This window comes from Citrobacter sp. RHBSTW-00986 (genome assembly GCF_013783065.1).
Taxonomy (GTDB): Bacteria; Pseudomonadota; Gammaproteobacteria; order Enterobacterales; family Enterobacteriaceae; genus Citrobacter; species Citrobacter braakii.
The window spans coordinates 2,992,040-3,048,979 of the sequence record NZ_CP056200.1 but is presented as its reverse complement, the minus strand read 5'-3'; the positions used below and the strand labels follow the sequence as shown (position 1 = coordinate 3,048,979).

Here is a 56,940-nt window from a genome sequence, read left to right as displayed (position 1 = left end):
CTCTAATCAGAATGATTGAAAACGCAGGAGCGCCGACCAGAGCCGTGATCACGCCTATTGGGAGTACCTGACCGGGTAGTAACGTGCGGGAAATAACATCAGCGATAATGAGGAAAATAGCTCCGGTAAGCGCACTAACCGGCAGCAGTCGATGATGCTGGTTGCCGACCAGCAGACGAGCAGCATGAGGGATCACCAGACCGACAAAGCCGATCGCACCCACAATGGAGACCATAATCGCCGTCATGCCGGTGACGGCGGCAATCAGTACTGCACGGGTACGTTTTACCGGAATGCCCAGCGATGCCGCAGACTCCGCACCAAAGGAGAAAGCATCAAGATGGCGGGCATAACAGAAGCACAGCGCGATACCGACCAGAGCGGTAGGAATGGCTAAGACTACATCGGGCCAGCGTACACCGCTCAAATTGCCCAACAGCCAGAACATAATACCGCGTGCTTGCTCGGCGTTTGCTGAGCGGGTGATGATAAGCGATGTAATCGCATTGAAAAGCTGGGAGCTGGCGATCCCGGCAAGGATGATTTGGGTTGTTACACCCCCACCTTGTCTACCGCCAGCGGCCATCGCCAATAGCGCAACGAACAGAAATGCCGTCAGCGCACCAATGAAAGCGCCCAATGACATACTGATGATGCCAGCCCCAAGTCCAGTGAGAGCAATCAGCACCGCTCCGGTGGACGCTCCGGCAGAAATCCCCAGTAGATAGGGTTCGGCGAGCGCATTGCGTAGCAGCGACTGTAACACTACGCCGGAAACAGCCAGGCACGCGCCGCAACTGGCCGAGACCAGCGCTCGGGTCAGGCGGTAGTTCCAGATGATCCCTGCATCCAGCGCATCGACAGGATAGTGTGTATCAAAAAGATGATTTGCCAGCGTGCTGAGAACATGCTGCCAGGGGATAAGCGTTTCGCCGATGGAAATCCCCGCCAGCAGTACGCCACACATTAGCGCACTGACCCAAACGGCATGCCCACTGACTCTCACCGCAAGCTGACCAACAGCGCGACGCATCCTGCGTGAATCACTCATGATTATCTGCGTTCCTGAGTAACGGAGATGCGCTACACCGTGCGAGGATATAGCGCAAAACGTAGATTAATGAGCAGCCTGCGGATGTGCTAAGCCATATTCAACAAGGGCATCAGCCAGTTTTTCCACACCATCAATAGTTCTGATCCCGGCATTCATGGTCTGTACGTCAATGACCGGTAGATGGTTTTCCTTGACGGCAGGAACCAGTTTGGCGACAGGATCGGACTTGAGGTATTCCATCTTGACCTTCCAGTCATCCGCCGGGAAGCGGCGACGGCTCATCTCACCGAGCACAATGAGTGAAGGATTCGCTTTTGCGATGGTTTCCCAACCCACCGTTGGCCACTCTTCAGCAGAATCAATCACATTCTTCACTCCCAGCGTTTGGGCGATCCATGCCGCCGGACCAAACTTCCCGGCAACGTAAGGGTCAAGCTGGAGATCGGCGCTTGAGAACCAGAACACGGCGGAAACATTCTCATCCATTCCGGTAATTTTGTTTTTCGCTGCGGCTTCACGTGCTTTAAGGCTGGCAATCAGCGCCTCGCCTTTATCCTGAACATCGAAGATTTTCGCCAGATCGGCGACTTCCTGATACACCATGGCAATATCAAACATGCCCTTACGGACACCATCACCACCATCTTCGTTATCTTTCGCACAGTCAGCTGGCGCGGTGTAAACGGGAATTTTCAGTTCACTAAACTGTTCGTAAGAGGCAACCGTGCCAGCAGGGCCGATTTGCCACTCAAACTGACTGGCGATCAGATCCGGTTTTTTCGCCACGATCCCTTCAAAGCTTGGAATATTTTGCGCGATAACGGCGACTTTTTCGTTTGCTGTTTTATAAGCCTCCAGTACCGGGCCAAACCACAGCGAAGTACCCACGACGCGATCGGCCAGCCCCAGTGAATAGAGAATCTCGGTACTGTTCTGACCCACCGTCGCCACGCGCGTTGGTGCCTGATTGAAGGTAATATCGCGGCCACAGTTTTTAATCGTCAGAGGATATTCGGTTTTTGCTGCCTCGGAAAAACCGGAAGTAAGCAGGAGAGCAGTCGTGCCAAAAATAGCCAGAAGCGTTTTTTTAGAGAAGTAAAAGGTAGAATTAGCGTGCATTATCATCGTCCCGTTGATGCCAGAATCTAAAGGTCTGGTCATGGCTTATTTCATTCCATATATCGGGAGGAGACATGAAGATAGATGACATTGAATCGTGAAATTTAAGAATGAAGATATGCAAAAAATGCAAATAAGCTTTACTCAGCCAAAATCTTATTCATAAATACACTACTGCTTGCGTCAAATAATTCATCCCATGGACCATCCCGTCCACTCAATGGCATACACCTTTGACAGCAGGTCTCCTGACTCACGGTAATCAGAATATCGGCCTTCCCATAAAGATGAACTTTACAGTGACCTGTGGTTTATGAGCCACACAGGGATATTCTGCATCCGCCTACAGTTGCGGGGGCAGTTATGGAATTGAATTGAATAATTCTCACCATATTCCTATTCATATACAAAAATGTAATGAAATGCTGTCGAAAGCGACTCTAGCGGCAATTGTTAACAAGGTCAACCATAGAGGGTAAGAGATAAAAGGTAGTGGTGTAGAAAAAATACCCATTTAATACAGTGAGTTATGATTTTGTTGGTTACTGCGATGTTGTAAATGAAAATAGCAACAGGAAGCTAAATGAGAATTGGTTGATATTGATCAAATTACACGCATGCTGAAACTTCTGTGTATGAAACATATTGATCACCATCAAAAGTTCCGCATATCAGCGCTTGACTCTTTTTTTTGTGTACTCTCCATATGTACCAATTGCCATTCATCCTGCATATCCATAATCACGTTAAAATTGTTACGCAACCAGAAATAATACCCTCCGGGTAAAAAATGATGTGTGTGGAGATACAAAGTCTTATATTGATGTTGCTGACAGAATACCTCAGCTAAAGCAAACAACTGACTTCCGATCCCCTGTCTGCGGTAGCGCTCATCCACGTAACAACGACAAATTTCCGCCGTTTCAGACAAGTTATAGCGACCACGTAGTTCAGTAATACGATCATCATATTGACATACCGCCAGTGTAGCGATTAATTCCTGGTTTTCACTCCACGCGCAAAGTAATAAATTCCTTTCCTGCAAGATATACTGTTGTGCGAGATCAAAGAGATCTTCTTCGGCAGAAGGCATGGCTCTACCGGCATTGAAGAATAAATTAAGATGCTCAACAAGAAACGACTGAACAGCAGGAATATCGGCGGGAGTCATCTCACTAAACCTAAATGGGATCATGGCAGCATAACTCAAATTTAGAACGGAAAATGATAATAACAATAAGACCACTTTAAAAACAATATTGAGCAGTAAGAGACAGATTCGCAATTGCATACGGAGCTATTCTCATTACGGGTTATAAGTGGTTGTTTGGGCGGTCTCCATAGAGTGCAATCAGGCAGAAACACTTAACAAAACTCTTCGCGCAGAAGGTCAGGCTGTCGCGAGAACTAAGGTTTTCAGCGTCCTCTTGGGATAGAAAAAAGAATTGCATCTTATTGGGCTGCCAGGCATATGCAACTGGGGCTGCATTTTTTTTTCTTCATTACCTGAAGTGCCCTTATAGAAAAGCATCTGACATTTTGTTTTTGAAAACGACGTCTCAAAACATATCTGTATTCATTCTCTAAGCAGAATATTATAGAAACTAAATTATGAGTGGTAAGAGTAAATGTCACAACAAGGTAATTTACAATATGTATTATTTCATACTGTAATAGTTGATTAAGGTTAGGGTTTAGAGTATCTTTAATCTACTCGTAGATTTTCAAATAAAAGCAGACAATAACAGTATGAAAACCAGACTCTATAATTTTTCAGAAGACACAAATGAAATTTTTGTTTTTAGATGGACTCGGAAGCACTATGAATTTTGCATGGATAACGATATCTTTTTGAATCATAGAGGTAAGAAAGTTTATAAAGAAAGAAATTTGTTACTGTTCTCGAAAGGTGACAAAATTAGAATTGAAGCTGATGTTATTGCTGAACAATATTCCACAATGCCAGTAAAGAGTTTTTCTAGCGTTGGTGCGTTTTCATTTCCAACCTGTTATTTTCCGGGTAATGTAAATATCGGAAGATTTTGTAGTATTGCATCAAACGTAAAAATCATGGGAGGAAACCATCCTATGAATCGTTTTACAACTCATATGCTTACTTATAATGGCGAGTTTGATAAATATGCTGCCAACGAGTTCGGACAAAACTGGGTATTGAAACCATTTATTACAAAGCCTAAAAATACAACGATTGGCAATGATGTCTGGATTGGCAATGATGTCGTTTTAAAAGGTGGTATTTCAATTGGTGATGGTGCTGTTGTTGCAGCAAATTCCGTTGTTACTAAAGATGTGCCTCCATATGCTATTGTTGCAGGGGTTCCTGCGAAAATTATCAAATACAGATTTGAGTCAGATATTATTGAACAGTTGTTAAAAATAAAATGGTGGAACTATAATTACACCGATTTACCTGATAACAGCAAGTGTGATGATATTATAAATTTTGTCACTGAAATGAGCACGTTGATATCGAATGGCACTATAAAAGAAAAAGCATATAAAAAATTTAATCTTACCGAAATATTTACAACTCTTTAGTTTAATATGTCATTGTTGGGACTGTTATCCGGCGAAAGCAAAATGAGATAAGGACAACACGATGACAAAAGTTAGCATCTTGCTAGCGATGAGCGTTTTGCCATTGTCAGCATACGCAGCAACGACCGGACTAACCAGACTGGCACCGAGCGTCTGTGTAGAAACGATCGCTATTTCGGGCCAGATGGTAAGCGTAGCGGGAAAGTGAATACTCGTTACACCGCTCTATTGTTCAGACAGAACGATAAATCCTGATAGTCCTGCGCGTTTTCCCTGCCTGCGCGGCGGGGACGCCGTTTTCTGCTTTTCCATCTGCCCGCAACACTAACTCTCAGAAATGAGAGGCCGATCCTCTGAGCAGGACTTTTGTCCTCAATCCTCTGCAATCCGCTGGTTACAATCCCTGCATATCTTCAATACCCATAATTCAGGAATTGTTATGACTGCACATATTAATGCCAAAGCGGGTGATTTTGCGCCAACCGTTATTATGCCGGGCGATCCGCTTCGCGCTAAGTTTATTGCCGAAAATTATCTAATGGATTACCGCGAAGTCACCAATGTACGCAATATGCTGGGCTATACCGGTCTTTATTTTGGGCAACCTGTTTCGGTGATGGGACATGGCATGGGTATTCCGTCAATGACGCTTTATGCTCATGAACTGGTACATGACTTCGGTGTACAGAGAATTATTCGTGTTGGCAGTCTTGGGGCAACACAACATCATGTCAAAATGCGAGATATTATTCTTGCCGTCGCCGCCGGAACGGATTCCGTCACAAATTTAAAACGTAGCGCGGGCTACACGATGGCGACATCTGCCCATTTCCCATTATTGCAGCAGGCGTGGGCATTGGCGCAGAAGGCCGGTATTGACGTTAAAGTCGGCAATGTCTTCAGTGGCGATCTTTATTACGATCCTGACGAAAATTTAATACCTGCACTGGAAAAGTTTGGTGTGCTGGGTGTGGATATGGAAGTGGCAGGGTTATACGCTTTAGCGCATCAGTTTAATATTGAAGCGTTGGCTATATTAACCGTATCCGATCATTGCCTGACAGGAGAAGAAACAACGGCGGAAGAACGGCAGTTAACCTTTAAAAATATGATAGAGCTGGCGCTAAATACAGCTGTTACGGCTTAGCATCAGCATTTAAATGAACCAATCAGAGATGGCATTATATGAAGAATAAAATAGCACTTACGCTGATTAGTTTTCTGGCAAATTTTATTATGGCAGGATTTGCCAGTCAGTTTGGCATGCTGATTGAACCGATTGCAGTACGCTACAGTGCCGATGTGAATACCGTCGCCTCGATATTTTCGTTGCTTAACGGTGGGGCGTTAGCCGGGACCATCGCCGCCTTTTTCCTGATTGAGAAAATCGGCGTTAAGCGTATGACGCTCATTATCTATTCGATAGTGTTCCTCTGCGCTCTCGCAATGCACTTAAGCTCTGGCTTATGGCCGGTGATGGTCGCCATGACCCTGGTGGGTTTCTGCGGCGGGATTGGTCTGTGCGTGGCGGGAACGATCGTGGTTTCGGTTTGGCAGGATCGCATTCAAAGTACGATGCTGGTGGTGCAGGACGCCACCTTTAACGTCGCGGGCGTAGTTTTCCCGCTGATTACCACCTTCGCCCTGACGCACAATATGTCGTGGAGTTACAGCTATCTGAGCGTAGGCATAGTGGCCTTACTCACGCTGGGCGTTGTGGCTCTCACCCGCTTTACCGCCTGTGAAACGGCTCCTGCAGCGGATAGCGCAGACCCGGTGAAATCCGAGTGGAATCCAGGGATTATCAGCGGAGGCATTGGCCTGTTCTTAGGTATGTTGGCGCTGTATACCTTCCTGACCTGGGCACCATTATTTGTGAAGAACAAATTTGGTATTCCCTTCGAAGAAGCAGGTAATATTATTACGCAATACTGGGGGGCTGCGCTGGTCGGCGCGTTAGTCTCAACCGTTATTGTTTCCCGCGTAAAGATACATTATTTCTTGCTTAGCATTATTTTGTTAGCTTGCGTTATTACCACCATCATTGTCACGAAGGAAAATATCTCCGGGCTTGATTATCTGGCCTATAGTTACGGGTTTGTCTGCGCAGCGCTGTATAACTCCTTTATTGCCTACGGGGTTTCTTTCGTGAAGCGCGCGAGTAGCCAGAACGTTTCTTATATTTTAATTAGCGGTAGTGCTGGCGCCATGTTTAGTCCGGCGATCAGTGCGCTAATGGAAAAAACTATGGGGTTGCAGAAAATCATGTACGCAATACCGGTGTTGTATTTAATTATCTTTATTATGTTGATGGGTACATTAAAACTCAAACGTAATTAAACACAGTAATAACGCTTACCTCTTTAATTAGATAGCCCGCCGTCACGCCATTTATCTGGTGGGGCGACACTCAACCTTGCTCAAAGGAATTGAAAATGCTGAAGAAAAATAAATCAATGATGAAAAAAACAGTTCTGGGTGCGGTAATTGCGATGTGCTGTACGCAAGCGCTTGCGGCTGATTATGCCGATGGCAACATCCGCAAAAATGATTTTAACTGGATGCAAATGAACTTAATGCAAAGTGTGGACGCGAAAGTGCCTTATGGTATTCGTAATGACACCTATCTTGAGCTGGAGTTTGGCGCACGATCCGGGATTATCGATCTGTATGGTTATGTGGATTTTTTTGATATTTTGGATCGCGAGCAGGACGATCGTCACGGGGGTGATAACTTCTTTGCCAAGATATCTCCACGTTTTTCCCTCGACGCCATTTTTAATAAAGATTTATCCGTTGGGCCATTTAACGAATTCTATATCGCAACGGTAAATAACATTGGTGACCGGGAATTATTTGAGCATTACGTTGGTCTTGGCACGGATGTTAAAGTGCCGTGGTTTGGTCTGGTGGGAATGAACATTTATGCGCACTATGTACGTGAAAATTACGGTGCGGATAACGAAGGCAAGTGGGATGGTTACATGTTCTCGACCAACTGGTCGACGCCGTTCTACACGTTCGCCAACGGCAGTTATTTGAACTATCAGGGTTACTTTGACTACCAGTTCGCCGCGAACAAGATTGCTAACCAGCCGTTATATAGCAATAACGCGATTGAATGGTATAACGGCATCTACTGGCATTCAGAGCATTATGCGGTAGGTTATGGCTTAAAATATTTCCGCAACATGGCATTGATGGAAAACCACGGTGGAGCAGGGCGTACCACCGGGCTGGGTCACTATTTCAACCTCACCTATAAGTTCTGATTGCGCTGAAATGACACACCAATGCTCCGTTTGCCAGGGTTGGTGTGTCAGTCAATGATGTCATTGCCGAGAAATTTACGCAGCCCATCCAGATCCTTAATCTCCAGTCCTTGCTTCGTGCGCGTTACCAGCCCGGCATCCGTCAGCGCTTTCACCGCCCGTCGATAGACCCGGTCGGTGGTGCCGAATCGCTCAGCTTCCTGGTATTTTTTATGAAAACCATCCATTGGCTGCTTGTCCTGATGCTGGCGATACAGGTCATACGCTACGTTATGTACGATAGGGTAGAGCATCCGGTGCAGGAAGATTTCCAGCATATCCTGATAATCAACGGCCATTGCGCTGGCGAAAAATATCGCCAGTCTGGGGTGCTGGTTCAGCGCTTCCTCCAGACGCTCACAGTTGCATACCGCCACGGTCAGCGGTTCTTCGGCTACGATATCAAGCTGGCAACGATACCCGGTAAAAAACTCCATTTCGCCAAACAGTTGCTCATCACATTCCATTGCACCCAGTTGGAAACGGCGACCATTCTCCGCGCTATAACGCAGAGAAATTCTCCCTGACTGCACCATGATTAGTCGATCGACTACCTGTCCCTGGCGGTAAAGATAGTCATCTTCCTGGATAATCTGTGTTTCAGAGAGCAACTCCTGGAATATCTTCTCAATTAAGGCATCATCTTGCTGCCAGATATTGTGAAAACGACCTTTTGTGAGGGGCTTAAGCTGCATGGCTCAACGTCTTATTGTTTGAGATAATTCTTATCGCTGACTGTATGCCATCTGCTGCGCAATGTCATTAAGAGCGGGTTGCGGATAATAAAAGGGCCAGCATCATGCTGGCCTTGACACATTAAGGATGGCTGATAAAACGAGACAATCGCTGGCGCAGCAGGCGGTTTTCCTGCCGCAGTTGAGCGTTCTCTTCCAGCAATGTCAGCGCAACGGCAATTCCCGGCCAGTCAAGTTCCAGCTCCTGACGCAGGCGTATCGCGCGACGCATGACGGTCAGCGCATGATCGTCAAAAGTCTCGTCTTCATGAGGTTCTATCACCCCTAAGCCGACAATCTCATGTAGCTCTTCTTCTGACACACCGGTGTACAGACAAAACTCGGTAATGGTAAAGGTGACGGTGACGTTAGCCATTATGCTTTCCCCCACTCTTTGCGCGGATCAAAGGTCTTTTGTGCATCCGCCAACTGCTGCCACAGGGCGGCGCTGGCGTCGTCAGGTTTCGGCGGCATGACGATTTTGATCACCGCATACAAATCGCCGGTATGTTTTTTACTTACCAGACCTTTGCCCTTAATGCGTAACCGCTGCCCGGCCTGGCTGCCTGCAGGAATGGTCAGCAGGATGCTCTCTTTTAACGTCGGAACGGTTACTTTCGCGCCCAGCGCGGCTTCCCACGGCGCCAGGGGAACGACCACTTCCAGATCCTGGTTAACAATATCGAACAGCGGATGTGGCGCGATATGAATCACCAGCCACAAATCACCGTTTGGCCCGCCGTTTTCACCGGGGGTGCCCTGGCCTTTCAGACGAATACGCTGACCGTTACCGACGCCAGCCGGAATTTTCACATTCAACGTTTTAGGAATTTCACGTTCGACCATGCCGAACGCATTGTAAACCGGCAGGGTGTAACTGATCGTGCGGCTATGCTCAGTAAGCGTTTCTTCGAGGAATACGGCGACTTCAATTTCAATATCGTGCCCGCGGCTGGCATGACGTTGGCGAGACTGTTGCGCATGCTGACCAAAGATGGAGGAGAAGATATCGTCGAAATCTTCGGCGTTATAGCGTTGATTCTCTCCTTGTTGGAATTGACGGTTGAACTGTGGGTCGTTGCGGTGCTGCCACAACTGGTCGTACTCGGCGCGTCGCTGTTCATCACTCAGGACTTCCCAGGCTTCAGCAACCTCTTTAAACCGGGCCTCCGCGTCAGTCTCTTTGCTGACATCAGGATGATATTTACGGGCGAGTCGACGATAGGCGGTCTTGATTGTCTTGAGATCATCTGTCGGTTTCACGCCCATAATGGCGTAATAATCCTTTAATTCCATAGCGTTCTCTCGTGTAAATCAACACTTGCAGAAGGTGAACCCTGACAACAGGTATCACCGCTAAGTTTAGGGTAATCCTGATAACGGAGAATGCCAACCGGGAAGGGAGGATATTGCTATAAACGATGCGGGCGTTGCACCACCAACAGCGCTTTTTAACGTTATGGCGTCTGTTGTGTGGTGCGAATAGTGAGATTAGCTAAACATCAGGATTTAGTGATCAGGAAGCGGACCGTATCAGCATAGTTTTGTACGAACGCGTTAAGGTCATCAGATTTCAGTCCTTTCGGATTGATCATATATTTACCGTTGATAAAAAAGGCGGGTACACCGGTTAAATCTACAGCTTTAGCCATTTCTTGCTGTTTGGCGGTTAGTGATTTCACGGCAAAACTATTCCATGCAGCATCATAATCACTGGCACTGACGCCCGCGCTGATAAATACGTTACGTATATCGTCAGCCGATTTAATGGTTTGTTTTTTCTGCACGGCATCAAAAAGCAACGGTTTAACTTTATCTTGCACGTTCAACAGCATGGCGACGGACCAGGCGTGCGTCATGTCCTGCCCCAGAGGGCCTAAAAAGTCGACGTGGTATTCGGTGAGTTTGACGTCAGCAGGCAAAACTTTTTTCACGTTATCAGTGATTTCAAAAACTTCATCGTACTGATAGCAGGAAGGACAATAGAATGAGAAAAACTTCAGCGCTGCCGGGGCTGAAGCGACGGGTTTTTCCAGTGAGATAAACTCTTTGCCGTCGGTAAATGCTGCTGCCTGAGCGCTAACGGTAAAAAGTAACCCAATCAGGGGTAATAAATATTTTTTCATTTCCATATACTCTAAATAACATTCAATAAACAAATTTTCTGCGAATGAATACGCTCTTCATTGCGTCGGGCTATAATACGATAATCACCTAAAAATGCGCTGACCCTTACTTTCATTTACGCATCAATACGTAGCGGGACAGTATTTATGTACTGTTCTGCGAATATCCTTTGGTACTCTTCGTAAATAGTGAATGATCACTTCCGTGATATTTTCGTAATTATTTTGGCAATGTTATATTGTAATAAATAAAAACGAAAATATGATTAATTATCATTTAATTTATAAAACGTGAGCAGCAACGCGTTGCGCTATGTTCTGTCAACGCAGCCGTAAGATTTTCTTTTTCTTGTAGCGTTTGAATGAATAGGGTAAGTGTCAGTGATGAGCAACCAAAATGGATATCGCTATGATTGACCACCTGGATCATCTGGTATTGACCTCCAATAATGAAGAGGCATGCGTTCGTTTTTATGTCGAACTTTTAGGGATGAGGCTGGAAACCTTCGCGCAAGGGCGGAAAGCCTTCGTCTTTGGCAATCAGAAAATTAACCTCCACATTCGGGGAAAAGAGTTTGAACCCAAAGCTTACGCGCCAACGCCGGGGGCGCTGGATTTGTGTTTTATCACCACGCGTGTGCTGGAAGAGGTGATTGCTACGTTTCAAACGCACGGGGTCGATATTGTTGAGGGACCGGTTGCACGAACCGGTGCGATGGGACCGATTCGCTCGGTTTATGTCAGAGATCCCGATCTCAATCTGATTGAAATCGCGGTATATCCTGCCGATGACAGGACATAACTTTACAGCGCAAAGGTTGCCAAAACCTGGTGAGTGGTTAAGATAACTCGCATCAATCAGTGAGGGTATAATGGCGAAACGTCAACGGATGGGATGGTGGTTCCTCTGTCTGGCATGTGTTGTGGTGATGGTTTGCACCGCACAACGCATGGCGGGCCTGCACGCGTTGCAGATGGACACCGTTGCCACAAGCGTGGTCGTAAGCGCACAAGCGCAGACCGATGAGGCCTCGTCCGTTACCCCTTGTGAACTGAGTGCGAAGTCATTACTGGCGGCGCCCCCGGTACTGTTCGAAGGCGCTATTCTGGTGCTGTGTCTGCTACTGTCGCTGCTGGCGCCAGTGCGGGCGTTTCGTCTGCCTTTTTTCCCACCGCGAGCCATCTCGCCGCCCACGCTAAGGGTACATCTGCGATTTTGCGTCTTCCGTGAATGACAGAACAGCCGTTGCTGACTGTTAGATAATTATTCACGGAGAAAATATATGATGACTGTTTTCAGGCAGGCGCTGCTCTGTCTGTTATTGCTATGGCTGCCCGTATCCTGGGCGGCTGAACCCGGCTGGCTGCGTTCACCCGATAACGATCACGCCAGCGTGCGGTTACGCGCTGATACGTCCTCAGGCGGCGAAACTCGTCTGTTGCTGGATGTTAAACTGGAGGACGGCTGGAAAACCTACTGGCGTTCGCCGGGCGAGGGAGGCGTCGCGCCATCTATCGCCTGGCAAGGGGAAATGCCTGCGGTCGACTGGTTCTGGCCAACCCCTGCACGCTTTGAGGTCGCTAATATCACGACCCAGGGCTATCACGATAATGTGACGTTCCCGATGGTTGTGCGCGGCAGATCGCCTGCCACGCTTAGCGGTGTTTTGACGCTATCCACCTGTAGCAACGTTTGCCTGTTGACGGATTTTCCTTTTTCCGTGACCTCCACGACCCAGGACCCGACTTTTGCGCATGACTATGCGCAGGCAATGGGGCAGATCCCGCTTGCCAGCGGCCTGACCGATACTTTGCGCGCTGGCGCACGGGCCGGCGAGCTGGTCGTCGAGGCTCACCGCGCGGGAGGATGGACTGCGCCTGGGCTGTATCTTGACGCCGTTGATGATGCTGATTTTGGCATGCCGCAAATTCACGTCGCAGGTGAGACGTTACGCGCCACGGTACCCGTTCATGACGGTTGGGGGGAGGGCGCGCCGGATTTACGCGGTAAGTCGGTCACGCTGGTGCTGGCAGATAACGGTGTTGCCCAGGAAAGTCGTCTTGCGATTGGCGAAGCCCCGGTTATTGAGAACGCCTCACTCCCATTGTGGCAGGTGGTGCTAATGGCGCTGCTGGGCGGTTTGATCCTCAACCTGATGCCCTGTGTGTTACCGGTTCTCGGCATGAAACTGGGCTCTATTTTGCTGGTTGAGGAAAAAAGCCGTCACCAGATCCGCCGTCAGTTCCTAGCATCGGTAGCCGGGATCCTGGTCTCCTTTATGGCCCTGGCGCTACTGATGACAGTGCTACGTTTAACCAATCAGGCGCTGGGCTGGGGGATCCAGTTTCAGAACCCGTGGTTCATTAGCGTCATGGTCGTGGTGATGCTGACGTTCAGCGCCAGCCTGTTCGGGTGGTTTGAATTCCGCCTGCCTTCGGCGATGACCACCACGCTGGCGACTCACGGTGGCAACGGCTTGTCGGGACATTTCTGGCAAGGCGCATTTGCGACCCTGCTCGCCACGCCGTGCAGCGCCCCGTTTCTCGGAACGGCGGTAGCGGTGGCATTGACCGCTTCGCTGCCAACGTTGTGGGGACTGTTTATCGCACTCGGCCTGGGGATGAGCTTGCCGTGGCTGCTGGTGGCTCTGCGTCCCGGTCTGGCGCTGCGTTTGCCGCGTCCGGGACGCTGGATGAATATTTTGCGGCGTCTTCTCGGTGTCATGATGCTGGGTTCGGCTATCTGGCTTGCGACGTTGCTGCTCCCACATTTAGGGCTGGCCGGACACGCTAGCGCTAAAGAAAGCGTGAACTGGCAACCGCTTAGCGAGCAGGCGATTGAGGATGCGCTGGCGCAACATAAGCGTGTGTTCATTGACGTCACTGCCGACTGGTGCATTACTTGTAAGGTCAACAAATACAACGTGTTGCATAAAGATGACGTACAGGCCGCGTTGCAACAGCCGGATGTAGTGGCGCTGCGCGGCGACTGGACGCTCCCTTCTGAAGCCATCACCGAATTTCTGAAAAAACGCGGCCAGGTTGCTGTGCCGTATAACCAAATTTATGGCCCCGGTCTGCCGGAAGGCCAGGCGTTACCAACGTTGTTAACCCGCGATGCGGTATTGCAAACGTTGACCGACGCCAAAGGAGTAACCCCATGAAAATAATGATTGTTCTGCTGTTAACCCTGTTTTCTGCCGTCAGCGTAGCTAAAGAACCTGCACCGTTTACACCGGAACAGGAAAAGCAAATTGAAGCGTTAATCAAGGAGGCCCTGTTTAACGATCCCAACAGCCCGCGGATTGGCGCTAAGCAGGCGAAACTGACCCTGATAAACTTCACCGATTACAACTGCCCGTACTGCAAGCAACTGGATCCCATGCTGGAAAAAATTGTGCAGAAATATCCTGACGTGGCGGTAGTGATTAAACCGCTGCCGTTTAAAGGGGAAAGTTCGGAACTGGCGGCGCGGACCGTGCTGACTACCTGGCTTGAGCATCCGCAGCAGTTTCTGGCGCTACATGAAAAACTGATGCAGAAAAAGGGTTACCATACCGATGTCAGTATCAAACAGGCACAGGAAAAATCGGGAGCCAGTCCGGTGACGTTGGGTGCCCAAAGTGCTGAAACGCTAAGCACTAACCTGCAACTGGCGCGACTGGTGGGCGTGCAGGGCACCCCCGCAACGATTATTGGTGATGAGCTTATTCCCGGTGCGGTGCCGTGGGAAACCCTTGAGGAAGTGGTCAAAGAAAAGCTGGCGGCTGCCAATGCTCAGTAAACTGCGCCGCTGGCTGCGCGAAGGGCTAATCTTACTTGCGCTGTTGGCAGGGGCGATGCTGCTGATGGATGTCTGGCGCGCGCCGCAGCTCCCTGGCTCTTTTGACAGCACGCCTTTGCAAACGCTGGATGGTGAAACCGTCACGCTGGCGGCGCTCAGCAAAGACGAGCCGGTGCTGCTTTATTTCTGGGCGAGCTGGTGCGGCGTTTGCCGCTTCACGACGCCGGAAGTCGCCAGGCTGCGTTCGGAAGGGGAAAACGTGATGACCATTGCGTTACGCTCCGGCAGTGAAGCTGAGGTGTCTCGTTGGCTGTCGCGTAAAGGCGTGGACTTTCCGGTCATCAATGATGCGAACGGGGCAATTTCCCGCAGTTGGGCGATTAGCGTCACGCCCACGCTGGTGGTAGTGTCACAAGGTCGGGTGGTGTCAACAACCAGCGGCTGGACCAGCTACTGGGGCATGAAGCTTCGGCTGTGGTGGGCCAAAACGTTCTGATAATGTGCCGGGGAAACCCGGCATTTTTTATATTATTACCCGTAAGCGGGAAGACATATTTCGTTGCCTGGCGAAGCGAGCACCGCGATTAACGTCCAGAATGGGTCATCTTCTCTTTTTCAGGAAAGTGCAACATGACGAGTTCGTTAGCGTTTGGGCCCGCTCTGGTGATGATGATTGCCGCCACGTTTGTCCTCGCCGGGATGGTAAAAGGCGTCACTGGTATGGGATTGCCCACCGTGGCTATGGGGATCCTCGGATCGCTTATTTCGCCGGTTGCGGCGGCGGCCATGCTGCTGTTGCCTTCGCTGATTAGCAATCTGTTTCAGTTTGGCGGTGGCGGAAATACGCGTCAATTAGTCAAACGACTGTGGCCAATGTTATTGACGGTGGTGGTGGCGACACTGCTTGCCAGCGCCTGGATTACCGGCGGCGATACCACCCGTACCCAGTTTGCGCTCGGCGTGGCGTTGGTGGCTTACGCTATCTGGACGCTGGCCGGAAAGAAAATCGCAGTGGCTCCGCAGCATGAAAAACCGTACTCCCTCGTCATAGGATTTGTTACTGGCTTATTGACTGGCGGAACCGGTGTATTTGTGATGCCCGCCGTGCCCTGGATCCAGTCATTGGGTTTTGAGAAAGATGAGCTGGTTCAGGCGCTCGGGATCTCTTTTACGTTTTCGACATTGGCTTTGGCGCTTGGTCTGTGGTGGCACAACGCGCTGCCCGTACAGTCGTTGAGCTTATCGGCTTTGGCCATTGTTCCTGCGCTGATTGGTCAGTGGTTAGGAACCCGTGTACGACGGGTTATTTCTCCGCTCGTGTTTAAACGCTGTTTTCTGTTTTGTTTGGTCGGGTTGGGTATCGAGATGATGCTGCGTGCGGCGTGACCTGTGCGGTGACTTTAGAACGCATTCATGGCATCGTTAATTCAGACATTCAGGGTCAAAGAGGTCGCTATGGCATCAGTGATGTTAAGTGAGGAAGAGGGCGCTCTGGAGTCGCGAATGGCGCTCACCGCGGCGGCGATGGCCGATAAATCGCGCTCGCGAATGTTGTGCGCCCTGATGGATGGCCGCGCCTGGACCGCGACCGAGCTCAGCGCAGTGGCGGATGTGTCAGCGTCAACCGCCAGTGCGCATCTGGCGCGTCTGTGCGAACAACGTTTTGTTGTGGCGCTCGCGCAGGGCAGGCATCGTTATTTTCGCCTTGCAGGCTCTGATATCGCTGAACTGCTGGAGCGCCTGATGGGCGTGGCGTGGGCTACATCTACGCCACGAAAAATCACGACGCCGCCAGGCTTACGACATGCCCGAACCTGCTACGATCATCTCGCTGGCGAGGTGGCGGTGAGGCTGTTCGATACGCTGGTTTCCCGTCAGTGGTTAACGCCGGATGGTGAAACGCTGACGTCTCTTGGGCAGGAAAAACTGGCACAAATGGGGATTGTCCTGGCTGCGAGCGCATCGCGGCGGAAATTAACCTGCGGTTGTCTGGACTGGAGTGAACGACGTTACCATCCCGGCGGCGTGCTTGGCGCATCGCTGCTACGCTGGCTGATTGAAAAACGATGGATAAAAACGGAGCTGAGTGGTCGCCGCGTCACCTTCACCCCGCATGGCATTCGCAAATTAGAAACCGAGTTCGGTATTAAAACGACACCATAGATGGTGCGTTTTGCGAAAGCGTTCCGGGAAATATGTCATATTTCTGTCACACTCTGTTGTGATTGATAACAACAAGAGGTCGTAGGGATGAATAAATCGTTAATCGCCGCAGCCGTGGCAGGGGCTGTATTAATGTCAACCGCCGCGCAGGCGCAGACCGCGCCGGAAGGCTATCAGCTTCAGCAAGTATTGATGATGAGTCGGCATAACTTACGCGCACCTTTAGCCAACAATGGCAGTGTTCTTGAGCAGTCCACCCCCAAACAATGGCCAGAATGGGATGTCCCCGGCGGACAACTCACCACCAAAGGCGGCGTGCTGGAAATCTATATGGGCCACTATATGCGAGAGTGGCTGGCAGAGCAGGGGATGGTGAAATCGGGCGAATGTCCGGCGCCGGGTACGGTCTATACCTATGCTAACAGCCTGCAGCGTACGGTCGCGACGGCGCAGTTCTTTGTCACCGGTGCTTTCCCGGGTTGCGACGTCCCGGTCCATCATCAGGAAAAAATGGGCACCATGGATCCCACCTTTAACCCGGTGATCACCGATGATTCCGCCGCCTTCAGCCAGCAGGCGGTTCAGGCAATGGAGAAAGAGCGTAGCCAAATGCAGCTCAACGACAGCTATCAGTTGCTTGAGCAAATGACCGACTACAAAGACTCTCCGTCCTGCAAAGAAAAACAGCAGTGTTCCCTGACCGATGCCAAAGATACGTTTAGCGCGAAATACCAGCAGGAGCCTGGGGTTTCGGGGCCGCTGAAGGTCGGGAATTCGCTGGTTGATGCCTTCACGCTGCAATATTACGAAGGCTTCCCGATGGACAAGGTCGCCTGGGGCGAGATTAAATCCGATCAACAGTGGAAGGTTCTGTCGAAGCTGAAAAATGGCTATCAGGACAGCCTGTTCACCTCCCCGGAAGTGGCGCAGAATGTCGCCAAACCGCTGGTGAAGTATATTGATAATGCGCTGGTTACTGAACGCGTAAAAGCGCCAAAAATAACCGTGCTGGTGGGGCATGACTCAAACATCGCATCGCTGCTCACCGCGCTGGATTTCAAACCGTACCAGCTTCACGATCAGAACGAGCGTACGCCGATTGGCGGGAAGATTGTCTTCCAGCGCTGGCATGACAGCAACGCGAATCGTGATCTGATGAAAATCGAGTACTTGTATCAGAGCTCACAGCAGTTGCGTAATGCAGACGTTCTGACTCTGAAATCCCCGGCGCAACGCGTAACGCTGGAGCTGAAAGGGTGTCCGATAGATGCGGATGGCTTTTGCCCGATAGATAAGTTCGACAGCGTGTTGAATGAGGCGGCTAAGTAAAAGAAAAACTCCCCCGTGTTCGCGGGGGAGTCTGAGCGCTAGACGTTTTTGCGTTCGATAGTCTGTTCACCCCAAAAGAGCGAATCTTTGTCTGTTTTCTTAAAGGCTTTGATGAGCACCTCGTCGCTACCTTCTTCCCAAATTTTTTCCGCCAGTTTCTCGTCATAATGCGCGACTTCAAAAATGGCTTCGGCTATTTCCGGCGATGTATTGCGCAGACTTGCCCATTCGCCGACGCGATGGGCTTTCGCTTCTTGAGTTGGCATTCGAATCCTCCTGTTGAAGATTAGCCGTTGAGTTTTACTGCCAGACCTGCGACATATTCACCCTGATAGCGGGCGATAGATAATTCTTCCTGACTTGGCTGGCGAGAGCCGTCGCCTCCGGCGATGGTGGTTGCGCCGTAAGGGGTACCGCCGCGAACTTGAGAAACATCAAACAGCTCTTGCGCCGCGTAACCGATAGGCACGATCACCATCCCATGGTGAGCAAGCGTAGTCCAGGTTGATGTAATGGTTTGTTCCTGACCGCCGCCGGTTCCTGTCGAGCTGAATACGCTGGCGAGTTTGCCGTACAGGCCGCCTGAAGCCCACAGCCCGCCAGTCTGATCGAGGAAGGTGCGCATCTGACCGGACATATTGCCAAAGCGTGTGGGGGTACCAAAAATAATGGCATCGTAATCTGCCAGTTCTTGCGGGGTTGCGACTGGTGCGTTTTGTGTTTTGCCGCCAGCTTTGAGGAAAATCTCCGGCTGCATGGTCTCTGGTACGCGCTTAATAATCACTTCCGCGCCATCAACCTTATTTGCGCCTTCTGCGACTGCATGGGCCATAGTTTCAATGTGTCCGTACATGGAATAATAAAGCACCAGAACTTTTGCCATTTTACACTACTCCTCGAGTTAACCGTGTCCGTAGCGACTCGCTACCTACCTTTAAAGATATGACGTACTGTCAGGAGTGCAAATTTCACAATCACTTCTTTGATTTATAACAATTTTTATAACAACTTCTCTTGTTGCAAAATGATACATATTTAACCGGGTGGAATTTGGTAGTCATAAGAAAGACTTATTGATTTCTCGCTGTGATTATTTCTCTATCACCGCCAATCCTGTTGCAGGATATTACAGTTAGCGGCTGCTCAGGCCACGCTTCACTATGCTTAATCCCACGCAGTTATTTTCAGGGTATCGCCCGTAACGCTGCGTGAGGTATCACTCCTCAGTACCTATGCAATATGATGTCTAATCAATGACGGAGGTCAGTAATGGCAAACCATCGAGGCGGTTCCGGCAACTTTGCGGAAGATCGCGAAAGAGCATCAGAAGCAGGTCGAAAAGGTGGCCAGCACAGCGGGGGCAATTTTAAGAATGACCCGCAACGCGCTTCAGAGGCAGGCAAAAAAGGGGGCAAAAATAGCCACGGCAACAACAAATCGTAATTGCCGGGCTAGCTGTCAGATATGCCGTGACGGCTGAGGATCAGAGTCAGACGTTACGTAGCCACCCACCGCCGCCGGTTTCTTCCGGCGGTTTTTTTGTCTGCAAGGTTGAACTGTAACAAAACGCAACGCAGACTAACGACATTCAGTTAATCGGGTGTCTCATGTCATTACTTTCTCGTTATTCCTTCTCTGTTAAACCTCAGGAAGCGATCCTCATTGTGATCACTATGTTCTGGGGTGGCACGTTTTTGGCAGTGCAATATGCCGTTACCCTGAGCGGACCTTTTTTCTTTGTCGGCGTGCGTTTTGCCACCGCTGCGCTGGCGGTCGCGCTTTTGTCACTACGCACATTGCATAAACTGACGTGGCTGGAAGTCAAAGCAGGCGTTGCGATCGGTATCGCAATTGCGTTGGGCTATAGTCTGCAAACCTGGGGGCTACAGTTTATTCCCAGCAGTAAATCGGCGTTTATTACCGCGATGTATGTGCCGTTGGTACCGCTTTTACAATGGCTGTGTCTGGGGCGTATGCCCGGCCTGATGCCGTGTGTTGGCATTGTTCTGGCCTTTATCGGGTTGGTTTTTCTCGCCGGACCAGGAGGCAATTTGCTGGCTTTAGGCGAAGGAGAGTGGATCACCCTCGCCGGCGCGGTGGCGATTGCGGCAGAAATTATCCTGATTAGCGCGTGGGCGGGAAAAGTGGATGTGCGGCGGGTAACGGTGGTACAACTGGCAACCGCTTCGATAGTGGCGTTTATTGCGATGGGACCGGCCGGAGAGACCGTACCACCGATGTCTACGGGATTGCTGGTGGTGGCGCTGGGGTTGGGGATTTTCAGTGCGATTATTCAGGTCACCATGAACTGGGCACAGCGCAGCGTTTCGCCGACGCGCGCGACGGTCATTTATACCGGTGAGCCGGTGTGGGCGGGGATCTTTGGTCGCCTGGCGGGGGAACGCTTACCGCTACTGGCTTTGCTCGGCGCAGCATTCATTATTGTTGGCGTGCTGGTCAGCGAACTGAAGTTCAAAAAGAAAAAAGGGGTAGTGCAAGAGGCACCGCCGGAGTCGCTTTAATTTAACCATTCACCGCGTGATTTGGTATGCTGACGCCCTCACAAGAAGGAGAGGGCGCATGGTCCAACGCGCAGAGAAAAAAACAGGTAAGCGCTCGCAGGCCGTCAGTGCAAAACGCCAGGCCATATTAACCGCGGCATTAAATATCTTCTCCCAATATGGGATCCACGGCACGCGTCTCGAACAGGTCGCTGAGCAGGCGGGTGTGTCAAAAACGAATCTGCTTTATTACTACCCGTCAAAAGAGGTGCTCTATATTGCCGTTTTGCGGCAAATCCTCGACGTCTGGCTGGCTCCGTTGAAGGCTTTTCGTGAAGACTTTGCGCCGCTGGTGGCCATTAAAGAATACATTCGCCTTAAGCTGGAAGTGTCGCGCGATTACCCTCAGGCTTCACGGCTATTTTGTATGGAGATGCTGGCAGGTGCGCCTTTATTGATGGCTGAATTAACGGGCGATCTCAAAACGCTAATTGATGAGAAATCGGCGCTGATTGCCGGTTGGATCAAAAGTGGGAAACTGGCTCCGGTCGATCCGCATCATCTGATTTTTATGATTTGGGCTTCAACCCAGCACTACGCCGACTTTGCCCCACAGGTAGAGGCGGTAACGGGCGCAACGCTGCGTGATGAAGCCTTTTTTAACCAAACGGTGGAGAGCGTGCAGCGGATGATTATTGAAGGGATCCGCGTGCGTTAACTGGCAGGCGGTAACGGACAGCTTAAATCGCCCTCTTCGCACTGTAAGAGCGAGGCGAGAAACGCTTCACGCTCGTTGGTTTTATCCGTCAGGCACTGGCTGGAAATCATCGCCTGGGCACTACCGCCTTCGGTGCCGGAACTGATTAACGCGCAGTCCGCATCGCGCAGGGTTATCCATGAGATTTGCGCTTTTTTCAGTAAATCGCGCTGGGTCGGGGCGGCGCGCTTAAGCGCATTCTGATAAGTGTCATTAAGTTTGGTGTCGGCCGCCTTAAACTGCTCTGCCGCACAGGTGTTCATCTCAATCTGAGTGTTCGCGTTGGCGCAGTCATCCGCCAGCGCCTGGCCGCTCAACAGCAGCGCTGCACATGTCAGTACGATTCGTTTCATGCTTCCCTCTGGATCCATAAAAAAAGGCCCCGTTACCGGAGTCATGCTTGTCAGTTAACGAGGATGAGTGGCACATACGGAGGTAATGAATCTGTTGCCTCCGGTATATTGCTACGTTCACCTTATGTTTGTCACTTCTCTGAAACGATCCTCCCTGTGAACGTGTTAAGGGTACTATCGCCGTACCCTTAACAATCCCGGCTCCCGGCGGGAAAATTGTCACTTCGTGGTCCCCTCCGTTTATTCCTCCAGGCTACCGGGCCGGGCGCGAGGAAACTTCCCTGTAAAACGCGCCCTGAACCCGCATCCCTGCGGGTTCTCCCGGCCTTACGGAAACACGTCGGCAATTTTCAGCCGGACCAGCCCACACCTGACCACCTGCGTTTTTTATCTGAACAGCAAAACAGAGTTAACTGGAAGTCAGTGCGTTGCAGCGATGACCCCGGTCCGGCTGAAAATCGATGAGGCGTTGACGGCTGACCGGGTCTGCCCGCAGGGATGCGGGCAGAGGGGGCGGCCTGCAGGGACGCAGGCCCGGCCCCGACCCGACAGGCAGACGGCATAAGACGAATGAATCGCGCAGCGACGATTTTCCCGCCGGGAGCCAGGGATGCAAGGGAGGCGGCGGTGAGCCTCTCTTGCACGTTCACGGGTGTCTGAGCCTCAGAAAAGTGATACCACTGAGGTGAACGGAACCCTGAGCCGAAATCACATGTTCGCCGTAATGCTTAATTGACAGGCATTACCCCCTAACCGGAGCCTTAATTAACCACAACCTTAGCCGATTGTCATCAGGCTGGCGTTCCCCCCGGCAGCGGCGGTATTGACGCTCAAGGAGCGTTCAATGTACAGCCTCTCCAGCAGAATATTGCTTTCGCCACGGGCAAAGCCCTGGACTGATACAATCGCCCCTTCGCGGGCAGCTACCGCTTCGCACAGGGAACGCAGTTGGTCAGAATCGCCGTGGAAAATAACGGCATCAAACGGCTGCGTAGTGATGTTGTCCGCTTTGGCAAACTGAATGCGCCCGGAGACGGCGGCTGGCAGACGTTTTGCCAGTTCACGATGGAACGCATCATCTGGCCACAGGATTAAGCTACCAACGGAAGCCACGGCGGCAACCTGTACCAGCGCGTCCTGTTCATCATCGGCGATACACAGTACGCGTTCACGCGGCAACAGCGTCCAGGTATTGCGCTCGCCAGTGGGTCCTGGCAGCAGACGCTGAGTACCGGCCTGCGCCAGTTCGCCAAACTGCTGGCAGAGCGCCTGCAGTGAGGGCCGATCGGTTGCCCATTCGCTGAGCGCTTCCAGCGGCTGAACGAGTGCAGCTTTAAGCTGCGCATCGACCGGGTAGTCGGCATCCTGTCGGGCAAGCGTAATGCCTAACGCATTTTCCGGGCGGTTAGCCAGCAGGCGATACAGATACAGCGGTCCACCTGCTTTTGGCCCGGTACCAGACAAGCCTTCGCCACCGAATGGCTGCACGCCGACAACGGCACCGACCATATTGCGGTTAACGTACAGGTTCCCCACGTGTGCCGATCCTGTGACCTGGGCGATGGTTTCATCGATACGGGTGTGTACGCCCAGCGTCAGGCCGTAGCCGGAAGCATTAATTTGCTCAATCAGGTTGCCCAGATTGTTACGGGTGTAGCGCACGACGTGCAGTACCGGACCAAACACCTCTTTTTGTAATTCGTCGAAGCTTTCCAGCTCGATCAGCGTCGGAGCAATAAATGTACCGGTTTGCCATTCACGCGCATCGTCACTGTTTTCGCGCACGGCCTGAAACACCGGGCGTCCTTTGGCGCGCATGGCCTGAATATGGCGCTCAATATTGGTTTTGGCTTCTTCATCAATTACCGGCCCAATATCCGTGGTCAGGCGACCAGGATTACCCATGCGACATTCAGCCATCGCGCCGCGCAGCATTTTCAGCGTATGGTCGGCTACATCGTCCTGCAGACACAGGACGCGCAGCGCGGAGCAGCGCTGTCCGGCGCTGTCAAACGCTGAAGCCAGAACGTCGACCACGACCTGTTCCGTCAACGCGGAGGAGTCGACAATCATTGCGTTCATCCCACCGGTTTCGGCGATAAGCGGGATTGGACGCCCCTGAGCATCAAGGCGGGTGGCAATATTGCGTTGCAACAGCGTGGCGACTTCCGTTGAGCCGGTAAACATGACGCCGCGTACGCGCTCATCGGAAGTGAGCTGCGCCCCGACGGTTTCACCCTGACCAGGCAACAGTTGCACCACGCCCGGCGGTACACCCGCTTCGAGCAAAATAGCGATGCCCTGGGCGGCAATTAACGGGGTTTGTTCCGCCGGTTTCGCCAGCACGCTGTTACCCGCCGCCAGCGCGGCGGCAATCTGCCCGGTGAAAATGGCCAGCGGGAAGTTCCATGGGCTGATACAAACCACGGGTCCTAACGGTCGATGGGTTTCATTATCGAAATCATCGCGAACCTGACCGGCATAATAATGCAGGAAGTCTACCGCTTCGCGCACTTCCGCAATGGCGTTGCTGAAGGTTTTACCCGCTTCGCGTACCAGGATGCCAATCAACTGCTGCATCTGACCTTCCATCAGAACGGCGGCACGATGCAAAATGGCGGCGCGCTCTTGTGGCGGTGTGGCGAACCAGATCGGTGCGTTATTCGCTGCGTTCTGTAACGCCTGTTCCACTTCAGCGTGAGTCGCCTCACGCACGTAACCGACAATGTCTTTCGGCTCGGCCGGGTTAACGACTGGCGTCATTTCGCCGTCAGCAACCGGGTGCTCCAGAATGGGTTTAGCGTGCCATTTTTGTAGCGCGCTGTTGAGCAGGGCAGAGGACAGCGAGGCCAGACGATGTTCGTTAGCTAAATCCAGCCCGCCTGAGTTTTCGCGGCCTTTACCGTACAGGTCACGCGGCAGGGCAATCTTCGGATGCGGCAGACCGGCCTGACCTTCTTGCTGCGCCAGTTTTTCAACAGCCTCGACCGGATCGGCAACCAGTTCATCCAGCGGCAGTGTCGTGTCGGCAATGCGGTTGACGAACGAGGTGTTGGCGCCGTTTTCCAGCAGACGACGCACCAGGTACGCCAGCAGCGTTTCGTGCGTGCCGACCGGTGCATAAATGCGGCATGGACGGTTCAGTTTGCCATCCGCAACTTTGCCGGTGACCTGCTCATACAGCGGTTCGCCCATGCCGTGCAGGCACTGGAACTCGTACTGGCCTGGATAGTAGTTTTGACCGGCTAACTGATAAATCGCCGCCAGCGTATGGGCGTTGTGGGTGGCGAACTGCGGGTAGATCAGATTCGGTACGGCAAGCAGTTTTTTCGCACAGGCCAGGTAAGAAACGTCGGTGTACACCTTACGGGTGTAGACCGGATAACCTTCCAGACCGTCCATCTGGGCACGTTTAATTTCGCTATCCCAGTAGGCGCCCTTAACCAGACGGATCATCAGGCGGCGGCGGCTGCGCGTGGCGAGGTCAATCAGATAGTCGATAACATACGGGCAGCGCTTCTGGTAGGCCTGGATAACAAAACCGATCCCGTTCCAGCCTGCCAGTTCGGGTTCAAAGCACAGTTTTTCCAGCAGATCGAGGGAGATCTCCAGTCGGTCAGCCTCTTCGGCGTCGATATTAATGCCGATGTCGTACTGACGTGCCAGCAGAGTAAGCGATTTCAGACGAGGATAGAGTTCATCCATCACGCGATCGTACTGCGCACGGCTGTAACGCGGATGCAGTGCCGACAGCTTGATAGAAATACCTGGCCCTTCGTAGATACCGCGCCCGTTAGAGGCTTTACCAATGGCGTGGATCGCCTGCTGGTATGAAACCATATAAGCCTGTGCATCGGCGGCGGTCAGGGCCGCTTCGCCCAGCATGTCATAGGAGTAACGGAAGCCTTTTTCTTCCAGTTTACGCGCGTTAGCCAGCGCTTCAGCGATGGTCTCCCCGGTGACAAACTGCTCGCCCATCAAGCGCATGGCCATGTCGACGCCTTTACGCACCAGCGGCTCACCGCTCTTGCCGATAATACGGTTGAGTGAGCGTGAGAGGCTGGCTTCGTTATGCGTTGAAACCAGACGACCGGTAAACAACAGCCCCCAGGTCGCCGCGTTGACGAACAGAGACGGGCTGCGGCCAATGTGCGACTGCCAGTTACCGTTGCTGATCTTGTCGCGGATTAACGCATCGCGGGTCGCTTTATCTGGAATACGCAGCAAGGCTTCGGCCAGACACATCAGCGCGACGCCTTCCTGTGAAGAAAGGGAGAATTCCTGCAATAAACCTTGTACCATCCCGGCGCGGCCGCTGGCGGTCTTCTGGTTACGCAGTTTGTCTGCCAGATCGTATGCCAGCTTATGCGCCTGCTCGGCGATAGGCTGCGGCAGACGAGCCTGCTCCATCAGCATAGGTACGGCGTCAGTTTCGGCGCGGCGGTAAGCAGCGGTGATTGCCGCGCGGGAAACTGACTGCGGCAGGATCTGTTCAGCAAATTCCAGGAAAGGCTGATGCGCTTCATTTTGCAGCGTGGTCGACTCATCGCCCTCATTCGCAGCACCCGCCAGCAGGGCTGGTAGTTCAGGAAGCGCGTCGTCATTTTCCAGTCTTTCGAGATAATTAAAAATGGCTTGTTTGATCAGCCAATGTGGCGTGCGATCGATTCGTGATGCTGCTGTTTTAATACGCTCGCGAGTGGCGTCATCCAGCTTAACCCCCATCGTGGTGGTTCCCATGCCGTTTACTCCTGTTGTACTGAAATACGGGTCTGATAGTTACCGAGAAATATCCACTATGTTGCAACTTTGTGCAACCGTGTTAAATGTGACTTGGTTTGCAAGCTTGGAAATGAATGAAATGTTAATAAACGTGAGTGTTTTGACGGGGGATATAAAAGTTGCCGAATCTTTTTCTCTGCGGTAGTTAACACTTTTAAAAGGTGCAACCGAAAAAAGTGTGAGAGAGTGCAACCTACAGAAAAATGCTATCTACTCTGGATCAAATTTGATGTAAATGGTGTGTTAAATCGATTGTGAATGACCATCGCTTCCGGCAGGATACGGTCGCCCTGGTAAACATAGATATCTTTGCCACGTTCCGGCAGGGTAATAAAACGGCAAGCCACGGCATTGCTGATACATAATTTTGGAGAGTTTTGATGGCTATTAGCACACCGATGTTAGTGACATTCTGTGTCTATATTTTCGGCATGATATTGATAGGGTTTATTGCATGGCGTTCAACCAAAAACTTTGACGATTACATTCTGGGTGGACGCAGTCTGGGTCCATTCGTGACCGCGTTATCCGCCGGGGCATCTGACATGAGCGGCTGGTTGCTGATGGGGCTGCCTGGCGCGATTTTCCTGTCGGGGATTTCAGAAAGTTGGATTGCTATTGGCCTTATTTTGGGCGCGTGGATCAACTGGAAACTGGTGGCCGGACGTTTACGCGTGCATACCGAATACAATAACAATGCGCTGACGTTACCGGATTACTTTACCGGTCGCTTTGAAGATAAAAGCCGAATTCTGCGTATTATCTCCGCGCTGGTTATTCTGCTGTTTTTCACCATCTATTGTGCTTCCGGTATTGTGGCAGGGGCGCGTCTGTTTGAAAGCACCTTTGGCATGAGTTACGAAACAGCGCTGTGGGCGGGGGCGGCCGCGACGATTATTTATACCTTTATCGGTGGTTTCCTGGCGGTAAGCTGGACCGATACCGTCCAGGCCAGCCTGATGATCTTCGCCCTGATCCTGACGCCGGTGATGGTAGTCATTGGCGTGGGTGGGTTTGACGATTCGCTGGAAGTGATTAAACAAAAGAGCATTGAGAACGTGGACATGTTCAAAGGGCTGAATTTTGTTGCCATTATTTCCCTGATGGGCTGGGGTCTGGGCTATTTCGGTCAGCCGCATATTCTGGCGCGCTTTATGGCGGCTGATTCTCACCATAGCATTGTTCATGCTCGCCGCATCAGTATGACCTGGATGATCCTGTGTCTGGCAGGTGCAGTTGCCGTTGGCTTCTTTGGTATCGCTTACTTTAACAACAACCCACAGCTTGCCGGTGCCGTTAACCAGAACGCCGAACGCGTGTTTATTGAACTGGCGCAAATCCTGTTCAACCCGTGGATTGCCGGTATTCTGCTGTCTGCTATCCTCGCAGCGGTGATGTCGACCCTGAGCTGCCAGCTGCTGGTGTGCTCCAGTGCAATCACCGAAGACTTGTATAAAGCGTTCCTGCGTAAAAATGCCAGCCAGAAAGAACTGGTATGGATTGGTCGCATCATGGTGCTGGTTGTGGCGCTGGTGTCTATCGCGCTGGCGGCGAACCCGGAGAACCGTGTGCTTGGTCTGGTAAGCTACGCCTGGGCCGGCTTTGGCGCGGCGTTTGGTCCGGTGGTTCTGTTCTCCGTAATGTGGTCGCGTATGACGCGTAACGGCGCGCTGGCCGGGATGCTCATCGGTGCGGTGACGGTAATCGTCTGGAAGCAGTTTGCCTGGTTGGGTCTGTATGAAATCATCCCAGGCTTTATTTTCGGCAGCATCGGTATTGTGGTCTTCAGCCTGTTGGGTAAAGCGCCTTCAGCCGCTATGCAGCAACGTTTTGCCGAGGCTGATGCGCATTATCACACAGCTCCGCCATCACGTTTACAGGCAGAGTAATCCGCCTCGATCTTTAAGCCCGCCGCGTGCGGGCTTTTTTATTTGTCCCCGCTGCAAAACCGCCCTAATCGTTACCCGCCTAACTGTTTACATTAAGTCATCATTCTCAAAACATTCTGCTTGAGTTTTTCTTTACTGTAATGATAATCACTATCACTGTAATTTACTTTTCTTTTCATCAATTGACTGAGAATAACGTTTAAGGGTTCTTCGCATGTTTGTTCCATTTCTTATTATGTTGCGCGAAGGGTTAGAGGCCGCGCTGATAGTCAGCCTGATTGCCAGCTACCTGAAACGGACTCAGCGTGGTCGATGGATTGGTGTGATGTGGATTGGTGTTCTGCTGGCGGCGGCGTTATGTCTGGCGTTAGGCGTTTTCATCAATGAAACCACCGGTGAATTTCCGCAAAAGGAACAGGAGCTGTTTGAAGGCATCGTGGCGGTCATTGCCGTGGTGATCCTCACCTGGATGGTGTTCTGGATGCGTAAAGTTTCGCGCAACGTCAAAGTCCAGCTTGAACAGGCTGTCGATAACGCGTTGCAACGCGGCAATCATCACGGCTGGGCGCTGGTGATGATGGTCTTTTTTGCCGTTGCCCGTGAAGGCCTGGAATCGGTGTTCTTTCTGCTGGCGGCATTCCAGCAGGATGTAGGCATTTGGCCACCGTTAGGTGCGATGCTGGGGCTGGCCACCGCGGTGGTACTGGGTTACTTGATTTACCTCGGCGGCATTCGCCTCAACCTCGGGGCATTCTTCAAATGGACCAGCCTGTTCATTTTGCTGGTGGCCGCGGGTCTTGCCGCTGGGGCCATCCGCGCGTTCCACGAAGCCGGGTTATGGAATCATTTTCAGGATGTGGCGTTTGACATGAGCAGTGTGCTTTCGACGCATTCGCTGTTTGGCACATTGATGGAAGGTATTTTCGGCTATCAGGAAGCGCCGAGCGTCAGTGAAGTCGCCGTTTGGTTTATCTACCTGATTCCGGCATTGATTTTGTTTGCACTGCCGCCGCGTTCAGGCACTACGGCATCGCGTACCGCACCCTGATAAAAACGCGATGCAGAATACTCATTAGTTACAACATACTTATTTATAGGGATAGGTTATGACGTTTAATTTTCGCCGTAGTGCGCTGCAGTTGGGTATTGCCGCGCTGTTTGCCTCCGCTTTTTCTGCACAAGCCGCCGATATTCCGCAGGTGAAAGTCACGGTTAACGACAAACAGTGTGAGCCGATGACGATCACGGTTAACGCTGGGAAAACGCAGTTCATCATCCAGAACCACAGCCAGAAAGCGCTGGAGTGGGAGATCCTTAAAGGGGTTATGGTGGTTGAAGAACGTGAAAACATTGCGCCGGGCTTTAGCCAGAAAATGACAGCTAACCTGCAGCCTGGTGAATATGATATGACCTGCGGTCTGTTGACCAACCCGAAAGGCAAACTCATTGTAAAAGGTAGCGCAACGTCGGATGCCGCGCAGGGCGATGCTCTGCTGAGCCTAAGTGGCGCAATTACTGAATACAAAGCCTATGTGACAGCCGAAACTGCACAACTGGTTGCGGGCACCAAAGCATTCACCGATGCGATTAAAGCTGGCGATCTGGAAAAAGCGAAATCGCTGTATGCGCCAACTCGTCAGCATTATGAGCGTATTGAACCGATTGCTGAACTGTTCTCCGATCTCGACGGCAGCATCGATGCACGTGAAGATGATTATGAGCAAAAAGCCGCCGATCCTAAATTCACCGGCTTCCACCGTCTGGAGAAAGCGTTGTTCGGCGACAACACCACCAAAGGTATGGACAAGTATGCCGACCAATTAAACCGCGATGTTCTTGACCTGCAAACGCGTATTAGCGAACTGGCCTTCCCACCGTCAAAAGTGGTTGGCGGGGCAGCAGGACTGATTGAAGAAGTCGCTGCCAGCAAAATTAGCGGAGAAGAGGATCGCTACAGCCATACCGATCTGTGGGATTTCCAGGCCAATATCGATGGCGCGCAGAAAATCGTCGATCTCCTGCGCCCTCAGTTACAAAAATCCAATGCTGAGCTGTTGGCGAAGGTGGATGCGAACTTCAAAAAAGTCGATACCATTCTGAGCAAGTACCGTACCAAAGACGGTTTTGAAACCTATGACAAACTGACCGACGCCGATCGCAATGCGCTGAAAGGGCCAATCACGACGCTGGCGGAAGACTTGTCGCAATTACGCGGTGTTCTGGGTCTGGATTAAGCAAAATGCAGCAAGATAATGAAAACGGCGTGAGCGAACCTTCACGCCGACGTTTACTGAAAGGGATGGGCGCCCTGGGTGGGGCGCTGGCGCTGGCGGGTGGATGTCCGGTTGCCCACGCGCAAAAACCACAAAGTGCGCCGGGAACGCTGTCCCCCGATGCGCGTAGTGAAGCGCAGCCGTTTTATGGTCAGCATCAGGCAGGGATCCTGACGCCGCAGCAGGCATCGATGATGCTGGTGGCGTTCGATGTTCTCGCCAGCGATAAGGCTGATCTGGAACGCTTGTTCCGCTTGCTGACCGCCCGATTTGTGTTTCTGACCACGGGCGGGCCGGCGCCGGATACGCCGAACCCGCGTTTACCCCCTATGGATTCCGGTATCCTCGGCGCATACATTGCGCCAGACAACCTGACGATGACGTTGTCAGTCGGCGCCTCGCTATTTGATGAACGTTATGGCCTGAAATCGCAGATGCCGAAAAAGCTGCAAAAAATGACCCGCTTCCCGAATGATTCGCTGGATGCGGCGCTGTGCCATGGTGATTTGCTGCTGCAGATTTGTGCCAACACGCAGGACACCGTTATCCATGCGCTGCGCGATATCATTAAACATACGCCCGATCTCCTTAGCGTGCGCTGGAAACGTGAAGGGTTTATTTCCGACCATGCCGCGCGCAGCAAAGGCAAAGAGACCCCGGTCAACTTGCTTGGCTTTAAGGATGGCACCGCGAATCCGGACGCGACGGATGCGAAGTTGATGCAAGATGTGGTGTGGGTTACGGACGGGCAGGGCGAACCTGTCTGGGCGCAAGGTGGTAGTTATCAGGCCGTCAGGCTCATTCAGTTTCGCGTCGAGTTCTGGGATCGTACGCCGCTGAAAGAGCAGCAAACGATATTTGGTCGAGATAAACACACCGGCGCGCCGCTGGGTATGCAGCACGAGCACGATGTGCCTGACTATGCCAGCGATCCCGAAGGTGAGGTGATTGCGCTCGACAGTCATATCCGCCTGGCGAATCCGCGCACGAAAGAGACCGACTCCAGCCTGATGATGCGCCGTGGCTACAGCTATTCGCTCGGTGTGACCCCATCCGGTCAACTGGATATGGGACTGTTGTTTGTCTGCTATCAACACGATCTGGAAAAAGGCTTTTTGACTGTGCAGAAACGCCTCAACGGTGAAGCGCTGGAAGAGTACGTCAAACCAATTGGTGGGGGCTACTTCTTTGCTTTGCCGGGTGTCAAAACCGCAGATAAATATCTGGGACAGTCTCTCCTCGAAGCCTGATGATTACGCCCCGTTGTACAGCGGGGCTTTTCCTGACATCTGTATGAATGAACAAATTATTTTTTATGATCGGTACGAGACTGAAATAATTCTGTCATCTCTCTGCAAGAGACTGTCTCTGGTGATTAGATAGAATTTAAGTTAACGGCAAGTAAAAATATTGTTGCATTAACGAAAGATTATGATGTAATTATAAGAAACAGCGGTAGTTCCCGGCGGTGATAGTCGTTCACTATGGAGATCGCGATGGAAAAGTCCTGTATTGGACACATTTTTCACAGTAGCAGCAGTACGTTACGCGGACGTTTCTCTTCCGGTAGCCACCTCGTCACCGCTAAATCTCTCTCCCTTTCACTTCTTATCTTCGTAACTGACACCTTGTACGGTGCGCGTAGCCGTGTGTGGCGTCTTATCCGAAAGCAAGCAATGGCTTACAAGGAAGCCAACCCTCAGATGTTCGTGCGCATAATCGTGCCGCCAACGGCGCGTGTGATGTATACCTACAACTCAAGGTGCTATCCATGGGAAGACAAAAAGCAGTGATCAAAGCTCGTCGTGAAGCAAAACGTGTGCTGAGGCGGGATTCGCGTAGTCATAAACAACGTGAAGATGAATCGGTCACCTCGCTTGTGCAGATGGGCGGCGTAGAAGCGATTGGTATGGCGCGTGATAGTCGCGACGCCACGCCAATCACGGCGCGGAATGAAGCTCAGGCCCAGTACCTGAATGCTATCGAGAGTAAACAGCTGATCTTCGCTACCGGTGAAGCCGGGTGTGGTAAAACCTGGATCAGCGCGGCAAAAGCAGCAGAGGCCCTGATCCACAAAGACGTGGACAGGATCATTGTAACCCGTCCAGTTCTGCAAGCTGATGAAGACCTCGGCTTCTTACCTGGAGATGTTTCCGAGAAGTTTGCGCCTTATTTTCGTCCAGTGTATGACGTGCTGGTGAAACGTCTGGGGGCCTCCTTCATGCAATATTGCCTGCGGCCTGAGATTGGTAAGGTGGAAATCGCGCCATTCGCCTATATGCGTGGACGCACATTTGAAAATGCAGTGGTCATTCTTGACGAGGCTCAGAATGTTACTGCAGCACAGATGAAGATGTTTTTGACTCGCCTCGGGGAGAATGTGACGGTGATTGTGAATGGGGATGTGACCCAGTGCGATCTACCCGCCCACGTTCGCTCAGGGCTAAGCGATGCGCTGGCCCGTTTCGAAGAAGATGATATGGTTGGGATTGTTCGTTTCAATAAAGACGATTGCGTCCGTTCGGCGCTCTGTCAGCGGACGCTCAATGCTTACAACTGATAAGTACTCCGTCTTCAAGGCCCGGGAAACCGGGCTTTGTTATTTGACGTCAGCAGATTACTTTCTTTTGCTGCTCCAGTAGTTGGCGCAGGCCTGGTCAAACAGCTGGTTATTTTCGTCTATTTTCTTTAGCGCTTGTGCCAGAAAGGTCAGCAGGTCATCCTTATAAATCCCACCTACCGTAGTCTCTTTTCGTAAGATCCCATTGCTGGTGTAGGTTTTTTTAATGGTGACGTTATGCCTGACGTTGCAAATAACCGTTCGCTGATACTCTTCGTAGAATCGGCTGTCAGGATCGAAAAACGTATTTATTTCATTCGGTGTACGTTTGAGGATTTTTCGCGAGAAAACCTTCAACGGAATAAATCCTGCTTCGTCTGCCTGCGACATGAGCTCATCCAGCAAAGTTCCTTCTATGTTTAACATGCCGTTATTTTCCTGATTGCTTGAGAAAGCGGTTGTTACAGCATAAGAGTGGATTGGATAATGTGCAACGGGGCGGGGGATGATGCTTGATAGCGCGATGCTTATCAGACCTACAGGTTAACGCTATTCAGGACGGGTCACATGCGAAAAAAAAGCCCGTACTTGCGTATGAGCTCTTTCTCGAATATGGCAGTGAGGGGGGCTGCCATGTTTACTTTCATTATCATTCGCGTTAATTATTATTTATATACAATGTGTTGTCATTATTGTTTGTTCGTTGGCGTATTGCTATCTTTTCGTAAATCCGTCATTTTATGCAGTACAGGATGCATTACAGAATAGTGGGGATTATGCCAAAGAAAGCCAGAGAACTGTCCGCCTTATAATGGAAAACATAAAAATAATAAGTATCTTTAAAATAAACGAAAAAGTACCTTTTATGACATGTATTGCAACCGATATGGAAGAAAGTGAAGGCGGAATAAAGCTTATGCTGGAAAGTGGTGAAAGCATCTGCATTAAAGATTACAGTTATTACCTCCTTTCATTAATGCCCTGATCTGAATTCCTGTTTTGTTGTTTCGTCTTTAATTTTCTTACCTCATGACAAACATCACTTTTATGTCAAATCATAGTTCGGTTAGTATTGCATCAACTAAACCATAGGAATGACAAGGAAAAGGGAATGGATCGTCAATACAACAATGAACTGACCCCCGGATATTTCGTCAGGTAACGTCTTTAAGGACAGGAGAACAGACTAATGGGATCTATGGGGTTTTACCTGCGGGTAGGTGATCTGACTACCTGCGGGGGGAAGATACTGACCGGGGATGAAACGCTAAGCTGGTATGGTGTGGCGGGTGCGCGGGAAGGTGACGTCGTGTCGTGCGGTCAGCATCCGGGAACGTATAGAATTCTGGGTGGAACATCTGATACATGGGACGTAGGCAGAAGGCTGGCAGGAACGCTGGACAGTGTCAGTTCCTGTCCGTGCCGGGCAAGGTTCATCCAGTCAATCCCGGATTGCTATATCAAGGATGATACGCCCGAAGAGCAGGCAGAAAAGGCGCGATTGCTCGCCCTTGTCACTCTGCGGGAAGAGCAGGAGCAGCAGAAAGCAGAGGAAAAACGACTGGCGGAAGAACGTGATCGTAATCGTGTCTTTGCTAAATCCTGCCTTCGTGGTGAGGGCTGTAATGATGCCGGGGAAGAGCAGGAACCTCATACTAATTTTGCTTCATTGGCATTTTATCAGTCTGTTCCTCCTGCCGATCCAGCATCCGATACTGATGTTCCCCAACATGCTCAGACCGCCAAGAAAAAGAAACCTGTAGATGATATACCGAAACCGAAAAAGCGAAGTGCCCTGTATAAATGGCTGAACGGTGATCACGAAGAAATCGAATATCAGCGGGCAACGGCTGCAGCGACAAGTGCTGCTAATGCTCAAATGGCTGTTGAAGGTGCCAGTATCCTTGGTCTGGTAGGTGGAAGTGCCATTACGTCAGGAACGTGGGCTGTTCGGGGGGCAACCCTTGGAGAAATAGCCGCTGCAGGTCCCGGTGCTTTCATCGCAGCTATTGTAGTGGGAATGATGCCCGGCAGGCTCAATGAGGGTGAACAGGACTTTATTGACCGTATGCGTCTGGAACAGATGCGTGAAGCGCCAAGCCGTGTGCGTTATACATGGGAGCAGGACGATAAAGGTAATCTGATTCCTCATGGCTGGCATACACCACCCGGTAAAGATATGGTGCGTGTGCGCAAAATGGAGTGGGACAGCAGCCGAAAAGCGTATACGTTCACCACAGAGGAAGATCCGCGTATAACAATCATTTGGACGCCAGACAGTTCAGGTGTCAGTGCCCCTTCAAATACAGGCAACCAGAACCCGGTAAGGATACCAAATCCGGTTGTTGTTGATCCGCTGCCGGAAGATACCCGTATTGAGGCTACAACCAGCCCTGCACCGGAAGAAAAGAATTTTGCAGATTATATTCTAATCCTGCCAATATCGGATATTCCACCGATTTATATTTATTTAAGTAAAAGACCTGAAGATCCTATTTGGACTCAAAGAAGGAAAATCACACAGGTTGAAAATGCATACAATCACTGGAAGAAGCATGGTTCTGATTTTCCTGATTTAACTAACTCTAAAGAATATGTTGATGCCACTCATGACTTTGTTAATAATCCCCCAAAAGGAACTATGACAAAAACAAGAGATAACGGTGATATTTTGTTATATCATCCCGAAAGTAATACGTTGGGTATCAAATCTAAAGATGGTGCTCCAAGAACGATGTTTAAACCAACTGACAAGATGGACTATTGGAATGATCAATAATTACTATGCATGCCCGTGCTGCGGGGAAATGGTATTTGAATCTGTAGGTGAACATGATATTTGTCCTAATTGTAATTGGGAAGATGATCCTTTTCAGTCTAGAAATCCAGACAGAAAAGGTGGGGCAAATAAGATGAGTCTCAATGAAGCTAAAGATGCCTATCGGAAAGGTAAAGCAGTTATATAAAAGTAAAGGGGTCTTACTGAAGATCCCTCATATTCCTATGAAGATGGCATTTCTTATCTTTCATTTAACTAATATTAATATAATAAATACTTTCAAATGAAAAAACATATGTGATTTTAGGACCCGATTTTGAGCTTGTAAGTATATTTGACGAGTTATCGACTATTGATTTTTCGCAAGATATAGAATCACAAATAATGGTCTTAGATGAGGATTTATTGCAATTATCATTTGAGTTTGGGGCTATTGTTGATGTTGGTTGGTATCCAGCGTTTGAAACAAATGGTAAATTTGTTATTAATCGAATCGCTAATGCTTGTTGGGATTCACCAGAGTCTAAATATAGTGTGGGATGGGATTGTAAGTATCCCGCATAATCGTGCCATTCACATTTAGAGATCATCCGGCATAATCAATCTGCCAACGAAGGAGATCGCTATGCGTAAAGCCCGTTTTACTGAGCATCAGATCATCGCTGTGATTAAGTCGGTTGAAGCCGGACGAACTGTTAAAGATGTCTGCCGGGAGACCGGTATCTCTGAAGCCACCTACTACAACTGGAAGTCCAGATACGGCGGCATGGAGGCTTCTGATATTAAAAAGATCAAGGATCTTGAGGACGAGAACCGACGTCTCAAACAGATGTTTGCCGACCTGAGCCTTGAGAACCGGGCGCTGAAAGACGTTATCGAAAAAAAGCTTTAAAACCAGCCTTTAAGCGTGAGCAGGTCTCTCATCTGATAACGACATTTGGACTCAGTATCCGTCAGGCCTGCCGGAGTCTTAACCTGAGCAGAACGGTTTACCATTACCGTCCGGACACCACGCGTGACGAACCCGTTATTGTCGCGTTGCAGGCAGTGGCCGAGCGATACCCACGATACGGTTTTCCGAAACTTTTTCAGGTTCTGAGGCGGCAGGGACACCCGTGGAATCACAAAAGGATCCACCGTATTTACTGTCTGCTAAAGCTGAACTTTCGTCGTACGGGCAAACAGCGGTTGCCGGTGCGTAATCCCTCGCCACTGGCCACACCGGAAGCGCTGAATCAGAGCTGGTCTGTTGATTTTATGCATGATGCCCTGGTCTGTGGCCGTTGTTTTCGCACGTTCAATGTCGTTGATGACTTTAACCGTGAGGCGTTGTCGATTGAAATCGATCTGAATCTGCCAGCTCAGCGAGTGGTCCGTGTACTCGACAGGATCGCGGCAAATCGCCGGTATCCGGTCATGCTGCGCATGGATAATGGTCCAGAATTTATCTCTCTGGCACTGGCCGAATGGGCAGAGAAACATACAGTAAAACTGGAGCTTATCCAGCCAGGTAAGCCGACGCAGAACGCTTTCATTGAGCGCTTTAACCGGACATACCGTACAGAAATACTCGATTTTTATCTGTTCAGAACGCTGAATGAAGTGCGGGAAATCACGGAAAAATGGTTGTCAGAATATAACTGTGAACGCCCGCATGAATCACTGGACAATATGACGCCGAAGGAATACCGACAGCACTATTATTTGGCCGGGAACTCAAAAAATGCATGGAACTAAAACGGGTCTATTTACAGAAGCTTCTCATCCCCCCGCAGGCGTGCAACATGCGAAAAAAAAGCCCGTACTTGCGTACGAGCTCTTTCTCGAATATGGCGGTGAGGGGGGGATTGACTCGCTTCGCTCGCCCTTCGGGCAGCCTGTTCGCTGCGCTCTCAGTCTGTCCAACTGGCTGCGCCAGTTGTCGACCCCCGGTCGGGGCTTCTCATCCCCCCGCAGGCGTGCAACATGCGAAAAAAAAGCCCGTACTTGCGTACGAGCTCTTTCTCGAATATGGCGGTGAGGGGGGGATTGACTCGCTTCGCTCGCCCTTCGGGCAGCCTGTTCGCTGCGCTCTCAGTCTGTCCAACTGGCTGCGCCAGTTGTCGACCCCCGGTCGGGGCTTCTCATCCCCCCGCAGGCGTGCAACATGCGAAAAAAAAGCCCGTACTTGCGTACGAGCTCTTTCTCGAATATGGCGGTGAGGGGGGGATTGACTCGCTTCGCTCGCCCTTCGGGCAGCCTGTTCGCTGCGCTCTCAGTCTGTCCAACTGGCTGCGCCAGTTGTCGACCCCCGGTCGGGGCTTCTCATCCCCCCGCAGGCGTGCAACATGCGAAAAAAAAGCCCGTACTTGCGTACGAGCTCTTTCTCGAATATGGCGGTGAGGGGGGGATTCGAACCCCCGATACGTTGCCGTATACACACTTTCCAGGCGTGCTCCTTCAGCCACTCGGACACCTCACCATATTGTTGTTCCTGTGCTACCGGAACGGGCGCTAATTTAGGGAAATACCGCTCCGGCGTCAATCAACTTTTTGAAAAAAACGTGCATTTACACAAACTTCAATCAATATGCAGCTTAAATAAGCGGGAATTGTTTTTTTTGCCAGCACCCTAAAATTTGCTACTCTGATGTTCCCTCGAAAAATGATGATTATAAGTGCGAGTACGTTCCGCATAACAATGTTCAGGAGACGCTATGGATATAATTTTCTATCACCCAACATTCGATACAACCTGGTGGCTTAATGCGCTGACAAAGGCCATACCTGGCGCGCGGGTCCGTGAGTGGAAGGCAGGTGATAATGCGCATGCTGACTACGCGCTGGTCTGGCATCCTCCGGTTGAAATGCTCGCCGGACGAAAATTAAAAGCCGTATTTGCGCTGGGTGCGGGCGTCGATTCTATTCTCAGTAAACTAAACGCTCATCCGGAAATGTTGGATGCGTCGATCCCGCTTTTCCGTCTGGAAGATACGGGGATGGGCCTGCAAATGCAGGAATATGCGGTTAGTCAGGTATTGCACTGGTTCCGTCGCTTTGATGACTACCAGGCATTAAAAAACCAGGCGAAATGGCAACCGTTGCCAGAATATACCCGCGATGAGTTTAGCGTCGGGATCATGGGCGCTGGTGTTTTAGGTGCAAAAGTTGCAGAAAGTCTGCAAGCATGGGGGTTCCCGCTACGCTGCTGGAGTCGTACGCGTAAATCCTGGTCTGGTGTGGAAAGCTTCGCCGGTACCGAGGAACTGAGCGCGTTTTTGAGTCAAACTCGCGTGCTGATCAACCTCCTGCCTAATACGGCAGAAACCGTAGGCATTATTAACGCTGATTTACTCAGCCAATTGCAGGATGGCGCTTACGTGCTCAACCTGGCGCGCGGCGTTCATCTCAATGAAGACGATCTTCTGGCATCGCTGGACAGCGGCAAAGTGAAAGGTGCCATGCTGGATGTCTATAGCCGTGAACCGCTGCCGGAAACCAGCCCGCTATGGAAACATCCGCGTGTGGCAATGACGCCGCATATCGCCGCGGTAACACGCCCGGCAGAGGCGGTGGACTACATCTCCCGTACGATTTTGGACCTGGAAAGTGGGAAATCCGTAACGGGTCAGGTCGATCGCGTTCGGGGATATTGATGGTAACCCGGCAAGTGCCGGGTTTCAGCTAATAAATGGCGACGATACCTGCTATCCTTGCCGGAAAATGACTACAGGAGAGAGTTATGTATCCCGTTGACCTGCATATGCATACCGTCGCCAGTACCCACGCCTATAGCACCTTAAGTGATTACATCGCTGAAGCCCATCGCAAAGGCATCAAGCTGTTTGCCATAACCGATCATGGACCGGACATGGCGGATGCGCCTCATCACTGGCACTTTATTAATATGCGCATTTGGCCTCGTATCGTCGATGGCGTAGGGATCCTGCGCGGTATCGAGGCGAATATTAAGAATATTGAAGGCGAAATCGACTGTTCAGGTCCGATGTTTACTTCCCTGGATCTCATCATTGCGGGCTTCCATGAGCCGGTTTTTGCACCTCACGATAAAGACACCAATACCCAGGCAATGATAGCCACGATGGCCAGTGGTCACGTGCATATCATCAGCCATCCGGGGAATCCTAAATATCCCGTGGATATCACAGCGATTGCGCAGGCGGCGGCAAAATACCAGGTCGCGCTGGAAATCAATAACTCCTCGTTTTTGCATTCGCGTAAGGGGAGTGAGGACAATTGTCGCGCGGTCGCTGCGGCAGTGCGTGATGCCGGAGGCTGGGTGGCGTTAGGGTCGGATTCACATACCGCTTTCACACTGGGTGAATTTGGTGAATGCCGTAAAATTCTGGATGATGTAAATTTCCCGGAAGACAGAATTTTAAACGTCACCCCTAAACGCCTGCTGGCGTTTCTGGAATCGCGAGGCATGGAGCCGATCGCGGAATTTGCTGAACTGTAATTGTTACTAACTGGAATATATCAATGAACGAGTTTTCTATCCTGTGTCGTGTACTGGGCTCGCTGTTTTACCGCCAACCGCAGGACCCTTTACTGGTTCCTCTGTTTACCCTGATTAGTGAAGGTAAACTGTCCGCCAACTGGCCGCTGGAACAGGACGAACTGCTCACTCGTCTGCAGAAAAGCTGCGATATGCCTCAGCTGGCTGCGGATTACAACGCGCTGTTTGTCGGCGACGAGTGTGCGGTGCCGCCTTATCGTAGCGCCTGGGTAGAAGGGGCGAAAGAATCCGATGTTCGTGCTTTTCTTTCTGCCCGCGGAATGCCGCTGGCAGATACGCCTGCAGATCATATTGGCACGCTGTTGCTGGCGGCTTCATGGCTTGAAGACCAGTCTGCGGAAGATGAAAGTGAAGCACTCGAAACCTTGTTTGTGGAATACCTGTTGCCCTGGTGCGGCACGTTCCTTGGCAAAGTTGAAGCGCATGCAAACACACAGTTCTGGCGTACCATGGCACCGTTAACGCGTGATGCCATTGGCGCGATGTGGGACGAATTGCAGGAAGATACTGAAGAGTAAATGTGATTTAGATCTCATTAAACTGCAACTCAATTTACATCATTGCATGAATTGTGTGCACGATCTCATTCCCATGCCGTTTTTCTGCTAAGATACGCGGCATGAACATACTTCTCTCAATTGCAATCACAACGGGCATTCTCTCTGGGATTTGGGGATGGGTGGCCGTATCTCTTGGTTTACTCAGTTGGGCTGGCTTTCTGGGCTGCACGGCCTATTTTGCCTGTCCGCAGGGTGGGCTGAAAGGGCTGTGGATCTCGGCGTGTACGCTGCTAAGCGGTGTGGTGTGGGCGTTGGTGATTATTAACGGTAGCGCGCTTGCCCCGCATATGGACATTATTGGTTATGTCATGACGGGAATTGTCGCGTTTCTAATGTGTATTCAGGCAAAGCAATGGTTGCTTTCATTTGTGCCGGGTACCTTTATTGGCGCATGCGCAACGTTTGCAGGGCAGGGTGACTGGCAGTTGGTCGTGCCTTCTCTGGCGCTGGGGCTGGTATTCGGCTATGCGATGAAAAACAGCGGATTGTGGCTGGCATCTCGTCGTGAGAATCGGCTATCGTCGACGCTGACCAGTAAATAAAAAAAGCGTGAGGGTTTTCCTCACGCTTTTTATGCTGTATCGACCACTCAGGATTCCGGAGGTACCGACAAATGGCGGTATTTAACCAGGATGTCATTATCAACTTGTTTCTTATCCTGCAAATCCCACAATCCGCGATCAATCCCGTCATTAATCAGGAAGATAACGCCGGTTTCAATTGCTGACATCAGACAAAGCATAACCGGTTCGTTAGAGGTGTAGCCAATTTCACCTTCCAACAGTCGCTGGTAGTCAATGAAGCGGAATACCCCAGCCTGCACTTCATAAGACAAGATAGTTTTGCTGGTATTCACCGATGAGAGGATTTCACCGGTACTGACGTTAACTACGCGCAGGTTGACCGCTATCTGGTCGAGCTGGTACTGCGTATCGGCGCCAATACCGAAATAGCGCGCACCAACGCCACCCGATTTAACGTTGCTTTCATAACCAATAATTGACCCTTCTACCATGATGTTTGCCGCGGTCAGAGACTGCAGAGGGATCCGGTTATTAATGGCAACTGTGCCGTTTTCCTGAGCTGCACGAATGATTTTTCGTTCGTTAAGCAAGTTCTGCAATCCCTGACGTTCCAGCGGAACGAACCAACGAGAATCCTTCAATGCGGTGACAAGCATCGCCGTGGCGCTTTGCGGGACGGCGGTTGAGAAGTTACTTGCCGGATAAGGTTTAAACTGGCCAGTCTCATCCTGAATATTGTATACCGAGACAAAAATCTTACCTGTAGGCATGGGCAGGTGCGTCAAGTCTTTATAGCTTTGGGCTCGGGGCATTAATGTCGGCTTAGCGGCTTCTTGCGGCGGGGCTGTTAAACATCCGCTGAGTAAAATTACTGCCACCATGATAAGTAAGCGCTGCATGATTTTTTCCTTTCGTGGCTATAATTTAGAAATCGGTCGACTGATTTTGTAAACCCGACACTTCAATAGTCGACGTTCTCCCCGTTTTCCTGTCCGTGACATTCAGTTGCAGTTGTCCATCCCGGTTGGCGATATCAACGATAAAATCGCTGGTTACCATCCTTCCCGGCTTACCGGTATTGATATTGGTAAGTAAGCCACCGAGTATTTGTGACTGGATCGCCTGGGTAAAGTTATCCAGCGCTGTTGGGGTTTCAATGCCGTAGTCGCCGGCACTCGGATCTTTATACGAGTTTTGCGCCTGGGCGCTGTTCAGTAAAAAAGAGCCGTTATTTGGGTTACCACCAAAGTTAGGGTTGCGGAACTGGAACGTCATATTTCCGGCCCAACTTAATGGTGAAATCAGCATGAGCAAAACCACTGCATGTTTGACACGCATGAAAGCCTCCGGACAAAATCATGTTTTAGAATTCATCGCGCGCTAAATCGCTCGTGCTTAATAGTGTTTGATCTATTTGCCGACGATTTAATGCTTCCTCTGTTTCTGCCAATGCAAAGACCACAATTTTGTCGAAGTCTCTTTTCGTCGGGAATAAAAAAGTCTGGAAGATAACGTCCTGATTGACCGTTATGGTGATCCAACTTCCCCAACGTGCACTGGGTCTTTCATTAATGGTTAAGTTTCCTGTGTACTTACTTTCCCACTTGTCACTAAAGGCCCGGTAAAAATCATGGCCAATGGAAGAGACAGTGTGGTCAGTTAACAGTCCGGGAACCTCCACCTCTACAGCCGCGTGTAGATTCCCGGCAGCAAGGAACAAATTTGCTGCCACAATCCAGGTCAAATAGCGTTTCATGGCTTTATCGCCTGAGGTTATCATTGGCCCACGAGACCGCCTGCGTACGATTTTTGACAGCTATCTTTTTGAAAAGATTATAAAGATGTGTTTTCACCGTATTTTCACTAATAAATAGTGAACGCGCGATTTCAATATTTGAGGCGCCGATACGCAGTTTATTAAGGATCTCTTTTTCACGGTGCGTAAGTAATGCCGACTCCGTGCTGTTATAGCGGTAGTTCCCGGAATGCGTGATCAGGTAGCTGGCAAGCTTTTGCGAAAAGTAGCATTCGCCCCGCAACACACCCTGCAAACCGCTGACTACACGCTGCTCATCTTCAGTTGCGTAAAATACGCCATTGATATGCGGCCAGTTTTCAATATCCCGGTAAGGATAATCATCTGGGGTATTCAACAATAAAGTTTTTATATTGTTGTTTTTTCTGCTCAAATTATCTTGCCAGTAATGGATCAGTTTTTTATCTGCCTCCATCATATCCAGTAAAACAATGCAGCTGGAGGATATATCATCCAGAGAACGTTGAATATTATGTAGTTTTCCGGTTAACGCCAGCGATTGCTTTAAATGCTGTAATAACGCAGTTGCCTGCAGGGATGGTTTAGTGATCAACAATAATGTATGACCATGAATACTATGGACTTCATTAAACATGATGAAACTCCACTTTTTTAGTCGCACACCTGACAGTTGCCTCTACTAAAATAGAGGCACCAGAAGTACTGACAGATGTTGCACTGCTGTGTAGAAATAAAACTTCGACCCAACGGGGTGAAAATATTAAAACAAATGGACTTCAACTGATTTCAATCTAGCTATTACAAATCTTAAAGCAAGTGTTAAACATGTTACATAATGTAAATTTATATATTAAAATGTGATTTTTGCGTTTTTGTGGAGTTTAGATTTGATAGTAAAGTTGTACATTTTATCGTTATTGCATAGATTTAAAAAATCATACAAATTATAATATCTTATTGAATTTTAAGAAATAAAATTATAATTAGATGGTTTTAGATTTCTAATGAATTTTGATTTTTTTGTCTCACTTTAAGTTGAACAATTTTAGATAGAAAAAAATGACACTTGTCACGACTTGTACCGAGGACAATCCCACTACCGTCTGCAAGGCCCAGAAAACGCGGGAAACGCGTTTTTTTGTTACTGCATAGAAATTCACTCATCGGGATACAAAATAAATAAAATACAGAGCTATAACGGTGTTAATTGCGGTTAATTAGTACTTTGGGGTGAATCTGGATATAAAAATACAACTGGTGGGTGAGTTATTTAAAATGTTTCAACGGACATACTCTTCATCGTAACGTGGCGTTAACAAATGTAAGTCACGTTAACAATAATTTGAGTGGTAAATAATTTAACCTTATGTACGACCAGGTCCAGGGTGACAACATGAAAAACAAGTTGTTATTTATGATGTTTACAATGCTGGGTGTGCCTGGGATTGCATCCGCTACAAGTTATGATTTAGCTAACTCAGAATATAACTTTGCGGTAAATGAATTAAGTAAGTCTTCATTTAATCAGGCAGCCATTATTGGTCAGGTTGGCACTGCGAACAGTGCAAATACTCGACAGGGGGGCTCGAAGTTATTGTCGGTTATTTCGCAAGAAGGTTCTGGTAACCGAGCGAAAACAGACCAGACGGGGTCATATAACTTTGCATATATTGATCAAACGGGTAGTTCCAATGACGCGAGTATTAAACAAGGTTCATACGGTAATACGGCGGTAATTATCCAGAAAGGTTCTGGTAATAAAGCCAATATTACTCAGTACGGTACACAAAAAACAGCAGTTGTGGTGCAGAGACAGTCGCAAATGGCAATTCGCGTTACTCAACGCTAATCCATTAACGACGATTAAATCAATCCGATGGGGGTTTACCATGAAACTTTTAAAAGTGGCAGCATTCGCAGCAATCGTAGTTTCTGGCAGTGCTCTGGCTGGTGTTGTTCCGCAATGGGGCGGCAATCATCATGGTGGCGGTAGTAATTATGGCCCAGACTCTTCACTGAGTATCTACCAATATGGGTCAAACAACGCTGCGAATGCTCTGCAAAGTGATGCGCGTAAATCAGATGTCACTATCACACAACATGGGCGTGGTAACGGGGCTGTAGTTGGTCAAGGCGCTGATGACAGTACCATTAGCCTGAAACAGACTGGCTTCCAGAACAATGCCACTATCGATCAGTGGAATGCTAAAAATGCTGATATTAGTGTAACCCAGTTCGGTGGCCGTAACGGTGCGTTGGTTAATCAGACCGCGTCTGACTCCAATGTGCTGATTCAGCAAGTTGGCTTTGGCAACAACGCTACAGCTAACCAACACTAATTCAGTTTTCTGACTGATAATAAACAGGGCGTGAGCCCTGTTTTTTTTTCGGGAGAATATGATGCATACGCTATTACTCATTGCCGCGCTGGCAAATCAAATAACATTCAATACTACTCAGCAAGGTGATATGTACACCATTATTCCTCAGGTGACGTTAACCCAACCGTGCGTATGTGAGGTACAAGTCCTTGCCATACGTCAAGGGCAGGGGGGACAAAGCCAGTCGCAGCAGAAAATAAGCCTTTCGGTCCCTGCTAATCGACCGATTGAATTAACCAAACTGAGCTTTAATATTTCATCTGAGGATTCGGTCAAAATTATCGTTACCGTTTCAGATGGGCAGTCTCTGCATCTGTCGCAACAATGGCCTGACTCAAACAGTCACCCATAATTTTTTGCTGTATTTGCATTAAGGGTGTGGCTGGGAATGCGCTGCTGTTCTATGAATATAGAAGCGTGTGAGCGTTTGTATTTGATCGTTAATCGTAGCGGTGAAGGATCATTTCGATCCCTCAAAGATGGCTAATCATTGAGGAACCCTTATGTGTACATTATTAAAGCGTATTTTAAGTACCAGTTTATGTGCTTTTTCTCTTTTAACCCTCCCTGCAATTGCGCAGCAAATCACAACCGGCGGGGTTATTCATTTTCGCGGAGCGATAGTTGAATCACCTTGCGACGTTAACAGACAGCAGCAGCAAATGTGAATTGTCATGTATCCGCAACGGCACCAACCAGAATAGTCTTTACAACCCGCAACAGCTCGCGACAACCCCTCAGAATGTGCAGGAAATTGCCACAGTCAAAATGCACTACCTCAATGAACAGAAAAACATGGCGATTCTTAATATTGAATATAAATGACTCGCTGTGGCGTAGATATGCACACTTACGGTTAAAAAGAGAGATTTAAGGGAAAACCCTGCTGTACACTTAACGAATGGTGTTTTGTCAGGGGGAACTTATGCAATCACGTGTTCATGTGTTACATGGCGATATTACGACTGTCGCTGTTGATGTGATTGTCAATGCGGCGAATTCATCGCTACTGGGAGGCGGTGGCGTCGATGGCGCAATCCATCGCGCTGCCGGACCAGCATTGCTGGAGGCCTGCAAACAGGTTATCCAGCAACAAGGAGAATGCCCGACAGGGCATGCGGTGATCACTCTGGCGGGGGCGCTTGCGGCAAAAGCGGTCATTCATACCGTAGGACCCGTCTGGCAAGGGGGAGGTCATCATGAGGCCGAACGCCTCGAAGAAGCTTACTTAAACACCCTGCAACTGGCCCTGGCCAATGGTTATCACTCCATTGCTTTTCCGGCGATTAGCACCGGGGCTTATGGCTATCCACGCGCCGCAGCGGCAGAAATAGCGGTGAAAACGGTGCTGAAATTTATTACCCGCCGCGCACTTCCTGATCAGATATACTTCGTGTGCTTTGATGACGAAAACGCTCAACTTTATAAGAGATTGCTAACACAACAAGGCGATGATCACACGGACTGATATGACGCGACTTGAGCGTGCCATCACGCCCCTTTGCGAAGACCACCCGGGAGAATGCGGCATTCTTGCGTTGGATGACAGCCTGGATGCGTTTGCTGCTCGCTATCGGTTAACGGAAATGGCGGAACGTACCCTGGATGTGCAGTATTACATCTGGGAAAACGACATGTCCGGGCTATTGTTATTTTCCGTTCTGCTGGCCGCAGCGAAGCGAGGCGTACGGGTGCGTTTGCTGCTGGATGATAACAACACGCCGGGTTTGGACGACACGCTGCGTCTGCTGGATAAGCACCCCAACATAGAAGTTCGCCTCTTCAATCCGTTTTCCTTTCGCATCCTGCGCGCGCTGGGCTATTTAACCGATTTTGCCCGGCTTAATCGGCGCATGCACAATAAAAGTTATACCGCTGACGGCGTGGTGACCCTCGTTGGTGGGCGTAATATTGGCGATGCCTATTTTGGCGCGGGTGAGCAACCGCTATTTTCCGACCTGGACGTCATGGCTATCGGGCCGGTTGTCAAAGATGTGGCAGATGATTTTGAGCGTTACTGGCACTGCCGCTCGGTTTCAACGTTACAAAATGTGCTTGAAATGTCCGAGCCAGATTCTGTGCAGCGTATTGAGCTACCCGAATCCTGGTATAACGATGATATTACCCGCCGCTATCTGCATAAACTGGAAACCAGCCAGTTTATGTCCAGTCTCGATCAAAGATCGCTGCCGCTGATTTGGGCCAAAACGCGTTTGCTGAGCGATGATCCTGCAAAAGGAGAAGGGAAAGCGCCGCGCCACTCGCTATTACCGCAGCGTTTGTTTGACGTAATGGGCTCGCCGACCGAACGTATTGATATTATTTCTGCCTACTTTGTGCCGACGCGTGCCGGTGTGGCGCAGCTCCTGAGACTGGTAAGAAAAGGCGTCAAGATTGCCATTTTAACCAATTCACTGGCGGCGAATGATGTGGCGATCGTCCATGCGGGCTATGCGCGCTGGCGAAAAAAACTGCTGCGCTACGGTGTAGAATTATACGAACTTAAACCGACCCGCGATCGCGTCTCGGTCGTTCACGATCGTGGATTAACAGGTAATTCAGGGTCCAGCCTGCATGCGAAAACGTTCAGTATTGATGATCGCAAAGTGTTTATCGGCTCGCTTAATTTTGATCCTCGTTCGACGCTGCTCAATACGGAAATGGGATTTGTGATTGAGAGTGAAGTGCTGGCCGAATTGATTCATAAACGGTTTATGCAAAGCCAGCGTGATATGGCCTGGCAGCTACGCCTTGACCGTTGGGGGAGAATTAATTGGGTCGACCGACTTTCTGGCAGTGAACAGGTCCTGAAAAAAGAACCCGCCACAGGATTCTGGAAGCGGGTTCTGGTAAAGCTGGCGTCCGTGTTACCCATTGAATGGCTGCTTTGAACCACACAATGATTGAGGGAAAAACTAGCCGGCTACGGCCTTGTTTTTATCCTGCTTAACGGGCGGTTTACCCGAAAAGAGAAACTTCAGCACCGGAATGCGTAAATGGATTTCGTACAGTATTACCGCAATCCCAACCACAAACAGCAGACCGCAGAGAAAACCCAGTAGATTCGACGTGATATGCGGTGTGATGTAAGCGCCAAAAAACAGCGTTAACGGGTGGTGCACCAGATAGATAAACAGCGACGCGTTGACAAAATAGGTCACGCGGGCAGACTGGAAATTAAGCAAACGGTGACCCAACGAAAAGACGACGTTCACCATCCACAGTCCCATGACCATGGTAATGACATATTCGGTTTCATACATCCAGGCATCGCCGTTGCCATAACGCTGATTGAGCAGGTATGCCACAAATGCGAATGCAGCACCGAGCGTGCAACCGCGTGACGGTGTGGTAAACAGCGCTTTCAGATTCGGGTTGATAAACGCCAGTGCGCCGAGGATAAAGAACGGCGCATAGAACAGCGTTTGCATAACGATAAAATTGAACATGCCATCGCTGAGAATCGAAGGGTAGAGGATGAAAATTGTCCTTCTGACGGCAGCGTAACCGACACCTAACAAGATGAAAATCAGCGATAATTTAGTCATCGACACCGCCGGGGCGCTGGCGGCGTCGCTACGCGTCAGTCTGTTTTTCATCTGGGTGAACACCCACATGCTGATGGTCGTTAATACGACCAGAACCAGTAAAAACCACAGATGGGAAATCAGCTCCCAGGCCAGCGCATTGTATTTATCGTAGCCGCTGAGAGTATGCCAACTGTCTGCTTTTCCCTTTACGTATTGCAGCATGATAAATTGCGGCAGCGTAAGTAATGGAATCGCGGTCAGCATCGGGATCCCCACGCGTTCTACACGCACCTTCCACCAGCGCTTTAGTGGATAGCGCAAAAATAGCATGTAGGAAAAATAACCTGAAATGACAAAGAAGACTTGCATGCGAAAAGCATGGATAAAGTCGTTAAACAGGGTCAACCACCACGACGGTTCCGCGCTGTTCACGTGCCAGGTGTGGGTCGAGTAAATCAATGAAATATGGAATGGGATCCCTAACAACATTAGCCAGGCACGGATGGAGTCAAGAAAATATTCGCGTGGTGGTGATACAGAGCTCATAGACAGTTATGTATTCTCAGACTTTTCGTCTTATCCCTAAGACGAATAATGGTTACATTCGAGGGCAACCCTACACGAAGTCCAACAACCTGTCTCCAGGATAAGCACGCAAAGTGAAAACAGGTAGTTGAACCTGATTAAACCATGAGCCAGCGCGCGAACAATACAGGGATTCAGTTGTCGGAATACCCGATTATCCATTAAAATGGATCGGATCAATATAAGCACACAAAGGGGGAAGTGCTTACTAATTATGAAACATAAACTACAAATGATGAAAATGCGTTGGTTGGGTGCAGCAGTTATGTTAACGCTGTACACATCATCGAGCTGGGCGTTCAGCATCGATGATGTTGCAAAACAAGCTCAATCCTTAGCCGGTAAAGGCTATGAGGCGCCAAAAAGTAACTTGCCCTCCGTTTTCCGCGACATGAAATATGCGGATTATCAGCAGATCCAGTTTAACCGCGATAAAGCCTACTGGAGCAATCTCAAGACCCCATTTAAGCTCGAGTTCTACCACCAGGGTATGTACTTCGACACGCCGGTCAAAATCAACGAAGTTACCGCTACAGCGGTGAAAAGAATCAAATACAGCCCGGATTATTTTAATTTTGGCGATGTTCAGCATGATAAAGACACGGTAAAAGATCTCGGTTTCGCCGGGTTCAAAGTGCTGTATCCGATCAACAGCAAAGATAAAAACGACGAAATCGTCAGCATGCTCGGTGCCAGCTATTTCCGTGTTTTGGGGGCAGGGCAGGTCTACGGTCTGTCTGCGCGCGGTCTCGCGATTGATACCGCTCTGCCTTCTGGCGAAGAATTTCCCCGCTTCCGTGAGTTTTGGATCGAGCGTCCGAAACCGACTGACAAACGTTTGACCATTTATGCCTTGCTGGATTCTCCGCGCGCAACCGGAGCGTATCGCTTTGTCATCATTCCGGGTCGTGACACGGTAGTCGATGTTCAGTCCAAAGTTTATCTGCGCGACAAAGTGGGCAAGCTGGGCGTGGCACCGTTAACCAGTATGTTCCTGTACGGACCAAACCAGCCTTCTCCGGCGACCAACTATCGTCCGGAACTGCATGACTCTAACGGTTTGTCGATCCACGCTGGCAACGGCGAGTGGATTTGGCGTCCGCTGAATAACCCGAAACATCTGGCGGTGAGCAGCTTTGCGATGGAAAACCCGCAAGGTTTCGGCCTGCTGCAGCGTGGCCGTCAGTTCTCGCGTTTTGAAGATATCGACGATCGTTACGATCTGCGCCCAAGCGCCTGGATCACGCCAAAAGGTGATTGGGGTAAAGGTAAGATTGAGTTAGTTGAAATCCCAACTAACGATGAAACGAACGATAACATCGTTGCGTACTGGACGCCGGATCAACTGCCTGAAGCCGGCAAAGAGATGAACTTCAAGTACACCCTGACGTTCACGCGTGACGAAGACAAGCTTCATGCCCCTGATAGCGCCTGGGTCCAGCAGACTCGTCGTTCTACCGGTGATGTAAAACAGTCTAACCTCATTCGTCAGCCTGATGGCACCATCGCGTTTGTGGTGGACTTTACCGGCACGGATATGAAAAAGCTGCCGCAGGATACCCCGGTTACCGCGCAAACCAGTATTGGCGACAACGGCGAGATCGTTGAAAGTACTGTGCGCTACAACCCGGTAACTAAAGGTTGGCGTTTGGTATTGCGCGTGAAAGTGAAAGATGTGAAGAAAACCACTGAAATGCGTGCTGCCTTGGTCAATGCCGATCAGACGCTGAGTGAAACCTGGAGCTACCAGTTACCTGCCAATGAATAAGACAACTGAGTATATTGACGCAATGCCGCTTTCGGATATCGAAAAAGCGGCACTGCCGAAAACTGACATCCGCGCCGTTCATCAGGCGCTGGATGCCGAGCATCGTACGTACTCGCGCGAAGATGATTCACCGCAGGGTTCGGTGAAAGCTCGCCTGGAGCAGGCGTGGCCTGATTCTCTGGCCAAAGAGCAGTTGGTTAAGGACGATGAGGGGCGCGATCAACTGCAGGCGATGCCAAAAGCAACGCGTACCTCTATGTTCCCCGATCCCTGGCGTACCAACCCGGTTGGCCGCTTTTGGGATCGCCTGCGCGGGCGCGATGTGACTCCGCGTTATCTTTCGCGTTTGACGAAAGAAGAACAGGAGAGCGAGCAAAAATGGCGTACGGTTGGCACCATCCGCCGCTATACGTTGTTGATCTTAACGCTGGCGCAAACGGTCGTCGCAACCTGGTATATGAAGACGATCCTTCCGTATCAGGGTTGGGCATTCATTAATCCTGTTGACATGATGGGGCAGGATTTATGGGTCTCCTTTATGCAACTGCTGCCCTACATGCTCCAGACCGGCATTCTCATTTTGTTTGCCGTGCTTTTCTGTTGGGTTTCAGCAGGATTCTGGACCGCGCTGATGGGCTTCCTGCAACTGTTGATTGGGCGAGATAAGTACAGTATCTCCGCCTCAACGGTTGGGGACGAGCCGTTAAATCCCGAGCACCGGACCGCGTTGATTATGCCGATCTGTAACGAGGACGTTGACCGCGTATTCGCGGGACTTCGCGCCACGTGGGAGTCGGTCAAAGCGACGGGCAACGCCGAGCATTTTGATGTTTACATCCTGAGCGACAGCTACAACCCCGATATCTGCGTAGCAGAACAAAAAGCGTGGATGGAGCTGATTGCCGAAGTGCAAGGCGAAGGGCAGATTTTCTACCGTCGTCGTCGTCGTCGCGTGAAGCGTAAAAGCGGCAATATTGATGACTTCTGCCGTCGCTGGGGAAATCAGTACAGCTACATGGTGGTGCTGGACGCTGACTCCGTGATGAGCGGTGACTGTCTGAGCGGGCTGGTGCGCCTGATGGAAGCGAATCCAAATGCCGGGATTATCCAGTCTTCACCGAAGGCTTCCGGTATGGATACGCTGTATGCGCGCTGTCAGCAGTTTGCGACCCGTGTTTATGGTCCGTTGTTTACCGCTGGACTTCACTTCTGGCAATTGGGGGAATCGCACTACTGGGGCCATAACGCGATTATTCGCGTGAAGCCGTTTATCGAACACTGTGCGCTTGCGCCGTTACCGGGCGAAGGCTCGTTTGCGGGTTCGATTCTCTCCCATGACTTCGTCGAAGCGGCGTTGATGCGTCGTGCCGGCTGGGGCGTGTGGATTGCTTACGATCTGCCGGGCTCTTATGAAGAGCTACCGCCGAACCTGCTGGATGAACTCAAGCGTGACCGTCGCTGGTGTCATGGCAACCTGATGAACTTCCGTCTGTTCCTGGTGAAGGGGATGCACCCGGTTCACCGTGCGGTGTTCCTGACCGGCGTTATGTCCTATCTGTCCGCGCCGCTGTGGTTTATGTTCCTCGCGTTATCGACCGCATTGCAGGTGGTGCATGCGTTGACGGAACCACAGTACTTCCTGCAACCGCGCCAGCTGTTCCCGGTATGGCCGCAGTGGCGTCCTGAACTGGCGATCGCGCTGTTTGCTTCTACGATGGTGCTGCTGTTCCTGCCGAAGCTGCTGAGTATTTTGCTCATCTGGTGTAAAGGGACGAAAGAGTACGGCGGGTTTATCCGCGTCACGCTGTCGCTGCTGCTGGAGGTTCTGTTCTCCGTGCTGCTGGCACCGGTGCGTATGCTGTTCCATACCGTCTTCGTCGTGAGCGCCTTCCTCGGTTGGGAAGTGGTGTGGAATTCGCCGCAGCGTGATGACGATTCCACCCCGTGGGGTGAAGCATTTATGCGTCACGGTTCTCAGTTACTGCTGGGGCTGGTGTGGGCGGTAGGTATGGCCTGGCTGGATCTGCGTTTCCTGTTCTGGCTGGCGCCGATTGTCTTCTCGCTGATCCTGTCGCCGTTTGTTTCCGTGATTTCCAGCCGTTCCACGGTTGGGTTACGTACCAAGCGCTGGAAGCTGTTCCTGATCCCGGAAGAGTATTCTCCGCCGCAGGTGCTGGTGGATACGGATACCTACCTGGTGATGAACCGCAATCGTACGCTGGACGACGGCTTTATGCATGCGGTGTTTAACCCGTCATTTAATGCACTGGCAACGGCAATGGCGACTGCACGCCACCGCGCGAGTAACGTGCTTGAGATTGCCCGTGACCGCCATGTGGAGCAGGCGCTGAACGAAACGCCGGAGAAACTAAACCGTGACCGCCGTCTGGTGCTGTTGAGCGATCCGGTGACGATGGCGCGTTTGCACTATCGCGTCTGGAATTCACCTGATAAGTATTCTTCGTGGGTGAATTACTACCAGGGACTGACCCTGAATCCGCTGGCGCTCAGGAAAAAGTAAGCGTTAAGTAACGTGAAAATACCGGCCTGGTGCCGGTATTTTTTTATACTAAATAAAAGAGCCGTGAGGTATCAGGTGCGAATATTGGCAGTAGCAATCATGGTGTGCTTGCTGAGTGGATGCGGCAGTATTATTAGCCGAACTATCCCAGGGCAAGGGCACGGAAACCAATACTATCCTGGCGTGCAATGGGATGTCCGGGACTCCGCGTGGCGCTACGTCACCATCCTCGACCTGCCATTTTCGCTGGTGTTTGATACCTTGCTGCTCCCGCTCGACATTCACCACGGGCCTTACGAGTAGCTATCGCTCATCCCATTCATCGGCCGCGGTCTGACCCTCTTCGGTATCCAGGGGAGGTTCCAGCTGGAATTCACCTTCATCCCATTCGTGAAGCGTGTTTTCTTCCTGCCACTCCTGACGGATCTCAATTTCATCATAGTCGCCATCAAAAACGCTTTGGGCCGCTTCACCACTCAGCATTGGCAGGCATTCACCCTCGCCCTCATCCTCATCAGCAAAGAATTCCGCCTGCCACATAATGTCACCATCCTGTAGCACGTATTTTTGTACGCTTAGCTGTTGAACGCTGGCTTCGTCGGGCTCAAGGTCAGGGTTATCAGCCAGAAATTCTTCACGAGCGGCATCAATGGCTTCTTCCAGCGTGGCATACATGGTCATCAGAGTCTCCCTTTGATTTAATGAAGTATTCAGGGAAATAATAGTTGATTCTCCGATATTGCAAGTATGAATGCACAAAAAACATCCCGTGGCCTCAGTGTTCCGGCGACGGCGCAGACTATTCCACGAGTAGAAAGCGTTAAACAGTACGACGCCCGCGGTCACACAGAAGACGGCGCGAAAACCGTAGTTGGCGGAAATTGCCGCCCCCATTAACGGCCCCGTTACGTTACCGATATCGCGAAATGACTGGTTATAACTGAAAATACGCCCGGCGATCTGATTGGTTGAGTTATAGACCAGCAGCGTTTGTACAGCCGGGAGCAGAGCGCCGTCAGCGGCCCCCAATAAAAAGCGCAGAACGGCAAGTTGCCAGGGCGATTGTACAAACGACATTGGAATAAGCAGCAGCACGGAGATGACCAGAGCAACAATCAGGATCTTCTCCGGGCCAATTCGATCACCTAATTTGCCAAGTCGCGGGGCGCTGATTAACGCAGCCACACCCGGTACGGAAGCAATCATCCCGCTAATAAAGGCGATGTTACTGACGTTGCCAGCCAACTCTCGAACGTACAGCGTCAGAATTGGCGCGATGGACCCGGTTGCCACCTGGATTATCAGCGTTGTGACAAACAGGCTCAGCACCAGTTTGGGATTTTTTAACGAGGCCACGACTTCGCGAATGTGCAGCATCTCTTTCTTGCTCACCGGTTGGAAACGTTCGCGAATAAAAAATAGCGTCAGGATAAAACAGACCAGCAGTACGCTGGCGGTGATGAAAAATACCGGGCGTAGTCCGTACTGATCCGCGAGCAGCCCGCCAGCCAACGGTCCGAGCAGCGCGCCGCTGACGCCGCCGGTGGAAAGCGTTCCCAGCGCCCAGCCACTTTTATTGCGCGGAACCTGGGTGGCGATGAGTGCATTGGCGTTGGGAATGAAACCGCCGAGCAGACCCAACAGGGCACGCAGGACCAGGAACTGCCAGATATTTTGCGCCAGCCCCATCAGCAGCATCACAATCGCCATACCCAATGCGGAACGCAGCAGCATGATTTTTCGCCCTTTGCGATCGGCAAGGCCACCCCAGAAAGGAGAGGCGATGGCGGAAAAGAGAAAAGTGATGCTGAAGACCAGACCTGACCACATATTCAGGGCGCTATGACCCGTGACGCCGAGGCTCTCGACATAGAGGGGCAAAAAGGGCATAACCAGGCTAAATGCTGCACCGGTTAAAAAACAACCCAACCAGGCAACGGTGAGGTTGCGTTTCCAGTTTATGGGAGCATCTGAGGGTGACATAGCGTTCCGCAGTGTGGCGCGCTGTTTGCGCTATCGATTGAATATAAGCAAGCAGGCTAATTATGCGCCTGGTAGATAGTTGCTGCAATGCGGATAGCAGTTAAACCTAAAGCGGGCAGGGAAGGTGTTGCAGTCCACAGGACTGCAACCGTGCTTTAGTACAGGGAAGGCGAACCTTCAGGACGCGTCTTGAAACGACGGTGTAGCCACATGTACTGCTCCGGGGCCATCATGATGCATTGCTCAACAATCTTATTCATCCACGCTGCCGTAGTCTCCGCGTTGTCTAACGGCGGTGAACACTCCGGAGGCAGCATAATCAATTGATAACCTTTACCGTCAGGTTTGCGGCGGGGAACAAACGGTACCAGGCAGGCATTCGACATGCGTGAAAGCATCCAGGTCCCGGAGGTTGTTGCGGCCTGTTCAACAGCAAAAAGCGGGACAAATACGCTGGCGCGGGGACCGTAGTCATGATCCGGCGCGTACCAGACCACTTCGCCTTTTTTCAACGCTTTAATCATTCCTTTCAGGTCTTTACGATCGAGCATGGATTTATTAGAGCGCATACGGCCCCAGGTTTGTAGCCAGTCGAGCAGTGGGTTGTCGTTAGGGCGATATACGCCAATCCCCGGCTCCTGCAAACCAAACTGACGCGCACCCAGTTCAAGGGTCAGAAAGTGCAGACCCACTAACAAAATTCCCCGCTTTTGCGCCTG

General features: G+C 50.6%; 57 protein-coding genes, 1 tRNA gene, 2 pseudogenes and 1 riboswitch (2 of these 61 only partly in view). Of the genes and pseudogenes, 39 read left to right on the top strand and 21 right to left on the bottom strand.

From position 1 onward, the window contains the following. The 3 genes from HV345_RS14950 to HV345_RS14940 all read right to left on the bottom strand — a co-directional run. Positions 1-1,051 carry the 5' portion of an iron ABC transporter permease gene (locus HV345_RS14950; protein ID WP_181635750.1) on the bottom strand. 17 nt of this gene lie to the left of the window's left edge, so the window shows 1,051 of its 1,068 coding nt (coding positions 1-1,051); the start codon lies at positions 1,049-1,051; its stop codon lies beyond the left edge, outside the window. Between the two features lie 66 nt (positions 1,052-1,117). Then, on the bottom strand, positions 1,118-2,173 hold the full coding sequence (locus HV345_RS14945; RefSeq protein WP_016152563.1) for an ABC transporter substrate-binding protein: 1,056 nt from the start codon (positions 2,171-2,173) through the stop codon (positions 1,118-1,120). Between the two features lie 220 nt (positions 2,174-2,393). Continuing rightward, positions 2,394-2,618: riboswitch (cobalamin riboswitch) on the bottom strand. Between the two features lie 210 nt (positions 2,619-2,828). After that, positions 2,829-3,368 carry a GNAT family N-acetyltransferase gene (locus HV345_RS14940; protein WP_047418158.1) on the bottom strand — a complete coding sequence of 180 codons (540 nt, stop codon included), beginning with the start codon at positions 3,366-3,368 and terminating at the stop codon, positions 2,829-2,831. Positions 3,369-3,922: 554 nt separating this feature from the next. Here HV345_RS14940 and HV345_RS14935 point away from each other — a divergent pair. The 5 genes and pseudogenes from HV345_RS14935 to HV345_RS14920 all read left to right on the top strand — a co-directional run bounded on the left by HV345_RS14935 (position 3,923) and on the right by HV345_RS14920 (position 8,004). Beyond that, entirely contained in the window at positions 3,923-4,732 is an 810-nt protein-coding gene (locus HV345_RS14935; protein WP_032931140.1) for a CatB-related O-acetyltransferase, read from the top strand. Between the two features lie 147 nt (positions 4,733-4,879). Next, positions 4,880-4,987, top strand: a pseudogene (locus HV345_RS26465) (hypothetical protein); the annotation flags it as partial. A gap of 184 nt (positions 4,988-5,171) precedes the next feature. After that, on the top strand, positions 5,172-5,879 hold the full coding sequence (deoD, locus tag HV345_RS14930; RefSeq protein WP_016152566.1) for a purine-nucleoside phosphorylase: 708 nt from the start codon (positions 5,172-5,174) through the stop codon (positions 5,877-5,879). 38 nt (positions 5,880-5,917) lie between these two features. Further along, positions 5,918-7,072 carry an MFS transporter TsgA gene (gene tsgA / locus HV345_RS14925; protein WP_181635749.1) on the top strand — a complete coding sequence of 385 codons (1,155 nt, stop codon included), beginning with the start codon at positions 5,918-5,920 and terminating at the stop codon, positions 7,070-7,072. A gap of 95 nt (positions 7,073-7,167) precedes the next feature. Continuing rightward, complete coding sequence (locus HV345_RS14920) at positions 7,168-8,004, top strand: outer membrane protein OmpK (RefSeq protein WP_016152568.1); 837 nt, start codon at positions 7,168-7,170, stop codon at positions 8,002-8,004. 47 nt (positions 8,005-8,051) lie between these two features. Here HV345_RS14920 and HV345_RS14915 read toward each other — a convergent pair whose 3' ends face one another. The 4 genes from HV345_RS14915 to dsbA form a co-directional block, all read right to left on the bottom strand. Next, entirely contained in the window at positions 8,052-8,738 is a 687-nt protein-coding gene (locus HV345_RS14915) for a Crp/Fnr family transcriptional regulator (RefSeq protein WP_181635748.1), read from the bottom strand. A 121-nt stretch (positions 8,739-8,859) separates the two neighbouring features. Then, positions 8,860-9,153 carry a chaperone modulator CbpM gene (gene cbpM / locus HV345_RS14910; RefSeq protein WP_016152570.1) on the bottom strand — a complete coding sequence of 98 codons (294 nt, stop codon included), beginning with the start codon at positions 9,151-9,153 and terminating at the stop codon, positions 8,860-8,862. After that, complete coding sequence (gene cbpA / locus HV345_RS14905; protein WP_016152571.1) at positions 9,153-10,073, bottom strand: curved DNA-binding protein; 921 nt, start codon at positions 10,071-10,073, stop codon at positions 9,153-9,155. The genes cbpM and cbpA overlap by 1 nt, the downstream gene beginning before the upstream one ends. 206 nt (positions 10,074-10,279) lie before the next feature. Beyond that, a complete protein-coding gene (gene dsbA, locus HV345_RS14900; RefSeq protein WP_053389929.1) occupies positions 10,280-10,903 on the bottom strand; it encodes a thiol:disulfide interchange protein DsbA in 624 nt (207 codons plus the stop codon). Positions 10,904-11,300: 397 nt separating this feature from the next. On the opposite strand from dsbA, the gene HV345_RS14895 reads away from it, so the two are divergent. The 8 genes from HV345_RS14895 (at position 11,301) to agp (ending at position 18,179) form a co-directional block, all read left to right on the top strand. Continuing rightward, positions 11,301-11,705: a VOC family protein gene (locus HV345_RS14895; protein WP_181635747.1), complete on the top strand. Its 405-nt coding sequence runs from the start codon at positions 11,301-11,303 to the stop codon at positions 11,703-11,705. Between the two features lie 70 nt (positions 11,706-11,775). Next, positions 11,776-12,138, top strand: coding sequence for a hypothetical protein (locus HV345_RS14890; RefSeq protein WP_016152574.1), 363 nt, complete (start codon positions 11,776-11,778; stop codon positions 12,136-12,138). Positions 12,139-12,186: 48 nt separating this feature from the next. After that, the gene (locus HV345_RS14885; RefSeq protein WP_181635746.1) at positions 12,187-14,067 is read left to right on the top strand and encodes a protein-disulfide reductase DsbD; all 1,881 of its coding nucleotides are present in this window, start codon (positions 12,187-12,189) and stop codon (positions 14,065-14,067) included. Then, positions 14,064-14,687, top strand: a complete 624-nt coding sequence (locus HV345_RS14880) for a DsbA family protein (protein ID WP_080858580.1) — start codon at positions 14,064-14,066, stop codon at positions 14,685-14,687. Before HV345_RS14885 ends, HV345_RS14880 begins: the two co-directional genes overlap by 4 nt. Beyond that, positions 14,677-15,183, top strand: coding sequence for a protein disulfide oxidoreductase (locus HV345_RS14875; RefSeq protein ID WP_016152577.1), 507 nt, complete (start codon positions 14,677-14,679; stop codon positions 15,181-15,183). The genes HV345_RS14880 and HV345_RS14875 overlap by 11 nt, the downstream gene beginning before the upstream one ends. Before the next feature lie 134 nt (positions 15,184-15,317). After that, the gene (locus HV345_RS14870) at positions 15,318-16,073 is read left to right on the top strand and encodes a sulfite exporter TauE/SafE family protein (RefSeq protein WP_114682422.1); all 756 of its coding nucleotides are present in this window, start codon (positions 15,318-15,320) and stop codon (positions 16,071-16,073) included. A gap of 69 nt (positions 16,074-16,142) precedes the next feature. Further along, a complete protein-coding gene (locus tag HV345_RS14865; RefSeq protein WP_181635745.1) occupies positions 16,143-16,850 on the top strand; it encodes a helix-turn-helix transcriptional regulator in 708 nt (235 codons plus the stop codon). Between the two features lie 87 nt (positions 16,851-16,937). Continuing rightward, entirely contained in the window at positions 16,938-18,179 is a 1,242-nt protein-coding gene (gene agp / locus HV345_RS14860; protein WP_181635744.1) for a bifunctional glucose-1-phosphatase/inositol phosphatase, read from the top strand. A gap of 38 nt (positions 18,180-18,217) precedes the next feature. Here agp and HV345_RS14855 read toward each other — a convergent pair whose 3' ends face one another. Beyond that, positions 18,218-18,445 carry a YccJ family protein gene (locus tag HV345_RS14855; protein WP_016152581.1) on the bottom strand — a complete coding sequence of 76 codons (228 nt, stop codon included), beginning with the start codon at positions 18,443-18,445 and terminating at the stop codon, positions 18,218-18,220. A 20-nt stretch (positions 18,446-18,465) separates the two neighbouring features. Further along, positions 18,466-19,062 (bottom strand): NAD(P)H:quinone oxidoreductase, encoded by a 597-nt coding sequence (gene wrbA, locus HV345_RS14850; protein ID WP_003832057.1) that lies wholly within the window; start codon positions 19,060-19,062, stop codon positions 18,466-18,468. A 386-nt stretch (positions 19,063-19,448) separates the two neighbouring features. Between wrbA and HV345_RS14845 the strand changes: the two genes are divergently transcribed. The 3 genes from HV345_RS14845 to rutR all read left to right on the top strand — a co-directional run bounded on the left by HV345_RS14845 (position 19,449) and on the right by rutR (position 21,398). Beyond that, on the top strand, positions 19,449-19,622 hold the full coding sequence (locus HV345_RS14845) for a general stress protein (RefSeq protein ID WP_003036022.1): 174 nt from the start codon (positions 19,449-19,451) through the stop codon (positions 19,620-19,622). A 164-nt stretch (positions 19,623-19,786) separates the two neighbouring features. Continuing rightward, positions 19,787-20,701 (top strand): DMT family transporter, encoded by a 915-nt coding sequence (locus tag HV345_RS14840; protein WP_181635743.1) that lies wholly within the window; start codon positions 19,787-19,789, stop codon positions 20,699-20,701. Positions 20,702-20,759: 58 nt separating this feature from the next. Continuing rightward, positions 20,760-21,398, top strand: a complete 639-nt coding sequence (gene rutR / locus HV345_RS14835; protein WP_016152583.1) for an HTH-type transcriptional regulator RutR — start codon at positions 20,760-20,762, stop codon at positions 21,396-21,398. Here rutR and HV345_RS14830 read toward each other — a convergent pair. Continuing rightward, positions 21,395-21,790 (bottom strand): lysozyme inhibitor LprI family protein, encoded by a 396-nt coding sequence (locus tag HV345_RS14830; protein WP_016156166.1) that lies wholly within the window; start codon positions 21,788-21,790, stop codon positions 21,395-21,397. The two genes, rutR and HV345_RS14830, sit on opposite strands and share 4 nt — an antisense overlap. Before the next feature lie 777 nt (positions 21,791-22,567). Continuing rightward, on the bottom strand, positions 22,568-26,530 hold the full coding sequence (gene putA, locus HV345_RS14825) for a trifunctional transcriptional regulator/proline dehydrogenase/L-glutamate gamma-semialdehyde dehydrogenase (RefSeq protein ID WP_016152585.1): 3,963 nt from the start codon (positions 26,528-26,530) through the stop codon (positions 22,568-22,570). A gap of 422 nt (positions 26,531-26,952) precedes the next feature. Between putA and putP the strand changes: the two genes are divergently transcribed. The 6 genes from putP to phoH all read left to right on the top strand — a co-directional run bounded on the left by putP (position 26,953) and on the right by phoH (position 33,294). Continuing rightward, positions 26,953-28,461, top strand: a complete 1,509-nt coding sequence (gene putP, locus HV345_RS14820; RefSeq protein ID WP_016152586.1) for a sodium/proline symporter PutP — start codon at positions 26,953-26,955, stop codon at positions 28,459-28,461. 214 nt (positions 28,462-28,675) lie between these two features. Then, positions 28,676-29,509 carry an iron uptake transporter permease EfeU gene (efeU, locus tag HV345_RS14815; protein WP_103766129.1) on the top strand — a complete coding sequence of 278 codons (834 nt, stop codon included), beginning with the start codon at positions 28,676-28,678 and terminating at the stop codon, positions 29,507-29,509. Between the two features lie 58 nt (positions 29,510-29,567). Further along, positions 29,568-30,695 (top strand): iron uptake system protein EfeO, encoded by a 1,128-nt coding sequence (gene efeO / locus HV345_RS14810; protein ID WP_181635742.1) that lies wholly within the window; start codon positions 29,568-29,570, stop codon positions 30,693-30,695. 5 nt (positions 30,696-30,700) lie between these two features. Then, complete coding sequence (gene efeB / locus HV345_RS14805) at positions 30,701-31,984, top strand: iron uptake transporter deferrochelatase/peroxidase subunit (protein ID WP_181635741.1); 1,284 nt, start codon at positions 30,701-30,703, stop codon at positions 31,982-31,984. A 246-nt stretch (positions 31,985-32,230) separates the two neighbouring features. After that, positions 32,231-32,527 (top strand): hypothetical protein, encoded by a 297-nt coding sequence (locus tag HV345_RS14800; protein ID WP_181546117.1) that lies wholly within the window; start codon positions 32,231-32,233, stop codon positions 32,525-32,527. Then, positions 32,506-33,294, top strand: a complete 789-nt coding sequence (gene phoH, locus HV345_RS14795) for a phosphate starvation-inducible protein PhoH (RefSeq protein ID WP_016152592.1) — start codon at positions 32,506-32,508, stop codon at positions 33,292-33,294. The genes HV345_RS14800 and phoH overlap by 22 nt, the downstream gene beginning before the upstream one ends. Positions 33,295-33,351: 57 nt before the next feature. On the opposite strand, the gene HV345_RS14790 is transcribed toward phoH, so the two are convergent. Next, positions 33,352-33,720: a hypothetical protein gene (locus HV345_RS14790; RefSeq protein WP_080858584.1), complete on the bottom strand. Its 369-nt coding sequence runs from the start codon at positions 33,718-33,720 to the stop codon at positions 33,352-33,354. Positions 33,721-34,483: 763 nt separating this feature from the next. Here HV345_RS14790 and HV345_RS14785 point away from each other — a divergent pair. The 4 genes from HV345_RS14785 (at position 34,484) to HV345_RS14770 (ending at position 37,810) form a co-directional block, all read left to right on the top strand. Beyond that, entirely contained in the window at positions 34,484-36,073 is a 1,590-nt protein-coding gene (locus HV345_RS14785) for an S-type pyocin domain-containing protein (RefSeq protein ID WP_181635740.1), read from the top strand. Further along, on the top strand, positions 36,012-36,260 hold the full coding sequence (locus HV345_RS26715) for a CPCC family cysteine-rich protein (protein WP_370468715.1): 249 nt from the start codon (positions 36,012-36,014) through the stop codon (positions 36,258-36,260). The genes HV345_RS14785 and HV345_RS26715 overlap by 62 nt, the downstream gene beginning before the upstream one ends. A gap of 110 nt (positions 36,261-36,370) precedes the next feature. Further along, a complete protein-coding gene (locus tag HV345_RS14775) occupies positions 36,371-36,637 on the top strand; it encodes a hypothetical protein (protein WP_181635739.1) in 267 nt (88 codons plus the stop codon). Between the two features lie 61 nt (positions 36,638-36,698). Next, positions 36,699-37,810 (top strand): IS3 family transposase gene (locus HV345_RS14770; protein ID WP_181635738.1). Its coding sequence is split into 2 segments (ribosomal slippage): positions 36,699-36,960 and positions 36,960-37,810, totalling 1,113 coding nucleotides; the frame shifts between segments, so codons are not numbered across the junction. 636 nt (positions 37,811-38,446) lie between these two features. On the opposite strand, the gene HV345_RS14765 is transcribed toward HV345_RS14770, so the two are convergent. Beyond that, a tRNA-Ser gene (locus HV345_RS14765) sits at positions 38,447-38,534 on the bottom strand. A 235-nt stretch (positions 38,535-38,769) separates the two neighbouring features. Between HV345_RS14765 and ghrA the strand changes: the two genes are divergently transcribed. The 4 genes from ghrA (at position 38,770) to HV345_RS14745 (ending at position 41,694) form a co-directional block, all read left to right on the top strand. Further along, positions 38,770-39,708 (top strand): glyoxylate/hydroxypyruvate reductase GhrA, encoded by a 939-nt coding sequence (gene ghrA, locus HV345_RS14760; protein WP_019076444.1) that lies wholly within the window; start codon positions 38,770-38,772, stop codon positions 39,706-39,708. Between the two features lie 86 nt (positions 39,709-39,794). Then, on the top strand, positions 39,795-40,532 hold the full coding sequence (locus HV345_RS14755; protein ID WP_016156173.1) for a phosphatase: 738 nt from the start codon (positions 39,795-39,797) through the stop codon (positions 40,530-40,532). Positions 40,533-40,555: 23 nt separating this feature from the next. Next, on the top strand, positions 40,556-41,110 hold the full coding sequence (locus tag HV345_RS14750) for a molecular chaperone (RefSeq protein ID WP_016152596.1): 555 nt from the start codon (positions 40,556-40,558) through the stop codon (positions 41,108-41,110). A gap of 101 nt (positions 41,111-41,211) precedes the next feature. Then, positions 41,212-41,694, top strand: a complete 483-nt coding sequence (locus HV345_RS14745; protein WP_016156175.1) for a DUF1097 domain-containing protein — start codon at positions 41,212-41,214, stop codon at positions 41,692-41,694. Positions 41,695-41,741: 47 nt separating this feature from the next. Here the strand turns inward: HV345_RS14745 and csgG are convergent, their stop codons facing one another. From csgG to csgD, 4 genes are read right to left on the bottom strand one after another with little or no spacing between them, the layout of a single operon-like run. Further along, the gene (gene csgG, locus HV345_RS14740) at positions 41,742-42,575 is read right to left on the bottom strand and encodes a curli production assembly/transport protein CsgG (protein WP_016152598.1); all 834 of its coding nucleotides are present in this window, start codon (positions 42,573-42,575) and stop codon (positions 41,742-41,744) included. 25 nt (positions 42,576-42,600) lie between these two features. Then, the gene (gene csgF / locus HV345_RS14735; RefSeq protein WP_016152599.1) at positions 42,601-43,014 is read right to left on the bottom strand and encodes a curli production assembly/transport protein CsgF; all 414 of its coding nucleotides are present in this window, start codon (positions 43,012-43,014) and stop codon (positions 42,601-42,603) included. A gap of 25 nt (positions 43,015-43,039) precedes the next feature. Further along, entirely contained in the window at positions 43,040-43,432 is a 393-nt protein-coding gene (gene csgE, locus HV345_RS14730; RefSeq protein WP_016152600.1) for a curli production assembly/transport protein CsgE, read from the bottom strand. A 4-nt stretch (positions 43,433-43,436) separates the two neighbouring features. Beyond that, entirely contained in the window at positions 43,437-44,087 is a 651-nt protein-coding gene (gene csgD / locus HV345_RS14725) for a biofilm master transcriptional regulator CsgD (protein WP_003036091.1), read from the bottom strand. A gap of 759 nt (positions 44,088-44,846) precedes the next feature. On the opposite strand from csgD, the gene csgB reads away from it, so the two are divergent. From csgB to HV345_RS14695, 6 genes are all read left to right on the top strand, one after another. Further along, entirely contained in the window at positions 44,847-45,302 is a 456-nt protein-coding gene (gene csgB, locus HV345_RS14720) for a curli minor subunit CsgB (protein WP_019076446.1), read from the top strand. Between the two features lie 40 nt (positions 45,303-45,342). Next, complete coding sequence (gene csgA, locus HV345_RS14715) at positions 45,343-45,792, top strand: curli major subunit CsgA (RefSeq protein ID WP_006685125.1); 450 nt, start codon at positions 45,343-45,345, stop codon at positions 45,790-45,792. A 61-nt stretch (positions 45,793-45,853) separates the two neighbouring features. Next, entirely contained in the window at positions 45,854-46,186 is a 333-nt protein-coding gene (gene csgC / locus HV345_RS14710; protein WP_046274771.1) for a curli assembly chaperone CsgC, read from the top strand. Positions 46,187-46,458: 272 nt separating this feature from the next. Further along, complete coding sequence (locus HV345_RS26460) at positions 46,459-46,659, top strand: hypothetical protein (RefSeq protein ID WP_255467559.1); 201 nt, start codon at positions 46,459-46,461, stop codon at positions 46,657-46,659. A 100-nt stretch (positions 46,660-46,759) separates the two neighbouring features. Then, positions 46,760-47,302: an O-acetyl-ADP-ribose deacetylase gene (ymdB, locus tag HV345_RS14700; RefSeq protein ID WP_016156177.1), complete on the top strand. Its 543-nt coding sequence runs from the start codon at positions 46,760-46,762 to the stop codon at positions 47,300-47,302. Then, a complete protein-coding gene (locus HV345_RS14695; protein ID WP_152903216.1) occupies positions 47,286-48,725 on the top strand; it encodes a phospholipase D family protein in 1,440 nt (479 codons plus the stop codon). Before ymdB ends, HV345_RS14695 begins: the two co-directional genes overlap by 17 nt. A gap of 24 nt (positions 48,726-48,749) precedes the next feature. Here the strand turns inward: HV345_RS14695 and mdoC are convergent, their stop codons facing one another. After that, entirely contained in the window at positions 48,750-49,910 is a 1,161-nt protein-coding gene (mdoC, locus tag HV345_RS14690) for a glucans biosynthesis protein MdoC (protein WP_103928088.1), read from the bottom strand. A 271-nt stretch (positions 49,911-50,181) separates the two neighbouring features. Here mdoC and mdoG point away from each other — a divergent pair, with 271 nt between their 5' ends. The 3 genes from mdoG to HV345_RS14675 all read left to right on the top strand — a co-directional run bounded on the left by mdoG (position 50,182) and on the right by HV345_RS14675 (position 54,541). After that, complete coding sequence (gene mdoG, locus HV345_RS14685) at positions 50,182-51,717, top strand: glucans biosynthesis protein MdoG (RefSeq protein ID WP_085951042.1); 1,536 nt, start codon at positions 50,182-50,184, stop codon at positions 51,715-51,717. Further along, on the top strand, positions 51,710-54,238 hold the full coding sequence (mdoH, locus tag HV345_RS14680) for a glucans biosynthesis glucosyltransferase MdoH (protein WP_019076449.1): 2,529 nt from the start codon (positions 51,710-51,712) through the stop codon (positions 54,236-54,238). The genes mdoG and mdoH overlap by 8 nt, the downstream gene beginning before the upstream one ends. Before the next feature lie 99 nt (positions 54,239-54,337). Continuing rightward, positions 54,338-54,541 (top strand): YceK/YidQ family lipoprotein, encoded by a 204-nt coding sequence (locus HV345_RS14675; RefSeq protein ID WP_153647167.1) that lies wholly within the window; start codon positions 54,338-54,340, stop codon positions 54,539-54,541. On the opposite strand, the gene HV345_RS26455 is transcribed toward HV345_RS14675, so the two are convergent. From HV345_RS26455 to HV345_RS14665, 3 genes and pseudogenes are all read right to left on the bottom strand, one after another. Further along, complete coding sequence (locus tag HV345_RS26455; RefSeq protein WP_255467605.1) at positions 54,542-54,913, bottom strand: MysB family protein; 372 nt, start codon at positions 54,911-54,913, stop codon at positions 54,542-54,544. Positions 54,914-55,021: 108 nt separating this feature from the next. Then, a pseudogene (mdtG, locus tag HV345_RS14670) lies at positions 55,022-56,221 on the bottom strand (multidrug efflux MFS transporter MdtG); the annotation flags it as partial. A 155-nt stretch (positions 56,222-56,376) separates the two neighbouring features. Next, positions 56,377-56,940, bottom strand: partial view of a Kdo(2)-lipid IV(A) acyltransferase gene (locus HV345_RS14665; protein WP_016152612.1) — the 3' portion only. Its footprint extends 357 nt past the window's final position; 564 of the gene's 921 nt are visible here — the last part of the coding sequence; its start codon lies off the right edge, out of view — the gene reads right to left on this strand; the stop codon is at positions 56,377-56,379.

Excerpts from the sequence above, each read along its gene's own strand:
- HV345_RS14895 (WP_181635747.1), top strand. The coding sequence starts at position 11,301 with ATGGATATCGCTATGATTGACCACCTGGATCATCTGGTATTGACCTCC.
- efeB (WP_181635741.1), top strand. The coding sequence starts at position 30,701 with ATGCAGCAAGATAATGAAAACGGCGTGAGCGAACCTTCACGCCGACGT.
- rutR (WP_016152583.1), top strand. The coding sequence starts at position 20,760 with ATGGTCCAACGCGCAGAGAAAAAAACAGGTAAGCGCTCGCAGGCCGTC.
- HV345_RS14940 (WP_047418158.1), bottom strand. The coding sequence starts at position 3,368 with ATGATCCCATTTAGGTTTAGTGAGATGACTCCCGCCGATATTCCTGCT.
- csgA (WP_006685125.1), top strand. The coding sequence starts at position 45,343 with ATGAAACTTTTAAAAGTGGCAGCATTCGCAGCAATCGTAGTTTCTGGC.
- HV345_RS14935 (WP_032931140.1), top strand. The coding sequence starts at position 3,923 with ATGAAAACCAGACTCTATAATTTTTCAGAAGACACAAATGAAATTTTT.
- HV345_RS14840 (WP_181635743.1), top strand. The coding sequence starts at position 19,787 with ATGTCATTACTTTCTCGTTATTCCTTCTCTGTTAAACCTCAGGAAGCG.
- mdoG (WP_085951042.1), top strand. The coding sequence starts at position 50,182 with ATGATGAAAATGCGTTGGTTGGGTGCAGCAGTTATGTTAACGCTGTAC.
- HV345_RS14790 (WP_080858584.1), bottom strand. The coding sequence starts at position 33,720 with ATGTTAAACATAGAAGGAACTTTGCTGGATGAGCTCATGTCGCAGGCA.
- HV345_RS14755 (WP_016156173.1), top strand. The coding sequence starts at position 39,795 with ATGTATCCCGTTGACCTGCATATGCATACCGTCGCCAGTACCCACGCC.
- dsbA (WP_053389929.1), bottom strand. The coding sequence starts at position 10,903 with ATGAAAAAATATTTATTACCCCTGATTGGGTTACTTTTTACCGTTAGC.
- cbpA (WP_016152571.1), bottom strand. The coding sequence starts at position 10,073 with ATGGAATTAAAGGATTATTACGCCATTATGGGCGTGAAACCGACAGAT.
- ghrA (WP_019076444.1), top strand. The coding sequence starts at position 38,770 with ATGGATATAATTTTCTATCACCCAACATTCGATACAACCTGGTGGCTT.
- csgD (WP_003036091.1), bottom strand. The coding sequence starts at position 44,087 with ATGTTTAATGAAGTCCATAGTATTCATGGTCATACATTATTGTTGATC.
- tsgA (WP_181635749.1), top strand. The coding sequence starts at position 5,918 with ATGAAGAATAAAATAGCACTTACGCTGATTAGTTTTCTGGCAAATTTT.
- putP (WP_016152586.1), top strand. The coding sequence starts at position 26,953 with ATGGCTATTAGCACACCGATGTTAGTGACATTCTGTGTCTATATTTTC.
- HV345_RS14945 (WP_016152563.1), bottom strand. The coding sequence starts at position 2,173 with ATGCACGCTAATTCTACCTTTTACTTCTCTAAAAAAACGCTTCTGGCT.
- HV345_RS14870 (WP_114682422.1), top strand. The coding sequence starts at position 15,318 with ATGACGAGTTCGTTAGCGTTTGGGCCCGCTCTGGTGATGATGATTGCC.
- HV345_RS26715 (WP_370468715.1), top strand. The coding sequence starts at position 36,012 with ATGGTGCTCCAAGAACGATGTTTAAACCAACTGACAAGATGGACTATT.
- putA (WP_016152585.1), bottom strand. The coding sequence starts at position 26,530 with ATGGGAACCACCACGATGGGGGTTAAGCTGGATGACGCCACTCGCGAG.
- agp (WP_181635744.1), top strand. The coding sequence starts at position 16,938 with ATGAATAAATCGTTAATCGCCGCAGCCGTGGCAGGGGCTGTATTAATG.
- HV345_RS14800 (WP_181546117.1), top strand. The coding sequence starts at position 32,231 with ATGGAAAAGTCCTGTATTGGACACATTTTTCACAGTAGCAGCAGTACG.
- HV345_RS14915 (WP_181635748.1), bottom strand. The coding sequence starts at position 8,738 with ATGCAGCTTAAGCCCCTCACAAAAGGTCGTTTTCACAATATCTGGCAG.
- csgE (WP_016152600.1), bottom strand. The coding sequence starts at position 43,432 with ATGAAACGCTATTTGACCTGGATTGTGGCAGCAAATTTGTTCCTTGCT.
- HV345_RS26455 (WP_255467605.1), bottom strand. The coding sequence starts at position 54,913 with ATGTATGCCACGCTGGAAGAAGCCATTGATGCCGCTCGTGAAGAATTT.
- HV345_RS14875 (WP_016152577.1), top strand. The coding sequence starts at position 14,677 with ATGCTCAGTAAACTGCGCCGCTGGCTGCGCGAAGGGCTAATCTTACTT.
- HV345_RS14920 (WP_016152568.1), top strand. The coding sequence starts at position 7,168 with ATGCTGAAGAAAAATAAATCAATGATGAAAAAAACAGTTCTGGGTGCG.
- csgG (WP_016152598.1), bottom strand. The coding sequence starts at position 42,575 with ATGCAGCGCTTACTTATCATGGTGGCAGTAATTTTACTCAGCGGATGT.
- HV345_RS14885 (WP_181635746.1), top strand. The coding sequence starts at position 12,187 with ATGATGACTGTTTTCAGGCAGGCGCTGCTCTGTCTGTTATTGCTATGG.
- csgB (WP_019076446.1), top strand. The coding sequence starts at position 44,847 with ATGAAAAACAAGTTGTTATTTATGATGTTTACAATGCTGGGTGTGCCT.
- HV345_RS14865 (WP_181635745.1), top strand. The coding sequence starts at position 16,143 with ATGGCATCAGTGATGTTAAGTGAGGAAGAGGGCGCTCTGGAGTCGCGA.
- HV345_RS14695 (WP_152903216.1), top strand. The coding sequence starts at position 47,286 with ATGATCACACGGACTGATATGACGCGACTTGAGCGTGCCATCACGCCC.
- HV345_RS14855 (WP_016152581.1), bottom strand. The coding sequence starts at position 18,445 with ATGCCAACTCAAGAAGCGAAAGCCCATCGCGTCGGCGAATGGGCAAGT.
- efeU (WP_103766129.1), top strand. The coding sequence starts at position 28,676 with ATGTTTGTTCCATTTCTTATTATGTTGCGCGAAGGGTTAGAGGCCGCG.
- HV345_RS14845 (WP_003036022.1), top strand. The coding sequence starts at position 19,449 with ATGGCAAACCATCGAGGCGGTTCCGGCAACTTTGCGGAAGATCGCGAA.
- HV345_RS14675 (WP_153647167.1), top strand. The coding sequence starts at position 54,338 with ATGGTGTGCTTGCTGAGTGGATGCGGCAGTATTATTAGCCGAACTATC.
- HV345_RS14890 (WP_016152574.1), top strand. The coding sequence starts at position 11,776 with ATGGCGAAACGTCAACGGATGGGATGGTGGTTCCTCTGTCTGGCATGT.
- HV345_RS14745 (WP_016156175.1), top strand. The coding sequence starts at position 41,212 with ATGAACATACTTCTCTCAATTGCAATCACAACGGGCATTCTCTCTGGG.
- mdoC (WP_103928088.1), bottom strand. The coding sequence starts at position 49,910 with ATGAGCTCTGTATCACCACCACGCGAATATTTTCTTGACTCCATCCGT.
- HV345_RS14880 (WP_080858580.1), top strand. The coding sequence starts at position 14,064 with ATGAAAATAATGATTGTTCTGCTGTTAACCCTGTTTTCTGCCGTCAGC.
- mdoH (WP_019076449.1), top strand. The coding sequence starts at position 51,710 with ATGAATAAGACAACTGAGTATATTGACGCAATGCCGCTTTCGGATATC.
- HV345_RS14830 (WP_016156166.1), bottom strand. The coding sequence starts at position 21,790 with ATGAAACGAATCGTACTGACATGTGCAGCGCTGCTGTTGAGCGGCCAG.
- efeO (WP_181635742.1), top strand. The coding sequence starts at position 29,568 with ATGACGTTTAATTTTCGCCGTAGTGCGCTGCAGTTGGGTATTGCCGCG.
- wrbA (WP_003832057.1), bottom strand. The coding sequence starts at position 19,062 with ATGGCAAAAGTTCTGGTGCTTTATTATTCCATGTACGGACACATTGAA.
- csgC (WP_046274771.1), top strand. The coding sequence starts at position 45,854 with ATGCATACGCTATTACTCATTGCCGCGCTGGCAAATCAAATAACATTC.
- cbpM (WP_016152570.1), bottom strand. The coding sequence starts at position 9,153 with ATGGCTAACGTCACCGTCACCTTTACCATTACCGAGTTTTGTCTGTAC.
- ymdB (WP_016156177.1), top strand. The coding sequence starts at position 46,760 with ATGCAATCACGTGTTCATGTGTTACATGGCGATATTACGACTGTCGCT.
- HV345_RS14750 (WP_016152596.1), top strand. The coding sequence starts at position 40,556 with ATGAACGAGTTTTCTATCCTGTGTCGTGTACTGGGCTCGCTGTTTTAC.
- csgF (WP_016152599.1), bottom strand. The coding sequence starts at position 43,014 with ATGCGTGTCAAACATGCAGTGGTTTTGCTCATGCTGATTTCACCATTA.
- HV345_RS14785 (WP_181635740.1), top strand. The coding sequence starts at position 34,484 with ATGGGATCTATGGGGTTTTACCTGCGGGTAGGTGATCTGACTACCTGC.
- phoH (WP_016152592.1), top strand. The coding sequence starts at position 32,506 with ATGGGAAGACAAAAAGCAGTGATCAAAGCTCGTCGTGAAGCAAAACGT.
- deoD (WP_016152566.1), top strand. The coding sequence starts at position 5,172 with ATGACTGCACATATTAATGCCAAAGCGGGTGATTTTGCGCCAACCGTT.